53 protein-coding genes and 2 riboswitches (1 of these 55 running past the window's edge) are annotated in these 57,671 nt (G+C 59.7%); of the genes, 21 read left to right on the top strand and 32 right to left on the bottom strand.

Annotated features, from left to right (window positions below):
* Positions 1-179: 179 nt before the first annotated feature.
* On the top strand, positions 180-659 hold the full coding sequence (locus tag WA367_RS14010) for a hypothetical protein (RefSeq protein WP_336057651.1): 480 nt from the start codon (positions 180-182) through the stop codon (positions 657-659).
* A 51-nt stretch (positions 660-710) separates the two neighbouring features.
* Complete coding sequence (locus WA367_RS14015) at positions 711-1,487, top strand: AfsR/SARP family transcriptional regulator (RefSeq protein WP_336057397.1); 777 nt, start codon at positions 711-713, stop codon at positions 1,485-1,487.
* Here WA367_RS14015 and WA367_RS14020 read toward each other — a convergent pair.
* Positions 1,477-2,595, bottom strand: coding sequence for an endo-1,4-beta-xylanase (locus tag WA367_RS14020; protein WP_336057398.1), 1,119 nt, complete (start codon positions 2,593-2,595; stop codon positions 1,477-1,479). The genes WA367_RS14015 and WA367_RS14020 overlap by 11 nt on opposite strands.
* A gap of 184 nt (positions 2,596-2,779) precedes the next feature.
* On the opposite strand from WA367_RS14020, the gene WA367_RS14025 reads away from it, so the two are divergent.
* Genes WA367_RS14025 through WA367_RS14045 form a run of 5 tightly spaced genes read left to right on the top strand, consistent with a single transcriptional unit; the run spans position 2,780 to position 8,530 of the window.
* Entirely contained in the window at positions 2,780-3,361 is a 582-nt protein-coding gene (locus WA367_RS14025; RefSeq protein WP_336057399.1) for a carbohydrate-binding domain-containing protein, read from the top strand.
* 39 nt (positions 3,362-3,400) lie between these two features.
* On the top strand, positions 3,401-4,453 hold the full coding sequence (locus WA367_RS14030; protein ID WP_336057400.1) for a UDP-glucuronic acid decarboxylase family protein: 1,053 nt from the start codon (positions 3,401-3,403) through the stop codon (positions 4,451-4,453).
* Positions 4,454-4,471: 18 nt separating this feature from the next.
* Entirely contained in the window at positions 4,472-5,893 is a 1,422-nt protein-coding gene (locus WA367_RS14035; protein WP_336057401.1) for a UDP-glucose dehydrogenase family protein, read from the top strand.
* Positions 5,894-5,901: 8 nt separating this feature from the next.
* The gene (locus WA367_RS14040) at positions 5,902-7,401 is read left to right on the top strand and encodes a glycosyltransferase family 2 protein (protein WP_336057402.1); all 1,500 of its coding nucleotides are present in this window, start codon (positions 5,902-5,904) and stop codon (positions 7,399-7,401) included.
* Positions 7,394-8,530: an NAD-dependent epimerase/dehydratase family protein gene (locus WA367_RS14045; protein ID WP_336057404.1), complete on the top strand. Its 1,137-nt coding sequence runs from the start codon at positions 7,394-7,396 to the stop codon at positions 8,528-8,530. The genes WA367_RS14040 and WA367_RS14045 overlap by 8 nt, the downstream gene beginning before the upstream one ends.
* Before the next feature lie 2 nt (positions 8,531-8,532).
* Here WA367_RS14045 and WA367_RS14050 read toward each other — a convergent pair whose 3' ends face one another.
* Positions 8,533-9,645, bottom strand: a complete 1,113-nt coding sequence (locus WA367_RS14050; protein ID WP_336057405.1) for an endo-1,4-beta-xylanase — start codon at positions 9,643-9,645, stop codon at positions 8,533-8,535.
* 187 nt (positions 9,646-9,832) lie between these two features.
* Here WA367_RS14050 and WA367_RS14055 point away from each other — a divergent pair, with 187 nt between their 5' ends.
* From WA367_RS14055 to WA367_RS14080, 6 genes are read left to right on the top strand one after another with little or no spacing between them, the layout of a single operon-like run.
* Entirely contained in the window at positions 9,833-10,258 is a 426-nt protein-coding gene (locus WA367_RS14055; protein ID WP_336057406.1) for a TIGR01244 family sulfur transferase, read from the top strand.
* A gap of 25 nt (positions 10,259-10,283) precedes the next feature.
* Positions 10,284-11,165: an MBL fold metallo-hydrolase gene (locus WA367_RS14060; RefSeq protein ID WP_336057407.1), complete on the top strand. Its 882-nt coding sequence runs from the start codon at positions 10,284-10,286 to the stop codon at positions 11,163-11,165.
* A 5-nt stretch (positions 11,166-11,170) separates the two neighbouring features.
* Entirely contained in the window at positions 11,171-11,515 is a 345-nt protein-coding gene (locus WA367_RS14065; RefSeq protein WP_336057408.1) for an ArsR/SmtB family transcription factor, read from the top strand.
* Positions 11,508-11,936: a YeeE/YedE family protein gene (locus tag WA367_RS14070; RefSeq protein WP_336057409.1), complete on the top strand. Its 429-nt coding sequence runs from the start codon at positions 11,508-11,510 to the stop codon at positions 11,934-11,936. Before WA367_RS14065 ends, WA367_RS14070 begins: the two co-directional genes overlap by 8 nt.
* A gap of 5 nt (positions 11,937-11,941) precedes the next feature.
* A complete protein-coding gene (locus WA367_RS14075; RefSeq protein WP_336057410.1) occupies positions 11,942-12,373 on the top strand; it encodes a DUF6691 family protein in 432 nt (143 codons plus the stop codon).
* Between the two features lie 19 nt (positions 12,374-12,392).
* Positions 12,393-14,138, top strand: coding sequence for a SulP family inorganic anion transporter (locus WA367_RS14080; RefSeq protein ID WP_336057411.1), 1,746 nt, complete (start codon positions 12,393-12,395; stop codon positions 14,136-14,138).
* A 13-nt stretch (positions 14,139-14,151) separates the two neighbouring features.
* Here the strand turns inward: WA367_RS14080 and uxuA are convergent, their stop codons facing one another.
* The 6 genes from uxuA to WA367_RS14110 are packed head-to-tail and all read right to left on the bottom strand — an operon-like array spanning position 14,152 to position 22,527.
* On the bottom strand, positions 14,152-15,375 hold the full coding sequence (uxuA, locus tag WA367_RS14085; protein WP_336057412.1) for a mannonate dehydratase: 1,224 nt from the start codon (positions 15,373-15,375) through the stop codon (positions 14,152-14,154).
* 45 nt (positions 15,376-15,420) lie between these two features.
* Complete coding sequence (uxaC, locus tag WA367_RS14090; protein ID WP_336057413.1) at positions 15,421-16,821, bottom strand: glucuronate isomerase; 1,401 nt, start codon at positions 16,819-16,821, stop codon at positions 15,421-15,423.
* A gap of 6 nt (positions 16,822-16,827) precedes the next feature.
* A complete protein-coding gene (locus WA367_RS14095) occupies positions 16,828-18,288 on the bottom strand; it encodes a mannitol dehydrogenase family protein (protein ID WP_336057414.1) in 1,461 nt (486 codons plus the stop codon).
* A complete protein-coding gene (locus WA367_RS14100) occupies positions 18,288-20,666 on the bottom strand; it encodes a glycoside hydrolase family 31 protein (protein WP_336057415.1) in 2,379 nt (792 codons plus the stop codon). The genes WA367_RS14095 and WA367_RS14100 overlap by 1 nt, the downstream gene beginning before the upstream one ends.
* Positions 20,667-20,676: 10 nt before the next feature.
* Positions 20,677-21,981: a TRAP transporter large permease gene (locus tag WA367_RS14105; protein WP_336057416.1), complete on the bottom strand. Its 1,305-nt coding sequence runs from the start codon at positions 21,979-21,981 to the stop codon at positions 20,677-20,679.
* Positions 21,982-21,990: 9 nt separating this feature from the next.
* Complete coding sequence (locus WA367_RS14110) at positions 21,991-22,527, bottom strand: TRAP transporter small permease (RefSeq protein WP_336057417.1); 537 nt, start codon at positions 22,525-22,527, stop codon at positions 21,991-21,993.
* A gap of 213 nt (positions 22,528-22,740) precedes the next feature.
* Here WA367_RS14110 and WA367_RS14115 point away from each other — a divergent pair, with 213 nt between their 5' ends.
* Genes WA367_RS14115 through WA367_RS14125 form a run of 3 tightly spaced genes read left to right on the top strand, consistent with a single transcriptional unit; the run spans position 22,741 to position 26,303 of the window.
* Entirely contained in the window at positions 22,741-23,721 is a 981-nt protein-coding gene (locus tag WA367_RS14115) for a TRAP transporter substrate-binding protein (RefSeq protein ID WP_336057418.1), read from the top strand.
* A 32-nt stretch (positions 23,722-23,753) separates the two neighbouring features.
* Positions 23,754-25,559 (top strand): glycoside hydrolase family 2 protein, encoded by a 1,806-nt coding sequence (locus WA367_RS14120; RefSeq protein WP_336057419.1) that lies wholly within the window; start codon positions 23,754-23,756, stop codon positions 25,557-25,559.
* Between the two features lie 3 nt (positions 25,560-25,562).
* On the top strand, positions 25,563-26,303 hold the full coding sequence (locus tag WA367_RS14125) for an FCD domain-containing protein (RefSeq protein WP_336057420.1): 741 nt from the start codon (positions 25,563-25,565) through the stop codon (positions 26,301-26,303).
* A 14-nt stretch (positions 26,304-26,317) separates the two neighbouring features.
* Here the strand turns inward: WA367_RS14125 and WA367_RS14130 are convergent, their stop codons facing one another.
* The 9 genes from WA367_RS14130 to WA367_RS14170 all read right to left on the bottom strand — a co-directional run bounded on the left by WA367_RS14130 (position 26,318) and on the right by WA367_RS14170 (position 33,751).
* On the bottom strand, positions 26,318-27,247 hold the full coding sequence (locus tag WA367_RS14130) for a ribokinase (protein ID WP_336057421.1): 930 nt from the start codon (positions 27,245-27,247) through the stop codon (positions 26,318-26,320).
* A 2-nt stretch (positions 27,248-27,249) separates the two neighbouring features.
* Positions 27,250-27,699, bottom strand: coding sequence for a ribose 5-phosphate isomerase B (rpiB, locus tag WA367_RS14135; protein ID WP_336057422.1), 450 nt, complete (start codon positions 27,697-27,699; stop codon positions 27,250-27,252).
* 22 nt (positions 27,700-27,721) lie between these two features.
* On the bottom strand, positions 27,722-28,996 hold the full coding sequence (locus WA367_RS14140; RefSeq protein WP_336057423.1) for a TRAP transporter large permease: 1,275 nt from the start codon (positions 28,994-28,996) through the stop codon (positions 27,722-27,724).
* 8 nt (positions 28,997-29,004) lie between these two features.
* Complete coding sequence (locus tag WA367_RS14145; RefSeq protein WP_336057424.1) at positions 29,005-29,472, bottom strand: TRAP transporter small permease; 468 nt, start codon at positions 29,470-29,472, stop codon at positions 29,005-29,007.
* A gap of 55 nt (positions 29,473-29,527) precedes the next feature.
* Positions 29,528-30,520 carry a TRAP transporter substrate-binding protein gene (locus WA367_RS14150; RefSeq protein ID WP_336057425.1) on the bottom strand — a complete coding sequence of 331 codons (993 nt, stop codon included), beginning with the start codon at positions 30,518-30,520 and terminating at the stop codon, positions 29,528-29,530.
* Positions 30,521-30,544: 24 nt separating this feature from the next.
* Positions 30,545-31,291, bottom strand: a complete 747-nt coding sequence (locus WA367_RS14155; RefSeq protein ID WP_336057426.1) for a FadR/GntR family transcriptional regulator — start codon at positions 31,289-31,291, stop codon at positions 30,545-30,547.
* Between the two features lie 204 nt (positions 31,292-31,495).
* Positions 31,496-32,227 (bottom strand): amino acid ABC transporter ATP-binding protein, encoded by a 732-nt coding sequence (locus tag WA367_RS14160; protein WP_336057427.1) that lies wholly within the window; start codon positions 32,225-32,227, stop codon positions 31,496-31,498.
* On the bottom strand, positions 32,224-32,898 hold the full coding sequence (locus WA367_RS14165; protein ID WP_336057428.1) for an amino acid ABC transporter permease: 675 nt from the start codon (positions 32,896-32,898) through the stop codon (positions 32,224-32,226). Before WA367_RS14165 ends, WA367_RS14160 begins: the two co-directional genes overlap by 4 nt.
* Before the next feature lie 109 nt (positions 32,899-33,007).
* A complete protein-coding gene (locus WA367_RS14170) occupies positions 33,008-33,751 on the bottom strand; it encodes an amino acid ABC transporter substrate-binding protein (protein ID WP_336057429.1) in 744 nt (247 codons plus the stop codon).
* Between the two features lie 254 nt (positions 33,752-34,005).
* Between WA367_RS14170 and WA367_RS14175 the strand changes: the two genes are divergently transcribed.
* The 3 genes from WA367_RS14175 to WA367_RS14185 all read left to right on the top strand — a co-directional run bounded on the left by WA367_RS14175 (position 34,006) and on the right by WA367_RS14185 (position 36,199).
* A complete protein-coding gene (locus WA367_RS14175) occupies positions 34,006-34,347 on the top strand; it encodes a hypothetical protein (protein ID WP_336057430.1) in 342 nt (113 codons plus the stop codon).
* A 102-nt stretch (positions 34,348-34,449) separates the two neighbouring features.
* Entirely contained in the window at positions 34,450-34,686 is a 237-nt protein-coding gene (locus WA367_RS14180; protein ID WP_336057431.1) for a hypothetical protein, read from the top strand.
* Between the two features lie 106 nt (positions 34,687-34,792).
* A complete protein-coding gene (locus WA367_RS14185; RefSeq protein ID WP_336057432.1) occupies positions 34,793-36,199 on the top strand; it encodes an NAD-dependent succinate-semialdehyde dehydrogenase in 1,407 nt (468 codons plus the stop codon).
* A gap of 67 nt (positions 36,200-36,266) precedes the next feature.
* On the opposite strand, the gene WA367_RS14190 is transcribed toward WA367_RS14185, so the two are convergent.
* The 10 genes from WA367_RS14190 to WA367_RS14235 form a co-directional block, all read right to left on the bottom strand.
* Entirely contained in the window at positions 36,267-36,938 is a 672-nt protein-coding gene (locus tag WA367_RS14190; protein ID WP_336057433.1) for an SDR family oxidoreductase, read from the bottom strand.
* A 73-nt stretch (positions 36,939-37,011) separates the two neighbouring features.
* Positions 37,012-38,526 (bottom strand): tripartite tricarboxylate transporter permease, encoded by a 1,515-nt coding sequence (locus tag WA367_RS14195; protein WP_336057434.1) that lies wholly within the window; start codon positions 38,524-38,526, stop codon positions 37,012-37,014.
* Positions 38,523-38,990 carry a tripartite tricarboxylate transporter TctB family protein gene (locus WA367_RS14200; protein WP_336057435.1) on the bottom strand — a complete coding sequence of 156 codons (468 nt, stop codon included), beginning with the start codon at positions 38,988-38,990 and terminating at the stop codon, positions 38,523-38,525. The genes WA367_RS14195 and WA367_RS14200 overlap by 4 nt, the downstream gene beginning before the upstream one ends.
* A 68-nt stretch (positions 38,991-39,058) precedes the next feature.
* Positions 39,059-40,036, bottom strand: coding sequence for a Bug family tripartite tricarboxylate transporter substrate binding protein (locus WA367_RS14205; RefSeq protein ID WP_336057436.1), 978 nt, complete (start codon positions 40,034-40,036; stop codon positions 39,059-39,061).
* A gap of 116 nt (positions 40,037-40,152) precedes the next feature.
* Positions 40,153-41,073 (bottom strand): 5-dehydro-4-deoxyglucarate dehydratase, encoded by a 921-nt coding sequence (gene kdgD, locus WA367_RS14210; RefSeq protein WP_336057437.1) that lies wholly within the window; start codon positions 41,071-41,073, stop codon positions 40,153-40,155.
* Between the two features lie 45 nt (positions 41,074-41,118).
* Positions 41,119-41,874, bottom strand: a complete 756-nt coding sequence (locus WA367_RS14215) for a FadR/GntR family transcriptional regulator (protein WP_336057438.1) — start codon at positions 41,872-41,874, stop codon at positions 41,119-41,121.
* Positions 41,875-42,004: 130 nt separating this feature from the next.
* The gene (locus WA367_RS14220) at positions 42,005-42,322 is read right to left on the bottom strand and encodes an NIPSNAP family protein (RefSeq protein WP_336057439.1); all 318 of its coding nucleotides are present in this window, start codon (positions 42,320-42,322) and stop codon (positions 42,005-42,007) included.
* 88 nt (positions 42,323-42,410) lie between these two features.
* Entirely contained in the window at positions 42,411-46,205 is a 3,795-nt protein-coding gene (gene metH / locus WA367_RS14225) for a methionine synthase (RefSeq protein WP_336057440.1), read from the bottom strand.
* Positions 46,206-46,358: 153 nt separating this feature from the next.
* Complete coding sequence (locus WA367_RS14230; protein WP_336057441.1) at positions 46,359-47,090, bottom strand: Crp/Fnr family transcriptional regulator; 732 nt, start codon at positions 47,088-47,090, stop codon at positions 46,359-46,361.
* A gap of 175 nt (positions 47,091-47,265) precedes the next feature.
* Complete coding sequence (locus WA367_RS14235) at positions 47,266-47,652, bottom strand: DUF427 domain-containing protein (protein ID WP_336057442.1); 387 nt, start codon at positions 47,650-47,652, stop codon at positions 47,266-47,268.
* A gap of 140 nt (positions 47,653-47,792) precedes the next feature.
* On the opposite strand from WA367_RS14235, the gene WA367_RS14240 reads away from it, so the two are divergent.
* Complete coding sequence (locus tag WA367_RS14240) at positions 47,793-47,975, top strand: hypothetical protein (RefSeq protein ID WP_336057443.1); 183 nt, start codon at positions 47,793-47,795, stop codon at positions 47,973-47,975.
* A 33-nt stretch (positions 47,976-48,008) separates the two neighbouring features.
* Here WA367_RS14240 and metE read toward each other — a convergent pair whose 3' ends face one another.
* From metE to WA367_RS14255, 3 genes are all read right to left on the bottom strand, one after another.
* Positions 48,009-50,324 (bottom strand): 5-methyltetrahydropteroyltriglutamate--homocysteine S-methyltransferase, encoded by a 2,316-nt coding sequence (gene metE / locus WA367_RS14245; protein ID WP_336057444.1) that lies wholly within the window; start codon positions 50,322-50,324, stop codon positions 48,009-48,011.
* A gap of 99 nt (positions 50,325-50,423) precedes the next feature.
* A riboswitch (cobalamin riboswitch) is annotated at positions 50,424-50,633 on the bottom strand.
* A 69-nt stretch (positions 50,634-50,702) separates the two neighbouring features.
* Positions 50,703-51,812 (bottom strand): ribonucleotide-diphosphate reductase subunit beta, encoded by a 1,110-nt coding sequence (locus tag WA367_RS14250; protein ID WP_336057445.1) that lies wholly within the window; start codon positions 51,810-51,812, stop codon positions 50,703-50,705.
* 220 nt (positions 51,813-52,032) lie between these two features.
* Positions 52,033-54,903, bottom strand: coding sequence for a ribonucleoside-diphosphate reductase subunit alpha (locus WA367_RS14255; RefSeq protein WP_336057446.1), 2,871 nt, complete (start codon positions 54,901-54,903; stop codon positions 52,033-52,035).
* Between the two features lie 111 nt (positions 54,904-55,014).
* A riboswitch (cobalamin riboswitch) is annotated at positions 55,015-55,227 on the bottom strand.
* A 206-nt stretch (positions 55,228-55,433) separates the two neighbouring features.
* On the opposite strand from WA367_RS14255, the gene WA367_RS14260 reads away from it, so the two are divergent.
* Positions 55,434-56,717: an NAD(P)/FAD-dependent oxidoreductase gene (locus tag WA367_RS14260; protein ID WP_336057447.1), complete on the top strand. Its 1,284-nt coding sequence runs from the start codon at positions 55,434-55,436 to the stop codon at positions 56,715-56,717.
* On the opposite strand, the gene WA367_RS14265 is transcribed toward WA367_RS14260, so the two are convergent.
* Together WA367_RS14265 and WA367_RS14270 are read right to left on the bottom strand one after the other, a co-directional pair.
* Positions 56,714-57,607 (bottom strand): BadF/BadG/BcrA/BcrD ATPase family protein, encoded by an 894-nt coding sequence (locus tag WA367_RS14265; protein ID WP_336057448.1) that lies wholly within the window; start codon positions 57,605-57,607, stop codon positions 56,714-56,716. The two genes, WA367_RS14260 and WA367_RS14265, sit on opposite strands and share 4 nt — an antisense overlap.
* 54 nt (positions 57,608-57,661) lie before the next feature.
* On the bottom strand, positions 57,662-57,671 hold the final stretch of the coding sequence (locus WA367_RS14270) for a hypothetical protein (protein WP_336057449.1). 422 nt of this gene lie beyond the right edge of the window; the window shows 10 of its 432 coding nt (coding positions 423-432); its start codon lies beyond the right edge, outside the window; it ends in the stop codon at positions 57,662-57,664.

Genomic DNA, 57,671 nt, shown 5'->3' on the forward strand with positions numbered 1-57,671 from the left:
GCCGCTTAAGATGAAAACCCTGATGAGCCAGAGCCTCCACTAGATCAGGCCGCCGAACTGCTCAAAACCTCTGACGACGGACAGCACACAGGCAGCCGCCATGTTCCGCTATGACGCCCCCCGCCCACGGCACAATCTGAAAGCCGAGGACAGGGAGGACCGGTTTGCGCGGTGATGTCATGCGCAACGAGGAAATCTTACTGCTGATCGGCCGGCTAAACTATGTATGGACGAACACTGAGAGCCTGCTCATCTACATCCTGTCCCTCTTCATGGGAGGAAAGAAGGATGTCGCGGTCGTAACCTTCCTCACGCTCAACACATCCCGCGCACGCATGGACCTGGTGGAGCGTCTTCTGAAGCTCGACAGCACCCAAGCTGACACGCGCAAGATACTTGCCCCGCTGATGAACCGCATGAAGGCGGCAGCAAAAGTGAGGAACAAGTACAATCACTGCATATATTCCTTCGACGAGCATGGTGAGATCGAAGCAACGCAGCTTATGCGCATCGCAGATTTCAATGATACGCTGCGCTACGGGAAGATGGAGATGCTGGACGAGATGGAACTCCGGCGCATCGAGACGACCGTCAGGGAGGTGGTCGAGATCAACCGGGAGATCCTGAGCTTTCTCGAGGAGCGGAAGATTGCAATGTAATGACTTCCGGTGGACCGGTGGCCGATCAACCGGGAGGAGGAGGAGGGGCAGATGGAAAACGGAAGCGCGAACGCGCCACCAGGCCCATTGGTAACATTGAGCATGCTCGGCGTTTGCAGCCTGAGCAGCGAAAAGAAGGTCGTGGGCAATGTCCCTTCAAATTTCTACCGCATAGCATCCTATCTCCTGCTGGCCGGAGACACGCCGATAGCACCGCGCCAGCGCATCAGCGGCCTCTTGTGGCCCGAGGCACAGTCCGAGAGTGCAAACGCAAATCTGCGCCAGAGCCTTGTTCGTATCAGGCGGCTACAAGCCAATTGCGGGTTCAAGCTTGTCGAGATGAACTTCTCGCTGGTTTTTCTTGTCCCGGATCGGGTGGACTGGGATTTACGAAATTTTCTTGCAGCCTCTGACACATACGACGAGGCTTCGCTCGCAACGCTTTGCAGCACATATGGCGGGGACTTGCTTGCAGACATCAGCGCTTCCAGTGCGGAATTCGAGGACTGGATGCAGGAGCAACGCAGTCGGCTCCGCGGCCAACTTATGGCTCAGCTTGCCCGTGCCCTGGACGACAACAAAATCTCGACCGAGCTGCGCACGAACTGCGCTCGAAAGATGCTGACGGTCGATCCATGTAATGAGCGCGCCTTCCAGGTACTCATGGAAGAAGCAGCGGGAAACGGGGACCTTCTGCGCGTGCAACAACTCTACGAACGTTGCGAACGCCAGTTGCTGAACGAATTCGGCGTGCGAAGCTCAAGCGATACCCGCCAGCTCTACATGCGTCTGTCCCACGGAGGACAGCACTCCCCCCTCAGGTCGTAGACTGCTGCCCAAGAAAGGCAGCTTCAAGTGCCGAGCGCATCGGCTTGCGCCTCCACTTGTCGTCATAGGGCAGGCCCCGGTTGTCCCGCCGCCCACCATCCTTGTAGCGAAGCCAGGAATAGCGGTCGCTAAGCCCCCAGGTGGTCACCGACCCCACATTGGGAAACTGCAACACGATGTCCATATAGCGGCGGACCTCGTCTGCGACAGCCCGATCTCTCGCTTCAAGTGAGCCGCCGCTGTCCGCCTCTCTCACATCCAGCTCGGTTACGGAAATGCCCAGTTCCATATTCGTGATGTCGCGCAGCAATCCATAGATGCCTTCGCGATAAACTTTCCCCTTTCGCAGATCCAGATGCGCCTGAAGCCCTACCCCGTCAATTGGAACGCCGCGGCTTTTCAAACGCTCGAGAAGCCGCAGAAGGTTAAGGCGGCGCGCGCCCTCTTCAGCGGAAAAATATTCAAGACCATACTCGTTGAGATAAAGGCGCGCCTGCGGCGCTGCATCCCGCGCCGTCCAAAACGCCCAATCGATGTATTCCGGTCCGAACGCCTCCATGAACTGGTTGTGACGCAAGCCATCCGGTCGGTGCCCGATCTCTATTGCCTCGTTAACGACGTCCCATTCGTCAACGATATCGCCATAGCGCGGCATGACGGCGTTGAAATATGAGCGCACGACATCCCATTCGCGCGTGTTCTGCAACTGCTCACCCGCCCAGGTCGGCACGCCCTGGTGCCAGAGCAGTGTGTGCCCGCGCATACGCTTTCCGTGGGTGCGGGCAAAATTGGCAATCGCGTCTGCAGCCGTAAAATCCGTCGAATTTGCGCTGGGCGCCAACCGGTCCCACTTCAGCGACCATTCAGGTGTGATGGATGCGCATTGCGTCAGCGTCATCGCACGCGCCCGGGAACTGGCATTCAGCATCATTTCGCTGAAAGCAGAGCCGTACATCCGGTTGATGGAGCCCGCGGCAAGTTGGAGCGCGATACCTTCAGGCTCCTCGTCCTCGACCTGTTCCTCTTCACGGGCAGACCGCATGCAGGCGCTGAGTGCGGGCTGAAAAGTGGCAGCAGCAATACCCTGCAAGAAGCGGCGTCGTCTCACCGTTCCACCCCGTGATCCTGTTTTTTTGAAATGTTGATCAGGCGCAGGATAGATGCTGGACGTAAGCGTGCAAATACACCTGAAGAACTAGTTCCAGCTTAGCCCGGCCTAGCCTCAAATCCATACTTTCAACCTCCAAGCAACTGCCGAATACTTCACGTTCTTATTTAGTGAGGGTACGGTCATGAAGACGTTTCTCAGCATCGCGGCTACCGCCTGTTTCGCAGCAATACAGCTGTCCGGCGCTACCGCTGACTCGGCCGGCACCCGCGTCACCGTCCAGATCGCAGGCGAGGCGTTTGAAGGTCAGCCGGAATTTGAAATTCGCTTCGGAGATCAGCTGGTTGGAAGCGGCACGCTGACGAACGGCATCGACACCGTTTCCGAAGGCCGTCTCTTCTTCAGCCCGGATCCGGATGAATATCTCGAGACCTTCGAGTTCATGGTTCCCAACAGGGATTTCCAGCGCAACGCGCCCATCACCGTCCATCTGACGAATGATCGCTTCAAGGAGGAAGCCTGGGGCCGTGACCGCAACATCTTCATCCGTTCCATCACCGTGAACGGCGCGAAGGTCTTCTCACGCAATCTGCAACTGGAAGCGGACGCAAAACCGGTAAAGGTGGATTACCAGGCGGGCTTCCTTCCCGTCTACCGCCAGAACCAGCGCGCAGTTGCACAACCACCTGCGGGCGGTTGGCCATCCCCTGACGGCCGTACGAGCCGCCTCACTGTCCAACCTCATATCCCCGCAGCGGGAGGCTGAGCCCTCCCGTGATCTGGCAGCGTGCGATGGAGCCCGTCAATGCACATCCCCACCCCCACTCCTTCAAATGCTGCCAGATCACCTTTTCATAAAAGGTCGGTCTGCGTCACTGGCGGCGCAGGCTTCATCGGCTCGCATATGTGTCGCAGATTGCTGATTGAAGGCGCCCGTGTCACTTGCCTGGACAATCTGGATACAGGTAGACACGCGAATATCGGTAAACTGGAGGAGCTACCCGGCTTCACCTTTGTCCACCACGACATCAACGACGCGCTCCCCCCTGCACTTCCTGCTTTCGAATACATCTTCAATCTGGCTTGTCCTGCATCGCCGATTCACTATCAGCGAGACCCGGTCTACACCGCGCTAACCTGTTCGCGCGGGGTTTATAATCTTCTGGAGCGCGCCCACCGCGACGGCGCAACTATTCTCCACGCCTCGACGTCGGAAATCTATGGAGACCCGCAGGTCCATCCGCAGCCGGAAACCTATTGGGGGAACGTGAACACCTGCGGGCCACGCTCCTGTTACGATGAAGGCAAACGCTTTGCGGAGACATTGCTGCGTGACTACGGCGCCAGATATGGCGTGACGGTTCGGCTTGCGCGCATCTTCAACACCTATGGCCCCCACATGCAATTCGATGACGGCCGCGTCGTCTCGAATTTTGTCATCCAGGCGCTGAAGGGTGAGCCCCTCACCGTTTATGGCGATGGCAGTCAGACTCGCTCCTTCTGCTATGTCGATGATCTCGTCGAGGGCCTCTTGCGCCTGGCGGCAAGTCGCACTGCAGGCGCCAATCCGGTCAATCTGGGAAATCCGGAAGAATTCAAGGTGGCTGAACTGGCGCAACTCGTGCTCGCTGCCACGCAGTCGCACTCGAATATCGTCCATCAGCCCTTGCCGCAGGACGATCCCAAGCGCAGGCGCCCGGACATTTCGCGCGCAAAAGCCATCCTGGGCTGGGCGCCCACAACGCCCCTCACCGCTGGATTGCTGAAGACCATCGCTGAATTCCGCCAACGCCTGGAGATGCCAGCCCCGCGCAAGACGGCAATGCGCTCGGCAGCAGAACTGCAAGCCTTTCAATAAACAGGGGAACGCATTCTCATGAATATCGTGATCGTCGGATGTGGTTATGTCGGTCTTGTGAGTGGTGCCTGTCTGGCACGTCTTGGCCATCACGCCCTGTGCATCGATCTGGACCGGGATCGGATCGAGGCGCTGAAGAAGGGCCACTGCCCAATCTTCGAGCCAGGGCTGACAGAGCTGATACGGGAGGGCCTGCAGAACGGACATCTGGCGTTCGCGCATCAGATGCCAGCCCTCACCTCGGCGGTCGATCTCGTGCTCATTGCCGTCGGCACTCCACCTGCCGCCAATGGAGAGGATGCCGATCTTTCCGGCATTTTCGCCGTCGGACGGGAGATCGCGCAAAAGGCAGTCGGAAAGGTTCTGGTCGTGACGAAGTCGACTGTCCCGCCCGGCACTGGCGATGCGCTGGAAGACCTTATCCAACGCTTGCGGCCGGATCTTGCTGTCGCGGTCGCCTCCAACCCCGAATTTCTGCGCGAAGGCAGCGCCATCGATGACTTCCTGAAGCCCGACCGCATTGTCGTTGGTGCAAACGAACACTGCGCCAGCCTCGCACTGCGCCGACTGTATCACCCGCTGACCGAGCAGGGCTCGCCACTCGTGAACACGGCACGTACGGCTGCCGAAATCATCAAATATGCGGCCAATGCCTTCCTCGCCCTCAAGATCACCTTCATCAACGAGATAGCCGATCTGTGCGACGCCACGCAGGTAGATGTACGTGAAGTGGCGCAAGGCATCGGCCATGACCGCCGTATTGGACCGGATTTTCTGAGGCCTGGTCCCGGTTACGGTGGCTCCTGCTTCCCCAAGGACACGCGTGCACTGGCTTCAACCGCGCGTAAGTACGGTGTTGCGCTTTCACTTGTTGAAGAAGCGATAGCCAGCAACGAAAGACGAAAGAAGGCAATGGGCGCCAAGGTCGCCAGCGCACTGGGGGGCGATCTCCGGGGGAGGCACATCGCAGTGCTTGGCCTTTCCTTCAAACCCGACACCAGCGACACGCGGGATTCACCCGCCACGGCCCTTATCGCAAGCCTGCTGTCGCAGGGTGCCCTCATTTCAGCATGCGACCCCGAAGCACGACTGGAGGAGCCGGAACTTACCAGTGCGATAGAGCGGGAAAAGGATCCGTACCAGTGCGCCAAGAACGCTGACTGCGTGGTATTGGCGACCGAGTGGAAGTCTTTTCTGAAACTCGATTTCGCGCGACTGGCAGCAGCAATGCGCACACCGCTGATGGTGGATCTTCGTAACGCACTGGATCACGCGAAACTGGCGCGTTGCGGCTTCAGAACGGTGGGACTGGGGATACCGCCACACCGGCCGGTCACCCTGCGGGCGACAACCCTGCGTCGCCCCGTTGCGCAGGTCGCCTTCGCACCTGTCAGCGTCTTGAACGGCAGCAAGCGTCAGCAGCTTGCCCAACCGCAATAGGTGATGTCATGCCCGTCATCGACTTCACCCTACTTGGCCTGTTCATCTTTGCCCAAACGGCCTATTTCGCCACATTCCTGGTGGACGCCTACCATTTCTCACGGCCGGTGAATTGGGTCGACACGAGTCTTGAGGCGAAAAACGCCACCACCGAATTCCCCTACATCGTCTTGTTCTACCCGGTACTGCGCGAACTGGAAGAGACGATGCGCACGACCTTCCACTCGCTTTCCCTGCTTGATTACCCCCGTTCGCGCTTCAGGATCGTCGCGATCCCCAACCGGGACGACAAGGAGACCATCCAGGCCTTGCGCCGGCTTCAACGGGAATACCCCTTCGTGCAGGTAATGACGGTGCCCCCAACGACGCATCCATCGTGGAACTGCGTATGGAAGGCGTGGAACCAGAATCCGAAAGCCTATTGGTGGCACAAGGGAAAACGCGCAGGCAATCGAGCCCTGCCGCCCAAGAAGACGCGTCAGCTCATATACGCCTTCTACAACCTCCCCCAGGACATGGGCAGCGAGGAAGACTTCCTCGTCAACTATATCGATGCCGACAGCTGCCCGCCGCGCGATCACTTTCTGGCCGCCGCCATCGGGATCCGGGACTATGATGTTCTGCAGGCTCAGAATGTCGCCGGAAATCTGAACGAAAGCCTGTCGGCAAGCTGGCACGCCTTCGACCACATGACTTGGGACGGACTGAAATACCCGCACCTCTCCGCTGATGGAAAGCAGCCTTTTTGGGTCTTGGGCAAAGGTCTGTTCTTCCGCGCATCAGACCTCATTGCGCTTGGCGGCTTTCATCCCTGGCTGACCATCGAGGATCCCGAAGTCGGAATGCGTTTCTGGGTCAACGGCCGCAAGCTTGGGATCATCAACGGGTCGCTTATCGAGGAAGTGCCGAACAGCTTCGCGCGCGGCATCACCCAGCGCAAACGTTGGGTGGCAGGCTTCTTCCAGAGCCTGACGACCCCTCTGCGCGACATGGGCATGAAGCCGATCGACCGCTTCAAGGCATGGCTGAATTTCCTTCCCTGCCTCTCGCTGTGGCTCAACGCGGTGGGTCTGCCGATCGGCGCTTGGGCGTTGTGGCGGTGGTTGTCAGGCGATCCTGTCGTGCCCGAATTTCTGATGCCGCTGGTCGCGGTCAATCTTTCAGCGTTCATCATCTCGCTGACCGTCATCTATGTGCGCACATGGCATCGAACCGGGCTCGTCCTGAACAAGACGGGACCTCGCGTCTACTACATGCTGCGCATCAACCCCCTCTTCATTCTGGCATGGTGGGTGATCTGGCTCATCCCGCTCGCGATCGGCCTGCGAATGTATCTTCGCGACGAAGGCCTTGTGTGGGAGCGCACTGAGAAGACGGATTCCAACAGTCGCCTTGTCCGCGCAGCGCGCCATTGGGGCGGAGCCGGCAGGGCCGCCAGCACCGCGCTGGGCAAGCCTGCCACCTCCACATCCGCCGAAGCCCTCCAGAGGAGTTCTCTTAATGTCTAAGGGGCATGTGCTCGTGACAGGAGGTGCCGGTTTCATCGGCTCCCACCTTGTCGATCGGCTTCTTGAACGCGGCTTTCGCGTCACCGTGCTTGATTGCCTTCTGCCTCAAGTTCATGGCGACGCGGAACTGGATGCCGAAGGGTGGCCTATCTATCTGAACCCCAAGGCCAGGCGCATCAGGGGCAACGTGCTTGATGACGGGGTGTTCGAGGCAAGCCTCAAGGGCATAACCCATCTGGCGCATCTCGCGGCATCCGTCGGTGTGGGCCAGTCCATGACCAACATCGTGGACTACACCCGCAACAACACGCTGGCTGCCGCAAGCATTCTGGAAGTCCTGTCGCGCGGCCGCCACAAGATACGGCGCATCGCCGTGGCCTCGTCCATGTCCATCTATGGTGAAGGCGAATATGTGGACGATAAAGACAAGCGCGTCGCCGCGCCCATGCGCACGCGTTCCCAGTTGGAGGCACATCAGTGGGAACTTCACGCACAAGGCAAACCGCTCACGCCCGTGCCCACCGCAGAGGACAAGCCGCTCGCGCCCGGCTCCATCTATGCCATCAACAAACGCGATCATGAGGAAATGTTCCTCGCCGTGGGAGCTGCACTCGACATACCGGTGGTGGCCTTGAGGCTCTTCAACGCCTACGGCTCGCGACAGGCTCTTTCCAATCCCTATACCGGCGTTGCGGCCATATTCATTTCGAGGCTCCTCAACGATCAGCCTCCACTGGTCTTCGAAGATGGAGAACAAAGGCGCGATTTCGTTCATGTCCATGACGTGGCAGACGCTTTCGCAACGGTACTGGACACGGAAGACCCGCGCTCCGGCGCCTATAATGTCGGGAGCGGCAAGGCCGTCACGGTAAACGAGATCGCCCGTCTGCTCGCGCGGCTGCTGGGCAAGAACATCGCCCCCGAGATCCTTCAGCAATATCGGGTGGGCGATATCCGCCACTGCTTTGCCGACATTTCGCAGATCGAGCGCGATTTCGGCTTTGCACCGAAACGCGATTTCGAGACTGGCATGAGCGAATTGATCGAATGGGTGACGCAAGCGCGCAAACCCGTCGACCGGGCAGCAGAAAGTCTGGCCGAACTGCGAAAAAGCCGCCTTGTCGTGTGAACCTAGCTGAGGCTGCCGCCAAGGCTGCGTTCCAGCGCCTTGTACATCAGCTTCGGCTTCATGCTGACATCATAGGGCAAGCCCCTGTTGGGCGCGGGGTTGCCGTAGCGGCGGCGGTCAACACGATCACCACGCTCGACTTTCAGCCAAGAATGCTTGTCGGAGAGGCCCCAGGTCGTCACACCTTTCACCGCGCGCTGGTCCAGCGCGATGTCGAGATATCGCGCCACCTCATCGGCCACGCGCTGGTCCCGAATTGCCGCTGTCGCGCGATAGTCGCGCTCCTTCACATCAAGCTCGGTGATATAGATCTCGAGCCCCATGTCCGCGATCGCTTGCAGGAATGGCGCGATGGTCTGATGGCGAAGCGGGCCCTTGCCCAAATCAAGATGCGCCTGGATACCCACGCCATCGAGAGGCACACCCTTCGCCTTGAGCTTCTCGAGTAGCTTAAGAAACGCGCGGCGCCGATCCGCCTCGACGTAGTTGTCATACTCGAAGCTGTAGTCGTTCAGCATCAGCTTGGCTTCAGGTGCAAAATGGCGCGCGGTGTGCAGCGCCTGCTCGATATATCCGGAGCCGAAAATACGCTGAAACGTGTTGCGCCGGAGCCCGTTGGAGCCATTCTGCGTGTCAATCGGCTCATTGACCACATCCCAGACGGGGATGTCAGCGCGATATCGTTTGAGCAACCGCTCAAAGTGAGCCGCGATGAAGTCCCAGTCCTTCTCATGGTGAAGGTGATGAAGGGCCCAATCCGGCGTTCCTTGCTCCCAAATAAGCGTATGTCCGTAAATCATCTGGCCCTGACGCCGGGCATGCTTCACGAGCGCATCAACCGGCTGATACCAGACCTGCCCCTTTCGATATTCGATGGAGTTCCACTTCAGATGAATTTCCGGGGTGAGCATCCCGCACTGGCTGGCGATTGCGTCGGCAAGTCGTGGCTCCGCCGCAACCTGGTCCATACGAACCGCCGCCCCGAAAATGCGCCCGCTGCGTCGCGCGACCTCATTAAGCCCCGTCCCGGCATTCGCTGCATGGCCGAGATGAACAGGTAGGGTCGTAGCAAGGGCGGCTGTTGCCCCTGCAAGGAAGTCTCTTCGCGACAGCATGGCCTGCCCCCATTGATGGTCAGGCAGGGATTCTCCGCTTCAGAAGTTAACGAGTGTTTACCTTGGCTCCGGGTGCTCTTCCGGCCTTGGCTTCAAGGCTTTCGAGAGAGATGGAACAATAACACTTGCAAAAAGTTTATATCATTCATACGTAAGCAACGAATTACAGGAAAGGCTGAATAGAGCGATGAAACAGATAAGTGACCGCCTCTGGATTTCGCCCCAGATCGAGACCGGTGCCATTGCTGCCCTCAAGGAGAAGGGCTTTGCCGGGATCGTCAACAACAGACCCGATGGGGAAGAGCCTGGCCAGCCTGCTGCTGCAACCAACCGGCTCGAAGCCGAGGCCCATGGTCTCAACTATACCCATATTCCGATTGTTCCCGGCCAGATCAGCGAGGATCAGGTCCGCGACTTCCAGAAAGTCCTCAATGATAGCGACGGTCCGGTGATCGCCCACTGCAAGACCGGCACCCGTTCGGCCACGCTCTACGCCATTGGCGAGGTGATGGACGGGAGGATGTCGCACACCGAGGTTAAAGAGCTCGGCGAGCGGCTGGGTGTTGATCTGACCGGAGCAACCAAGTGGCTCCAAAGCCACGGCTATTCCTGAATTATCTAAGCATTGGAGAAGTGAAATGAGTGCGAAGCCGATCGTCAAAGCATTCTATGACGACCGTACCTCGTCGGTGCAGTATGTCGCTTCCGACCCCGAGACGAAGCGCTGCGCGATCATCGACCCTGTCCTCGATTTCGACGAGAAGTCGGGCGCAACGGCGACCCGTCACGCGGACAACATCCTCGCCTATATCGAGGAAGAAGGTCTCGAAGTGGAGTGGATCCTGGACACGCACCCCCACGCTGACCACTTTTCCTCGGCCCGCTATCTGAAGGAAAGGACGGGCGCGCCGACCGCCATCGGTGAGAAGGTCGTCGAGGTCCAGAAGCTCTGGAAGGGTATCTACAACTGGCCAGACTTCCCCGCCGACGGCTCCCAGTGGGACAAGCTGTTCGCGGAAGGTGAGACATTCAAGGTCGGCAATATAGAGGCCAAGGTTCTCTTCTCACCCGGCCACACGCTTGCCTCGATCACCTATGTGATTGGCGATGCAGCCTTCGTGCATGACACGCTCTTCATGCCCGATTCCGGAACGGCCCGCGCCGATTTTCCCGGCGGCAGCGCCTCCCGCCTTTGGGATTCGATCCAGGAGATCCTGTCCCTGCCCGACGAAACGCGCATTTTCACCGGCCACGACTATCAGCCCGGCGGCCGTGAGCCAAAGTGGGAATCCACGGTGGCCGAGCAGAAGCGTGAGAACAAGCATATGGCCAAATGCCAGACGCGCGAGGAATTCATCAAGGTGCGTGAGGAGCGCGATCAGACGCTGCCCATGCCCAAGCTGATCTTGCACGCGCTGCAGGTGAACATGAATGGCGGGCGCTTGCCCGAGCCCGAGGCCAACGGCAAGCGGTATCTGAAATTCCCCCTCGACGCGCTCGAGGGTGCTGCGTGGGATTGAACTGAATGACGCAGGATTTTTCGGCGGAAGTGACTGACATGCTCAAGAATGCGGAAGCTGCAGCAGGCTTCCTCAAGAGCTTCACCCATCCGTCGCGCCTCATGATCCTGTGCGCGCTCGTGGAGGGCGAAAGGTCGGTTCGCGATCTGGAAGACGCGCTCGGCCTTCGCCAGCCCGGGCTCTCGCAACAGATCGCATCCCTGCGGGAAGCCGGTTTCCTGGTCGGCCGCAAACAATCCAAGCACGTCTACTACCGTCTCGCAGATGGACGGGTGGCCGATTTCATTACCCAACTCCACAAGATGTTCTGTGAAACGCCACAACAGGCAGAAAGAGCAGAAAATGACTGAGTTCACCCCCTTGGCCTCCACGATTGGCGGCATGATGATCGGCCTGTCGGCCGTCCTCCTGATGTTGTGGGAAGGCCGCATAGCGGGCATCTCCGGCATCGCCTCCAGAATTTTGCCCCCTTATTCAGACGGCATGCCGACTTCGCGGCTGGGCTTCGTGATCGGACTGATCGCAGCTCCGCTGGCCTATATCCTGTTCTCCGGCAACACGGTTGAACAGACGGTGTCGTCCAGCCTGCCCCTCATGGTGACTGCAGGTCTCCTGGTGGGCTTCGGCTCTGTCTGGGGCAATGGTTGTACATCCGGACATGGCGTTTGCGGCCTGTCGCGCCTGTCCAAGCGCTCCTTTGTGGCAACCGTCATTTTCATGGCCGCTGCCATCGTCACCGTCTTCATCACTCGTCACATCATTGGAGCGTGAGCGTCATGTCATTTTTCATCAACCTTGCGCTGGGACTGCTCTTTGGTGTTGGCCTCGTTATTTCCGGGATGTCCAATCCTGCAAAGGTTCTGAACTTCCTCGACCTGTTCGGCACCTGGGATCCTTCCCTGGCCTTTGTCATGGGTGGCGCAGTGCTTGTCGCTTTCATAGGCTTCAAGGTGGTTCTCAAGCGGCCCGCGCCTATCGCGGCTGATCGTTTCCAGCTTCCGACCCGCAACGATATCGACAGCCCGCTTGTGATTGGCCCGGCGCTCTTCGGCATTGGTTGGGGTCTGGGCGGCTTCTGCCCCGGGCCCGCGCTGACTGCCCTGCCTCTTGCCGCCGCAGGCACCCTCGCATTCGTCCCGGCGATGTTCCTGGGCATGTGGGCTGCCCGCATGCTTGGTCAGGCTCGCACGGCGCGCAGCAGCACCTGAAGGTCCCTGGAGCCAGAAAATGCAGCGCCTTAGACAATATCTGCCGATCCTTGACTGGGCGCAGAGCTATGGTCGCGCCACGTTGACCAATGACATGGTCGCGGCAGTTATCGTTACAATCATGCTCATTCCGCAATCTCTTGCCTATGCAATGATTGCAGGTCTGCCGCCAGAGGTCGGTCTCTACGCCTCGATACTGCCGCTGGTCGCATATGCCATTTTCGGCACCAGCCGCACGCTGGCAGTCGGTCCAGTTGCCGTCGTGTCGCTCATGACGGCGACCGCGGTCGGCAACATTGCTGCAGAAGGCAGCGCCGATTATCTGGCAGCGGCCATGCTGCTTGCGTTTCTTTCGGGTGCGATGCTGCTGGCCATGGGTTTCATGCGCCTGGGCTTCATCGCGAATTTCCTGAGCCACCCCGTGATCTCAGGCTTTATCACGGCGTCAGGTTTGCTGATCGCCACAAGCCAACTGAAGCATGTCATCGGTGTGGAGGCCGACGGCCATACCTTGCCTGAAATCCTCTCGGGGATTGGTGAGAATCTGGGTGAAAGCAACATGCCAACGCTGATCATCGGCCTGGCTGTTATTGCCTTCCTCTACTTCGCCCGCCTGCGCCTGAAATCGCTGCTCCTGAACCTCGGCCTGGCGAGCCGTCCCGCAGACATCATCACGAAAGCGGGGCCGGTCCTGGCGATTGCTGCCACAATCCTTGCCACCGAAATCTTCAATCTGGGAGAAGCCGGGGTGAAGCTTGTCGGCGACATCCCTGCCGGACTTCCCGTCCCCGCCTTGCCGAGTCTCGACATCGATCTGGTCATGCAACTGGCCGGACCCGCCTTCCTCATCTCGATCATCGGCTTCGTCGAGTCGGTCTCCGTGGCGCAAACACTTGCATCACGCAGGCGCCAGCGGATTGATCCGGATCAGGAACTGATCGGCCTTGGCGCGTCGAACATAGCCTCCTCGCTGTCCTCGGGCTATCCGGTGACAGGTGGCTTCGCACGTTCTGTCGTCAATTTCGACGCTGGTGCCGAAACACCCGCAGCAGGTGCCTATACGGCGATCGGCATCGCGCTTGCGACCATGTTTCTGACCCCGCTGCTCGCCGGCCTCCCGCGGGCGACGCTGGCGGCAACAATCATCGTTGCGGTTCTTTCCCTGGTGGATCTTGGTGCGGTGATGCGCGTATGGCGCTACTCAAAGGCAGACTTCATAGCAATGGCTGCGACCATTCTCGGAACGCTCTTCCTTGGCGTAGAAATCGGCATCATGCTTGGCGTGGGCCTGTCGATCCTCCTACACCTCTACCGCACCTCGAAGCCGCATATGGCCGTGGTCGGTCAGGTGCCGGGCACCGAGCATTTCCGCAATGTGGAGCGTCATGATGTGCGCACCTTCCCGCACATCCTGTCACTGCGGGTGGATGAAAGCCTCTACTTCGCCAACAGCCGTTATCTTGAAGATCGCGTCGCAGCCCTCGTCGCCGAGAAGCCCGCGCTGAAGCATGTCATTCTTCAGTGCTCGGCGGTGAACGAGATCGATGCCTCTGCGCTCGAAAGCCTTGAGGAGATCAATCACAGGCTGTCGGATGCAGGCATCTGCCTGCATCTGTCGGAGGTAAAGGGTCCGGTAATGGACCGGCTGAAGCGCTCCAGCCTGCTTGAAGACCTGACCGGCGAAGTATTCCTCAGCCAGCATGAGGCCGAGCATCGGCTGGCCGACCGCCTGCCATCCATGGAGCCGGTCGCCGCCGGGAAATGATAATCGCGGGGGATCAGCCCCCGCGGCTCAACCCGAACGCCGGATGCTCCAAGGCGGTGATAATGCCGCGCAGTTCGGCGAGCCCTTTCAGCCGACCGATCGCAGGATAACCCGGCTGCGCACGGCGCTTCAGGTCGTCCAGAATGTCCTGGCCATGATCCGGCCGGAAGGGAATGGAGGCATCCTTGCGCCCCGCCTTGCGACGGCGGGCTTCCTCTTCCAGAACGGCGGCGATCAGGTTCACCATGTCGGTGCCGCCGCCAAGATGCTCGGCCTCGTGGAAGGACCCGACGACCTCGTCGCTTTCCCGCTGCACATTGCGCAGATGCAGGAAGTGTACCCGATCACCCAGACGGCGCATCATGCCCGGCAGGTCATTGTCCGGGCGCGCTCCGAGCGAGCCGGAGCATAGCGTGATGCCATTGGCAGGAATGTCCACCGCATCCATGATCGCCTTGTAATCGGCCTCGGTCGACATGATGCGCGGCAATCCCAGAAGCGAAAACGGCGGATCATCGGGATGGCAGCAAAGCCGCAGGCCCAGTTCCTCTGCAAGAGGCGCGACCTCTTCAAGAAAGGCGATGAAGTTGGCGCGCAGCTGCTCAGGCGGAATGCGGCCATATTCGGCCAGATGCGCCCTGAGATCATCAAGAGTCAGGCTCTCGGTCGAGCCCGGCAGACCAAAGGCGACATTGCGCGTCAGCTCCTGCTTGCGCGCGTCACTCATCTCCGCAAAACGCTTGTCCGCCTCTTCGCAGATCGTGTCCGAGAAATCCTCCGCCGCACCGTCGCGCTGCAAAATGTGAATGTCGAAAGCGGCAAAATCCACCGCATCGAAACGCATGCAGGTGCCGCCATGCGCCACGCGGTAGGCAAGGTCGGTGCGCGTCCAGTCGAGGATCGGCATGAAATTGTAGCAGATGATCTCGATACCGGCATCGGCAAGGTGGCGCATGCTCACCTTGTAGTTCTCGATATGCTGGCGCCACTCGCCCTTTTGCTTCTTGATCGCCTCGGAAACGGGCAGGCTTTCCACCACGTCCCAGGTCAGGCCGGATGGGGAGCCATCGCCGCGTGTGGCGATCTCCCGCTGACGCCTCGCAATCTCTTCGGGCGTCCAGACCTCGCCGGTCGGCACATGATGGAGTGCCGAGACAACACCTTCGACGCCCGCCTGCAGCATATCGTCGATCGAGACCAGATCATTCGGTCCGAACCACCGCCACGTCTGTCGCATATAATCCTCGCAACTTCCGCTCCTCGTGGAGCACGCAATCAGAAACTAGAGAAACCACCGCTTCGCATTGCGGTAGCAAATGTCCTCGATCAGCCCGCCAGCGAGATCGTAGTCAGGTGGCATCGCACCCTCTTCCATCCAGCCGCCCACCATGCGGCAGACGAGCCGCCGGTAATATTCGTGGCGCGGGAAGGAGAGGAATGAGCGGCTGTCGGTCAGCATGCCGACGAAACGCGAAAGCAATCCCATCTGCGCCAGCTGCGTCAGCTGATGCTCCATGCCATCAAGCTGATCGTTGAACCACCATGCAGCACCCGCCTGCACCTTGCCGGGCACCGATCCGTCCTGGAAATTGCCGGCCGTAGCGGCAAGCATCGCGTTCTTTGTCGGGTCGAGGCAGTAGAGGATGGTACGCGGCAGTTCGTCGGTGCGATCCAGCCGGTCGAGCAGCGCATTAAGTGCTCCGGCAATGGCCAGATCATTCATGCTGTCGCCGCCGGTATCCGGCCCAAGCGCATCGAAGAGACGCGTGCGCGTGTTGCGCAACGGGCCGATGTGAAGCTGCATGACAAGGTCACGCGAAGCATAGGCGCGGCCAAGCTCCACAAGCATCGCATTCTGGAAATCCGCAATCTCGTCTTCCTCAAGCGCACTGCCGCCAAGACGCTTCTTGAGGATCGCATCGAGGCGCGATGCGGTTGTTTCCTTGCCTGCGCGCAGGATGTCCAACCCGTGGTCGCTTGCCCGGCAGCCGAGCTCGACGAAGCGGTCGAGACGCTTCACCAACGCGTCCACCAGATCCTCGAAACCGTTGATGCTCACACCGCTGACCGAGGAAAGCTTCTCAAGATAGGCAGCGAAACCATCGGCCTCGATCTTGATGGCCTTGTCGGGCCGGAAGCTGGGCACCACCTTGAAGGACAGATCCGCATCAAGCATCGCCTCATGATGTTCGAGCGTGTCTGTTGGATCGTCCGTGGTCCCGACCAGCTCGACATTCATCCGATCAAGCAGACCGCGCGCGGAAAATTCGGGGCGACCAAGCTGTGCGTTGGCAGCATCCCAGCACTTCTCTGCCGTTTCGGGCGAGAACACCGTGCCTTCCAGGCCGAAATAGCGCCACAGCTCCAGATGCGACCAGTGAAACATCGGGTTGCCAACACATTGCGGCATGGTCTGCGCGAAGGCATCGAATTTCTGACGCCAGCTTGCCTCACCGGTGATCCGGTCCTCGCTGAAGCCCGCCCAGCGCATCAGCCGCCACTTGTAGTGGTCATGTCCAAGCCAGAGTTCGCCGATATTATCCCATTTACGGTCTTCGGCAATCTCCTGCGGTGGCAGATGGTTGTGATAATCCACGATTGGCAGATCAGCCGCATACTCGTGATAGAGCTTCTGGGCTGCATCGCTGTTCAGAAGAAAATCCGGTCCGAGAAACGGCTGCATCAGCGCTTACCCCTCTTCCGTATCGTATTTTGCGCAAGCCTGAGCAATCGCTTCTCGAACGCCCTGCCCGGTGATGGCGCGATAGCTCTCATTGATGCCGACGATGAACGCCTCGTTGCCGACAAGCGCCGGCGGGAAGATCGCGTCCAGTTTCAGGAGCGCTTCGACAAGATCGTCGCCTTCATTGCATGAGGCGATTTCCGCCAGGCGCTCGGCCAACGGGTCCGAAAGCTTCAGCGCTTCACCCTTCTCGCTCTTGCCCCCGAGATAGGCCATCCATCCGGCGACACCCAGTGCCGAGAGAGCCCATGGCTCTCCTCGTTCCAGATGGTTCGCAATCGGCGCAAGCAGGCGCTGCGGCAGTTTTTGGCTGCCATCTGTCGCGATCTGTTGCGTGCGGTGTCCAAGACGCGAATTGGAAAAACGCGCAATCAGCGCATTCGCATAGGCGTCGAGATCGACATCACCCGGCACCGAAAGCGTCGGCGCTTGTTCCTGCATCATCAGGGTACGGGCAGCCTTGCGGAACACCGCGTCACCCATGCAGTCCGAGATGGTCTCGTGACCGGCAAGCGCTCCCAGATAGGCCAGGAAGGAATGGCTGCCATTGAGCATGCGCAGCTTCATTTCCTCGTAAGGGCGCACATCGTCGACAAGCATGGCACCGGCGGCAGCAAAGTCCGGTCGCTCGCCAGCGAAATTGTCCTCGATCACCCATTGGCGGAACGGTTCGCAGACAATGCCGATCGTGGCACTGCTGCCGGAAGCCTCGGCGATCAGCTCCTTGCCCGCTTCATCGAGGGCTGGAACGATGCGGTCCACCATGGTCGAGGGGAAGGCGACATTCTCGCCGATCCAGTCTGCCAAAGCACTGTTGAGATGGCTGGCATAATCCATCACGGCATCGCGCAGTGCCGTTCCATTCTCCGGCAGATTGTCGCAAGCCATGAGCGTGATACCGCCCGCACCCGCCTCGCGGCGGCGGCGCAGGCCTTCGACAAGCACGCCAATGGCCGAACGCGGCGTCTGAGCATTTTTCAGATCGGCGCTGATTGCAGGAGCCTCTGCATCCAGCTTTCCATTACGCAGGCAATAGCCCTTTTCCGTGATGGTCAGCGTGACGAGACAAAGATCCTTCGAAGCGATCAGATCCGGCAGCGCGTCCACACCGTCACGGCCGGGATTGATGGTGCCAACCACACAACCGATGCGGCGGGCGCGAATTTCGTCGTCATCGGCCTCAACCACGAGATATTGATGGTCTTGCGCATCAAGAGCCGACAATTCGTCAGCACCCGAATTCAACCGCGCAACCACAGCACCGAAGTCACCGCCGCTCTTGTCCAGCGCATCATCGAGATATCGGAGCGTATGCGCGCGGGAGAAGGCACCGAAGCCGATATGCAGCACGCGCGGCTTCAGGTTTGAACGGTCATGAGACCAGCTTTCCTGGATGATGTTTGTCATCAAACTCTCCCCACTGTCTCGCCCGAGCGAACGCTCTGGCCATTGACCTTCAGCGGGCGTTCTTCACCTTCCGGAAGCACGAAAGTGACTTCGGAGTAGTTCGGGGTGAAGCTTCCCTTTGCCGACCAGTCGAGGTTTATTTCCTCCGTCCCCGATGCAAGGCGATAGATGCTCAGGCGGAAGTCGTTCTTCGGCGCATCAATGCTGATGCCGTCATCCTCATATTCCACGCTGGTCGCCTCGCCTGATCCCTTGTGCGGGAAGATGGCAAGCATGCGCGCGGTGTCATGAGCGACATCGGCGCGATCGACGGGATCACCAAGCGGAATGACGCTGCCCGCGCGCACGAAAAGCGGCATGGTTTCAAGCGTCACCGGCACCGCGATTTCCTGCCCACCCTCGTAATACTCGCCGGTCCAGAAATTCCACCAGCCACTGCCATTGTCCGGCAACCAGACTTGGCGTTCCTTCGCGCCCGGTTCCACCACGCTTGCCACCAGAAGATCGCGGCCCAGCATGAAATCGGCCGTCTCCTCGAAGCAGCGAGCATCATGTTCGTGGTCGAGGAAAGTCGGGCGAATGATCGGCTCGCGCTCCGAAACCGCCTGATGCAGCAGTGTGTAGAGATAGGGTAGCAGCCGGTAGCGGAAGCGGATCGCATCGCGGATGAGCGGCGTGACTTCCGGGAACATCCATGGCTCGTTGACCGTGCGGTCGTCATTCCAGGAGTGGATCGTGAAGCGCGGATGGAAGATGCCGTTCTGCACCCAGCGCACGAACAATTCCTGATCGGGCCGCGGACCCGCAAAGCCCCCCACATCGTGGCCGATATTGTAATAGCCGACCAGGCTCATGGAGAGCCCCATCGGGATATTGTAGCGCAGCGCCTTCCAGGACGTGTAGTTGTCGCCAGACCAGGTTTGCGCATAGCGCTGCAGCCCCGGCGCGCCTGCGCGACAGATGAGATAGGGCCGCTCGGTCGGCTTGTGCTCGATCTGCGCCTCGAAGGAGGCGCGCGTCATGAGAACGGAGAAGAGCGGACGGATCAGGCCGATCTCGATCGGCTTGCCGAAGCCGTGGCACAGGGCGCCATCGTCCCAGACTTCATATTCGTTGTTGTCGTTCCAGGTGCACTCGATGCCCAGATCAAGCAGCTTGGAAGTGACATTCTCCTTCCACCAATCGACCGTAGCCGGATTGGTGAAGTCGAGATGCGAACCTTCATCATCCCAGAAGATGGAACGCTCCGGCGCGTCCTTTTCACTGTCCTTGATGAACAGCCCCTTTTCCGCCACCTCGTCATAGAGCGGGTGATCCTGCAGCAGGCAGGGCTTGATGTTTGCAGCCAGATGCATCGTGGCGTCACGGAAATGCTTCGACAGCCCCTTGGGGTCGGGAACGCGATCCGTGTTCCAGTTGAACACATAGCGCTTGTCGCCAATGGCCGTGTAGCCGGATGACATCTGGAAACTGTCGCAAGGGATCTGGTGCTCCGCACACAGATCGACAAAGCCTTCCAGCTGCTCCTGCGCGTTTTCCGCATCCGTGTAGAGCATGGTGGAGCCGGAATAGCCCAGCGTCCAGCGCGGCGGGAAGATCGTGCCGCCGGTCAACCAGTTCTGCAGCTTGACCAGCTCCAGAATCGTCGGCGCCCAGCTGAAATAGAAATCGAGATCACCGTCGCTTGCGCGGTAGGAGCGAAAACGGCCGTGATAGTTGTCATACTCGTTGCCGATATCGAACCAGCTTCCCGCCAGATTGTCATAGAACAACCCATAGGAGCCGGCATCCGGCGTGCGCGTGATGGTGAAGGGCAGAACCTTGTAGAGCGGATCGGTGCCTGAGGCGTCATAGCCCATCGCGTCGAGATTGCGCATCTCGAAGCGGCGCTCGTTGCGCTTCAGATCACCCGCCTTTTCACCCAGTCCATAGACAAGGTCCTCGGCGCGGTAGTTGAGGAAATGCGCATTCCTGTTGTCACGGACGCCGGCCATATAGGCGCTGGTCCTCCGGTCGGACGCGATTGCCTTCCAGCCGCCATTGCCGTCGCTCGCCTCCCATTCGAGAGCCAGCGGATTGCGGATGGTCAAACGCAGGCTTTGGGTCGAGATGACAAGCTGCCCCTCGCCTTCCTCCAGCGTGAGTGCCGGGCAGGAAAAGCCTGACAGATCATCGCGCTTGCGCCCTTCCCAAGGCACGTCACCATCCGGTGCGATGCTCCAGGTGCGGTCGAGCCGCCATGCACCCTTGCGCTTGAGCGAGACCTTGAACAGCGCTTCTTCCAGCACGTTCACCACGAAATGGTGCCGCTCGTCGACCAGCAGCGTCACGCCGGTTTTGCTCCGCTCGAGGAGCGACCAGTTCTTCAGTGTTTTCATGTCATGCGGCTCAATAGTTCAGGAGCAGACGCGGCAGCCACAGGCTGAGCGCCGGGATATAGGTGACGGCCAGAAGCAGCGCGAAGAGCACGCCGTAGAACGGCAGCAGTGGCTTCAGGACGGAGGCGATCGATGTCTTGCCAACCGAACAGCCGACAAAGAGCGCCGAGCCGACCGGCGGGGTGCAGATGCCGATGCACAGATTGAACGTCATCATCACGCCGAAATGCACCGGATCCATGCCCAGATCCTTCACCACCGGCAGGAAGATCGGCGTGAAGATCAGGAGCGCGGGCGTCATATCCATGAAGGTGCCGATGACCAGCAGTGCCAGATTGATGATGAGCAGGATGACGATCGGGTTCTCCGACAGCGCCAGCAGCGCATCCGAGATCATGTAAGGAATGTCTGCGAAGGCCATGGCCTTGGACATTGCAATCGAAGCGCCGATCATCAGAAGCACGATGGAGGTGGTGATCGCGGCTTCAAGAAGCACCGACGGCAGGTCGCGGATCGAGATTTCGCGATACCAGACCAGCGCCAGGAAAAGCGTGTAGACAACGGCAATCGCCGAAGCTTCCGTGGCGGTGAAGATGCCCGCGATGATGCCGCCCATCACGATCACGATGAGCCCCAGCGGCGGCAATGCCCGCAAACCGGTCTCCACGATCTCGCGCCAGCTGGAACGTTCGGCGACAGGATAACCGCGCCGCTTGGCGATGATGCCGGCTACCAGCATGAGCGACAGGCCCATCAGAATGCCTGGCACATAACCGGCAACGAAAAGGGCTGCGATGGAGGTGCCGCCGGTGATCAGCGAGTAAACGATGAAGGTCGCACTCGGCGGGATCAGCAGTCCGGTCGGGCATGACGCGATGTTGACGGCAGCGGAGAAGGAACGGTCATAGCCTTCCTTTTCCTGAAGCGGGGCCATGACACCGCCAACGGCTGCCGCCGAGGCGACGGCAGAGCCGGAGATCGAGCCGAACATCATGTTTGCAAGCACGTTGCAATGCGCCAGCGCGCCCGGGAGTCGCCCACCCAGGACTTTCGCGAAATCGATGAGCCGCATTGCGATGCCGCCGCGGTTCATGATGTGACCAGCCAGAATAAAGAAGGGTATGGCCAGAAGCGTGAAGCTGTCGAGACCTGACGCGATCTGCTGCGCGACGATGAAGACGGACTGGTCGAACGTCATGAAGGTCGTGAAGGTGACGACCGAGGCCAGACCGATCGAGAAAGCGATCGGCACGCCCAGAACCATGAAGAATGCGAAGGAGCCGAACAGAACCAGCGCGTTGATATAGTCTTCCACTTGACCCTCCTAGTCGCCCATTGCGGGCGCCACGTCGCGGCCCGAAAGAATGTCGCGCACCGAAAGCGCGCAGTAGAACAGCATCACGAGCCCGGCGAAGGGGATGGCGCCGTAGACATAGCCCATCTGGATGCGCAGGACCGGCGAAAGCTGACCCGTCTGGAGAACACCGAGCAGTAGCTTGCCGCCGCCATAAACCATCACCAGCCCCGCAAAGGCGGCCACCATGCCCACGATCACAAGGCGGAGATTTCGTTCAGCTGTTCCTTCAAGGCTGAGCGGCAGCAGATCGATGGCCAGATGGCGCTTCAGGCCCAAGGTGTAGGCTGCACCGATCAGCGCCAACCACATGAAGAGGAAGCGCGCCAGCTCGTCGGTCAAAGTGCTTGGCGTGCCGAATACGTAGCGGCTGACCACCTGCCAGACCACGCAAACGACGAGAATGGCGAAGATGACACTGATGATGACACGCAGCACCGCATCAACGGCGCGCTGAACGGGCCCCGGCCCGGACGCAAAGTCCGGCCTTGCAACGGTTTTCGGCATGGAAGTCCTCCCCAACACCTTTTGCGCCCAGAACGGCGCGATCTGGGCCAAGGAATCCACGTTTGAGGAAATAGGTCAACCAATTTTCAATTGTCCATTGACTTTTGGTCGCCCAATTTGGAAAGTTCTCGACCAAGGGAGGAATATTGGCAGGCCGCATGCCCGCCAACCATCTCCCTTACGTGTTTTTCGTTCAACCGGGAGGTACCCCTTATGAAGAAGATGACCGCAATCGGCGCCCTTGCAGGTGCAGTCGCCATGCTGATGGCCGGCACGGCCTATGCGAAGACACTGAAGCTCAACCACAACAACCCAGAAGATCATCCTGTCCACAAGAGCATGGAGTTCATGGGTGAGCGCGTTGAAGAGCTGACCAATGGCGAGATCAAGATCCGCGTCTACGCAAATGCGCAGCTGGGCACCCAGCGCGAGTCGATGGAGCTCGTGCAGAACGGCCAGCTCGACATGGCTCGCTCCAATGCCAGCGAACTTGAAGCATTCGAGGAATCCTACAGCGCGCTGAACCTGCCTTACATCTTCAAGGGCGAAGAGCATCTCTTCGATGTTCTGCTTGGTGAGATCGGCGATGAGATCCTCATGGCCTCCAAGGACAAGGGCTTCATCGGCCTCACCTACTACACCGAAGGTGCCCGCTCCTTCTATGCCAACAAGCCGATCAAGACGCCGGCCGACCTCAATGGCATGAAGATCCGCGTCCAGCCGAGCCCGTCCGCCATCCGCATGGTTGAACTTCTTGGCGGCAACCCGACCCCGATCAGCTGGGGCGAGCTCTACTCCGCTCTGCAGCAGGGTGTTGTAGACGGCGCTGAAAACAACCCGACGGCTCTGACCACCGCACGTCACGGCGAAGTCGCAAAGCACTTCTCGGTGGACGAACACACCATGATCCCGTCCGTGGTTGTCATCTCCACCAAGGTCTGGGACGAGCTGACGGAAGAGCAGCAGAAGGCTCTGAAGCAGGCTGCAACCGAGTCTGCGGAACGTCACCGTGTTGAGTGGAACAAGGCCAGCGATGCAGCCATCGAGCAGGCCAAGGCCGAGCTGAACGTGGAAATCCACGAAGTCGACAAGGCCGCCTTCGCGGAAGCCGTTGCTCCGATGCACGAAGAGACCGCTGCAAAGTCCGAAAAGCTCGCCGACCTGATCAAGCGCATCAAGGCTGCAGGCGAATAAGCCTCTACTGAAAAGACGACGGAGAAACTGACGTGCTCGAGCGCTCGCATCTTGCTGAAAACGCACTGACTGCACTGCATGACGAGGACTATGACGTCCCCTTCAACACGCAGTCCCTGAACCACACCACCATGATCTTCACCGGTGGCAGGCAGGCGCGATCGCTCAACGGGCAGTACAATTTCTGCGTCGATCTCCTCGACACGGGCCTGCGGCAGAAGTGGTTTTCCATGCTGCCGCAGCCCCAGGAGGAAAAAACGGAACCGTGGGACTATGACCCTTACGAGGGTGAGACGGTGCCCGTCCCCTCCAATTGGGCAATGCTGAAGGAGAAATGGTATTTCTTCGAAGGTTCTGCCTGGTACACCCGCTCCCTCGACATGGAAAAGCTGGACACCGAGCGCCGCTACTTCCTGCGCGTGGGCGCGGCACAATATGACTGCAAGATCTTCCTGAACGGCGAGTTCCTGGGCAACCACTATGGCGGCTCCACGCCCTTCTTCCTCGAACTCACCGAACATCTGAAGGCGGGCCGCAACTGGCTTATGTTCTGCGTGAACAACACCCGCACGCTCGACCGCGTGCCCATGCGCAACACCGACTGGTTCAACTATGGCGGCATCTATCGCGAGGTTGAGCTTTACGAGACGCCAAAGACCGTCATCCGCGATCTCTTCATCCGCCTGGCCGGTGATGAGGGCTATGACCGCATCGCGGTATCAGGCGAGGTTGATGGCGCTGCAGACAATGCGCGCCTCACCATCCCCGATCTTGGCATCGACCAGAAAATTCCGGTCGAAAACGGCAAATTCAGCGCGGTGATCGAGGCAAGCCCGGGTCTCTGGTCCCCCGCCTCTCCACGCCTCTACGACGTGAAGCTTGAAGCAGGCGGCGACACCGTGACCGACCGCGTAGGCTTCCGCCGTATCGAGCGCCGAGGCACCGAGATCCTGCTCAATGGCAAGCCGACCTTCCTGCGCGGCATTTCCGTCCACGAGGACGATCTTGAAAACGGCAAGGTCACCAGCGAGGAAGACCTGCGCCGCCGCTTCGAAGACGCACGCGAACTTGGCTGCAACTATCTGCGCCTTGCCCACTACCCCCACCACGAGCGCGCAGCACAGCTTGCCGATGAGCTTGGCTTCATGCTGTGGGAAGAAATCCCGGTCTACTGGGCCATCGACTTCGAAAACGAAGCGACCTTCCGCGACGCGCAGAACCAGTTGCTCGAACTCATCAAGCGCGACCGCAATCGCGCCAGCGTCATCATCTGGTCTGTCGGCAATGAAAACCCGGACACCGATGCGCGACTTTCCTTCATGCGCCGCCTTGCGGAAACAGCCAAGGAAGCCGATCCGACCCGCCTGACCTCGGCTGCCTGCCTCATCAACCACGCCAAGCGCAAGATCGAGGACCGGCTTGCGGACCACATCGATGTGATCGGCATCAACGAATATTATGGCTGGTATGACGAGAACATCGAAGACCTGGAAGAGATCGGCCGCAATTCGGCACCCGACCGCCCGGTGGTGATTTCCGAAACCGGTGCGGATGGCGCCATCGGCGAAGGCGCGCCGGAGAGAGGCTTCTTCAGCGAAAGCTACATGGCCGATGTCTATCGCGAACAGATCGCGATGCTGCGCCGCCTTCCCTATGTGAAAGGCATATCGCCGTGGATATTGTACGACTTCCGCATTGAACGCCGGCAAAACATCTATCAGGCTGGCTTCAACCGGAAAGGCCTGATCCATGCCAACAAGAAGACGCGCAAGGAGGCCTTTTCCATACTGGCGTCCTGGTATCACGAACTGGCTGCCGGGGAACGCGAGGGGGACTGACACATGGCTGGGACGGCCAAGCGACGCTATCAGGATGTGGCCGAGGCGCTGAAGCAGGATATCGCTGCGCGCGGCTGCAAGGTCGGCGACCGTCTGCGCACCGAGCGCCAGATTTCGGAAGATATGGGCGTCAGCCGCTCCATCGTTCGCGAAGCCGTCATCATGCTGGAGATCGAAGGGCTGGTGGAGGTCCGCAAGGGCTCCGGCATCTATCTTGCGCGACTGCCAAACACCCGCCCCGGCGAAACCACCGTTGATTTCGGTCCCTTCGAGCTCCTCCAGGCGCGCCAGCTTCTGGAAAGCAATATCGCGGCACTTGCGGCGGTCACCGTCACCAAGTCCGACATCATGCAGATGCGCGAAGCGCTCGCCATGGAAAAGGCAGCGATTGAAGCGGGCAATGACGACTATTCCGGCGACGAGCTATTCCACCGTCTCATTGCCGAGGCCACGCAGAACGCGGTGCTCGTGGATATGGTCGAGGAGCTTTGGCACAAGCGCGCGCAAAGCCGCATGTGGGCAAGCCTGCACAACCGCATTTTCGACAGGACCTATCGGTCGAACTGGCTGTCGGACCACCAGGCCATTCTCAACGCCTTGCAGATGAAGGACGCCCCGGCCGCACGCCAGGCCATGTGGCAACATCTGGAAAATGTGCGCCTGACACTGATGACACTATCGGATGTCGATGACCCGGACTTCGACGGCTATCTCTTCTCGTCGGAAGCAATCGCGCCTGCCTGACTGCAGCGTGGGGATCATCCCGCCGCTGCAAGCACCTGTTCCTGCGTCGGCATCGCCGTCTGCGCACCGTAACCCTCGCAAGCCAGGGAGGCTGCAGTCACGGCAAGGCGAAGCGCCTCTTCCGGTGATTTACCCATGGTGAGAAAGGCCGCGAAGGCACCTACGAGCGTGTCGCCGGCGCCGGTCGTATCGACGACATTGGTTTTCGGTGCTCCAACGCTGTGGGATGCCCCCTCCCCGGCTCGCACCAGCATGGCGCCCTTGCCACCGAGTGTTGCGATCACGTCAACGCTTGCAGCCGCGGCAATGGCCTCGGCCAGCCCCTCGACCGGCGCGCCTGCCTTGCCACAGCCAAGCAGTCCCGCCACCGTTTCGGCCTCAAGCTCATTGACCACCAGATAGCGGGTCCCGTCGAGCAGCCCGCGCATCTCCTCTGCCGATACGGCAACGGTCGCAGGTGCGAAGTTCAGTATCACCGGCACATTGGCAGCCTTGGCGGCCGCAACGCACTCCAGATTGCGCTTTACCGGCACTTCCATCTGCATGACAACCAGGCTGGCGTCACCGATACTGGCACTCTCAAGAGCCGCATTCGCACCGCTTGCTACGGTGATGGCGTTCTCGCCGGCTTCATCCACATTGATGAAGGCGCAGCCGGTGGGCTCGCTGGACGTCACGACAGAGGTGACATCTATGCCTTCATTGGCCAGATTGTCCCGCGCAGCCCCGCCCAGCGCATCATCGCCAACAGCCCCCGACATGCGAACGCGACCGCTTTGTCCGAGTGCACGCGCAGCAGCAACGGCCTGGTTCGCACCCTTGCCGCCAAAGCTCTGCTCATAACGCGGAGATAGCACCGTCTCCCCCGGCTTCGGAATGCTGCCGACCCGACAGACCAGATCCACATTGATCGAACCGAAGACGAGGATTTCGGGCTGGCTCATGGCTATTGGCGTTCCCTGTCCATCTCATGAAGCTTCTCCACCCGGCGGCGAAACTCTTCGCTCGTGGAGAACTCTGCTTCGAGGTACGCCTTGATGAGATCGCTGGCAAGCCAGGGCCCCACGATCTGAGCGCCGATGCACATGATGTTCACGTCGTCATGTTCCACCGACTGATGGGCCGAATGCACATCATGGCAGACCGCCGCACGAATGCCCTTCACCTTGTTGGCCGCGATGGATGCACCGACACCCGTGCCACAAACCATCACGCCGCGCTCCGCCTTGCCATTCTGGATCGCGCCGGTAACGAGCTTTGCGATGTCGGGGAAATCGACAGGCTCGGCGTCATGGGAGCCCACATCGAGCACTTCGTGGCCAAGCGCCTTGATGGTTTCGATGACATGCGCCTTCAGCGGAAAGCCAGCGTGGTCGGAGCCGATAACGATTTTCATGGAATTATCCTTCGATGAATGACTAGCGCAGGAAACCGGGCAGCCAGAGAACAAGATCAGGAGTGAATGTGATGATGCCGAGGGTGATGATGAGCGGCACATAGAAAGGCGCGAGCGCCTTCAGGAGCTGCCGCAGCGATATCTGTGCGATCTCCGAAACCAGGAAGAGCGAAAGGCCCATGGGTGGTGTCAGAAGACCCACCATCAGATTGAAGATGGCGACAATGCCCAGATGCACGGGGTCAACGCCGGCCAGAACCATCGGCGGTGCGATAACCGGCACCACAAGCAAGGTGGCGGTTGTCGAATCCAGGAACATGCCCGCCACGAAGAAGATCAGATTGGCGATCAGAAGCAGCACGATCGGGTTCGTGGATAGTGTCAGGATCATCTTCGCGAAATCCTGAGGAACCTGCTCCACGGCCAGTATCCAACCGAACAATGCGGCCGCCGCAACGATGATCAGGATTGCGCTGGTGCTCTTCAGCGTCGCCAGCATCGAGTCGCGCAAATGCGCCCAGGTGAGCTCCCTGTAGACGAGCGAACTGATGAGAATGACATAGAATGCGGTGACTGCCGCAGCTTCCGTAGGCGTGAAGAGCCCCAGCATCATGCCGGCGATCATCAGCACGGGAGCCAGAAGCGCGGGCAAGGCCGGCACCAGCGCGCTCCAGACTTCACGCACGGTTGGCCAACGCGGCGCACGCGGCATCTTGTGGCGTAGCGACAGGACCGCTGCTGTGACCATGAGCAGCGCGACACAGATCAGTGCCGGTACAATGCCTGCAACAAGCAGCTGCACTATGGAAACGCTGGTCACCGACCCGTACACGATCAGCGGAATGCTCGGCGGGAAAATTGGCCCGACAACGGCTGAGGCAGCCGTCACAGCAGCGGAAAACGGTGCTTCGAACCCACGCTTGCGCATGGCCTCGATCTCGATCTTTCCAAGACCGCCCACATCGGCAAGTGCTGCACCCGACATGCCCGAAAAGATGAGCGAGGAGAAGATATTCACCTGCGCCAACCCGCCGGGAGCACGCCCGACCAGTGTATCGGCAAAGCGGAAAATGCGGTCCGTTACTCCGGCCAGGTTCATGAGATTGCCGACAAAGATGAAGATCGGCACCGCCACCAGCGGGAAACTGTCAAGCGCATAGGTCACGCGCTGGGCCAGCAGACCGAGGGGAAAGCCCTCGATCAGGACATAGCCGATTGCCGGCAACAGGATGGCATAAACCACCGGCACCCCTGCGATGAACAGGAGGAGAAACGTTATGATGAGTAGAATGCCCATTGGGAAACCTAGAGGCTGACGCTCGTGCTCTTCTGCGGCGGTTTGCGCAAATGGACGAGATGAATGATGGCGGCGAAGAAGAAGCCAAAGAACGTGGCGCCAAGGAACAGCCAGAACGGTATCTTCAAGGTCGGCGTCGCGTTGTTCAGATTGTCACCAATGGTCGCGAAAACCGCGTAGGCGATCAGTCCCGAAACAGCCACCGCTGCGAGCGAAGTGAAGAGGTTGAGAAACCGGCGAAAGGGAGCAGGAAGTGCGTTGCGTATATCGCCCATCACGATGTTCTCACCCGACGCCACCACCAGCGGATAGCTGACGAACACGACGCAGATCAGGAGAAATCGGGTAAGCTCCTCGGCTCCAATGATCGGAGCGTTGAACAGGTCCCTGAGAAGCACCTGAGCGAATGGCACAAGCACCAGCGCACCGAGCAGAAGCAGGCAGACTGTTTCCACCAACCGTCTAGCGATCTTCATTGAATTGCTCCGTATGCCGAAGGCAGGCCGCGCACGGCCTGCCTCATGGCCAGATTTACTTCACTTCGGCGATCTGCTCGATATACGGCGCGAAGTTGGGGAAGTCGGCGCGGATCTGTTCCAGAACCGGCTTGCGGAACGCTTCAAGGTCAAGACCTTCAGCTTCCGTGATCACGGTCATGCCCACACCCTTGAGTTCGGCAACCAGCTCCTCTTCCGAAGCGGTCGCCCACTCCAGCGAAGCCTGCGCCTTTTCCTCAAGCACCTTGGTGATGGCAGCACGGTTTTCCTCGCTCAGACCCTGCCAGGCCTTTTCGTTGACGAAGACCGCCAGGACCGAGTGCATGTGGCCGGTCAGCGCAACATGGGACTGCACTTCGTAGAGTTTGTTGGCGGAAATCATGGTCAGCGGGTTCTCCTGACCAACGACAAGACCCGTCATGAGGGCAGTGGGAAGCTCGGAGACCTCCACCGGCGTCGGCGTGGCACCAAAACCCTTGACCATCGACACCCACAGATCGAGCGGAACGGCACGGAATGGCTTGTTCTCCAGATCGGCGGGGCTCTTCACCTCGAAATTTGACGAGATGTGACGCGCGCCGCGATAGATGCGCCCGATGATGCGAACTCCGCCCTCGGAAATCAGCTTCTCGTTGATTTCCTGAAGTGCCGGCGAGTTGTTGGGATCGGTCGCCGCAAGCGCCTGCGCGGCATCGCGGTAGATGAAGGGTGCGTTGAAAACGGCCACATCCGGCACGATGCGAGCCAGCGAAGCGAAATCGTGGTGTCCCATGGAGATGGAGCCCATGCGAACGCCATCAACCATTTCGGCCACGCCGCCAAGCTGGCTGGCAGGGAAAACCTTGACCGTTACCTCGCCGTTGGTTTCCGTGGCGATTGCATCTGCTGCCTCGGACGCATAGCGCGTCTGGATGTCGCCTTCGGCACCCACATGTGCATATCGAAGCTCTTCAGCTGCTGCAGCACCCGACATCAGGGCAACAGCAACCGCCATGGACGCGGCGCGTCCAGCCAGTGATTTGAACATGATACTTCCTCCCGTTGATACTAACTAACGATCAAGGCCGCCCTTCGAATAGGCAGCGATGATGCTCTTGCGACGAAGCTCGTCGCCTATCGCAAAGTGCTCGCGCAGCCGCTGATCGGCCGCGTCACCGTCCCCCTCGACGATGGAGAGAAAGACCTTGCGGTGCGATTCCACGAGGTCGTTGACGATTTCGGGTGCGGTATAGGTGGTGCGCCGGCGCTCCACATGACTGCGCTTCAATAGCTCTGAGATTGCCCTGTAGAGAGTGATAAGCGCCTGACTGTGGCTTGCCCGCACGATGGAGTCATGGAAGCGGAAGTCAGCTTCACCGCCCTTCTCGGGATCGCCCAGCGTCTTGACCAGCGCCGTCAGGCACCCGCCGATCCGGTCCAGATCCGCTTCCGTGGCTCTTTCGCAGGCAAGCCTGATGGCCTGGCACTCGATGGCCATGCGCGCCTGCATGATGTCTTCGGATACATTCTGCTCCTGGGCGAGCGAGAAGGTGAAGAAGTCACTGAGAACCGACACATCCGCCTTGCCCACATAAGCCCCGCTGCCGTGACGGATATCGACGAGTCCGAGCATGGCGAGCGAGCGCATGGCCTCCCGCAAGAGAGGACGCCCCACATTCAGCTGCTGAGCCAACTCACGCTCGGCCGGCAACCGATCACCTGAAGCCAGTTCGCCGGAGAGGATCTTCTCACGGAAATAGGCCATCACACGGTCAGCACCGCTTCTGCCTTCGCTTTCGCCGGTATGGGTCTCGGCCATTTCGGTCTCCACTGGTATTACCTATTTAGAACCACATGAGATTATTTGAGTCAACGGTTAGCCTAATATCTCTAGACCCGTAGAGTCTTCGAGCGATTGAGCGCTCTAATCAATCGAAATATTCAAAAAAGTGGTATGACCAATAAAAAAAGCCGCAGCAATTTTCTGCCGCGGCTCGACCGATTTCGGTAACGTGTGTTGTAGCTACAAGACCTTGCGCAAAAAGGCTCGCGTGCGCGGGTCCTTGGGATCGGTGAAGATCTGCTCGGGCGGCCCCTGCTCCACAAATTTGCCGCCGTCCATGAAGATCACGCGATCGGCGATATCGCGGGCGAACTGCATTTCGTGGGTGACCACCAGCATGGTCTGGCGCTCGTCCGCCACCTTCTTCAAAAGCTGCAGCACTTCGTCGATCCATTCGGGATCAAGCGCCGAAGTCGGTTCATCGATCAGCATAAGGGGCGCCTGGGAAGCCATGGCGCGACCGATTCCGACACGCTGCTGCTGCCCGCCCGACAGAGCCGAAGGATAACTCCCTTCCTTTTCTGCAAGCCCGATCGTGCCAAGGATCTCGCGGGCTCTGGCGAACGCCTTCTCCCTGTCCCAGCCGCGCACCGTGGTGAGACCTTCGGCGATATTCTCGATGGCCGTCTTGTTGGCAAAAAGCGCATAGTTCTGAAAGACGAAGGAGGTCTGACGGCGCAGCGCAAGCTGCTGCTTCCTGGAAGCATTGCCAGCATCCACCTCGACATCGCCTATGCGGATGACACCCTCGTCAGGCTTTTCCAGAAAATTGAGCGTGCGAAGCAACGTCGACTTGCCCGTACCTGAAGGCCCGATGATGACAACACGCTCCCCCTCTCGCACCTCAAGGTCGAGATTATCGAGCACCGTATTGGTGCCGAAACGCTTGGTCAGTCCCTTGATGCGGATCATCGTGCATGCGCCTTTCCAAGCCGCGTTTCGAGACGACGCTGGAAGAGCGTCAGCGTCTCGACAATCGCCCAATAGATGAGAGCCACGATGATGAAGGCCTCGAAATAGAGGAAGCTGCCGGCAGCCTCCTTCTGCGTCGCGCCCATCAACTCCGTCACGCCCAGCGTGAAGGCAAGCGAGGTGCCCTTGATCATGTCGATGAAGTAATTGACCAGCGTCGGTGCGGCCACGCGGGCAGCCTGCGGCAGGATGATGCGACGCATCATCTGCGTCGTGGTCATGCCCACCGACATGGACGCTTCCCATTGCGAGCGGTCCACGCCCAGAATGGCTGCGCGAATGCTTTCGGCCATATAGGCGGCGAAATGCAGCGTCAGCCCCATGATTGCGGCCGTCACGCCGTTGATGGCGGTCAGGAAGGCCAGCACCTGTGGCAGTCCATAATAGAACAGGAAAAGTTGCACCAGGAGCGGCGTGCCGCGAAAGAAGCTGATGAAAAAGCGGGTGAATCCGTCGAGCACCGGCACATTGACCACGCGCACCACTGCCATGAGCGAGGCCAGCACAAGCGCCATCACCATGCTGACGGCAGCCATGCCGAGTGTCAGCGGCACATAGCTGAGCAGGATCGGCACGAGACCGAACATGTAGTCGAAATCAAGAGCTCTCATCGCTTCCGCCTTCCGGCTGCCGGTGCATCAGACCATATTCATGGCTTCTGCACACATAGGGCGGCTGCAGGTCCTGTCCCGCAGCCGCCCGATGTTCAAGGCATACGCCTTACTTGGTGATATCGGTTCCGAACCACTTCTGGGAGATCTCGGCCAGCTTGCCGTTCTCCTTCAGCGTTGCGATCGCCGCGTCGAAACGATCGCGAAGCGCGCGACCCTCCTCGTCATCTCGGAAAGGAAGCGCATTGCGGATCTCGGAGAAGCGCTCACCGGCCAGAGCCAGCGGCAGGGGTGATTCCTTGATCGTCTGCGCAGCACTCACGCGGTCCATGACGAAGGCATCGACACGACCAAGGGCGGTTTCCTGCGCCAGATTGCTTTCATAGGTCTTGATGTCGATCTCGTCGGCATAGGGCAGCTCACGCAGAAGCTGCTCGAAATTGGAGCCGAGATTGACGGCAACCGTGCGACCCTTCAGGTCTTCCGGCCCGGTGATCTCGCTTTCGTTCCCCTTCTTCACGACAACCTGTGCGCCGTCGATCACGTAAGGCTGCGTGAAGGCGAACTTTGCCTGACGCTCCTCGGTGATGGTGATCTGGTTTGCGATCGTGTCGATGCGTCCGGCTTCAAGCGCACCCACGAGACCCGAGAAGCTCATGGTCTCGAACTTGATTTCATCGCCGGTTTCTTCAGCCAATGCATTGATGAAATCGACCTCGAAGCCCTGCAGCTTGTCCTGTTTGACGAAGGTGAAGGGGAAATAGCCACCGGACATGCCGACCGTTACAGTATCGGCCAGAGCGGAAGTGGCGGATGCAGCCGCAAGTGCCGCAGCGAGAATGAACTTGCGCATGAGAGGAACTCCTTGGAGCGCGGAAAATCTGGAGGCCGGAAAATAGGTATGGCGCAATAAAATTCCAGCGGCCCGAAGGATGGAGACGCAAGAAAGCAAAAGCGAATTACTCCGGCCTGAAAGCGTAGGAATTCTTCGCGCGAGGCCCGTCCGAGCGAGCAACTTTATTTCGCAAAAAATCGCTCCTCCTGCTGCTGGTGCAACTGTTTGCGACCCATTATAGTGGCGACAGCCACTCCGTTTTGGACCCGATCTTGAAACTGCGCCCGCTCTTCATGCTTTTCAGCCTCCTGCTCGCCGTCAGCTTCGGCCTGCAGAGCCTTCCAGCTGGAGATTGGCCGACCACGGGCGCACCGCTTCTGCAGGAAGCCGAGCATCAGTCGCCGGCGCTTGGCGAGAAAGGTCCGACGGTGGTGAAAACCGCCGCGCGTGCGAAGTCCCCGACACCGCCTGATCCAGAAGCGATCACTTCTTTCGCAGCTCTCGTCTGGAAGAGTTCCGTCCTTCCCGAACCAGATGCGGACGGGCTCGCCTCCCCCTCGCCGGCACGCAGCCATACACGCCCCGCGCCCCGCGCTCCCCCATTTGTAGTCTGACCTGGGCCGACCGCCCGTTTCTCGACGATCACACTGCAAATTCGCGTCCTTCAATGACGGTTTGGAACTGTCTTGCGAAGACGCATAAATGGGAGCGTTCAAATGAAACGCGTCATTACCTTCTCCAGCATCGCTGGAGCCATTGCCGTCGCACTTTTCGTGTCGGTGGAATTGATAGCCGCTGCCGGAGCAGCCTTGTGGTCAATTGCCGGCCTGATGCATCTCAGCCAGCAGGCGGCAATCATACTGGCTGCCCTCTTGGGCGTGCCAACGTTATGGGCCGTCACCAAGATCTGTCAGCTTTCCTGGGCCGCGGAGACCGATCCGGAAAACAATTGATCAGTCCGCTCACATTCGCTTGAGCATGAGACAAAGGGGGAAAGTCGGCGGAACGGCTTTCCCCCTCTTCCGTTGGGCAAACGACAGCAATGATGGAGACCAATCGATGCCAGAGGCCGCACGCGATACCGCTGACACTCGCCACCTGACCACGCGCAATCCGGCAACGGGGGAAAAGCTGAAGGACTATGCGCTGATGAGCGATCACGAGGTGGAGGACCTGATCCAAGCCACCCACAACGCGTTCGAAAACTGGCGACGCACGAGCTTTGAGGAACGTGGCGAACATCTGCGCCGCTTCGCCGAAGTACTCCGTGAGGAGAAGGAGGAGATGGCCCGTCTCATGAGCACCGAGATGGGCAAGCTGTTCTCCGCTTCCAAAGGCGAAATCGAAGCCTGCGCGGAAATCACCGAATACACGATCGAAGAGATGAACACCTATCTGCAGGACGAGGAACGCCCGCTGCAGTCAGGCGGCAAGGGGATCGTCACCTACAGCCCCATCGGTGTCATCTATGGCATCCAGCCGTGGAACTTCCCGCTCTACCAGGTCGTGCGCTATGCCATCGCGAATATCGCGGCTGGCAACACGGTGCTGCTGAAACATGCAGCCGACGTGACCGGCTCGGCACTGAAGATCGAGGCGATGATGAAGAGGGCCGGCTTTCCGGACAATGTCTTCACCGTCCTCGTCATCGACCATGACCAGTCCGACACCGTGATCGAAAACCGCCTCGTGCGGGGCGTGACATTGACCGGCAGCCCGCGTGCAGGCGCCCATGTCGGCGCGAAAGCTGCCAAAGCATTGAAGAAGTCCGTTCTCGAGCTTGGATCCAACGACGCCTATATCGTGCTGGAGGATGCCGACCTCGAGAAAGCCGTGAAGCATTGCGTGGCGGGACGCATCTACAACAATGGGGAGACCTGCGTAGCTGCCAAGCGCTTCATCGTCGTCGATTCGGTCTATGAGAAATTCCGCGACGCCTATGTGGAGCAGATGAAGGCGGTGAAGCTAGGCGACCCCTTTGACGCAGACACCCAGCTCGGGCCGATGGTTCGCGAAAATCTGCGCGCCGACCTCCACGATCAGGTCGTGCAGTCGCTGAAGCATGGGACAAAGCTTCTATGCGGCGGCGAGATCCCAGAAGGCCCCGGCTTCTTCTACCCGGCTACAGTCCTTGAGGACGTGAAACCCGGCCAGCCGGCCTATGACGAGGAGCTTTTCGGACCCGTCGCCTCCCTCATTCGGGTGAAGGATGAGGCAGAAGCCATCAGGACCGCCAATGACAGCGTCTATGGTCTCGGCGGCGGCATCTTCACCAGTGATGTGGAGCGCGCGAAGCGCATTGCCCGCGACGAGTTCGATACGGGCATGGTCTTCATCAACGGCTTCGACCTCGCCCAACCCAACATGCCATTCGGCGGCGTGAAGGATTCCGGCTATGGCCGCGAACATGGCGGCTTCGGCATCCGCGAATTCGTGAATGTGAAGGCGATCAACATCGTCGGTTGATCATCGAAGAACAGCCGCAAAAAGCCCGGCAAGAGCGCCGGGCTTTCTCTCGTACTGTTGTGCACAGCTAGTGCGTGGGCATCAGGAATATCTCGTTGATCGTGGCGCGCTCTGGCTGCTCGAGTGCATAGACAACCGCCTTGGCAACATCTTCAGCCTGCAGCTTGTCAGGCTTGCCTTCGCTGAAAAAGGCCGTGTCCACCATGCCAGGCGCGATAACAGTGCAGCGCCCGCCCCATTCCCGCATTTCCTCGGCCATGTTGCCCGCATAGCCATGCACGAACCATTTGGTTGCGCCATAGATCGAGCCCTTGATGTGGCGGCGACCAGCAGCCGAGCCCGTCAGCACCAGATGCCCCTTGGTCTTCTTCAGATGCGGCAGCGCCACGCGTGCGGTGTAGAGCAAACCCATGATGTTGACGTCGATCATGCTGCGCCACTCTTCAGGATCACCCGCTTCGGTGCCCGGCTTGTCGAGGCCTTTCCCCGCATTGGCGAAAGCGGCATCAAGACCGCCAAAGTGATCCACGAGCCTGGCCACTGCATCTTCCTGCGCAGAAAGATCGGTTGCATCACCCGGCAGCGCCAGCGCCTTGTCGCCAAGTTCGTCAACCAGCTTGTTCAATTTGTCCTTGCTGCGGGCCATCAGGCCGACATTCCAGCCCGCCTCAGCGGCATGTCGCGCGGTCGCTTCGCCGATACCGGAAGAGGCGCCGGTGATGAAAAGGGTTTTCGTCATGAAATCACTCCTGATGGCTATTAGGTTTGAAGCCTAAAGCTAGGTGGGGCGTAGATCACGACAAGGGCGCGGCTCAGGCGGGGATCGGCTCCTTCGGTTTGCGTACGGCCATGAAGTAGAAGAACAGGCCGGTGAGCACGAGGAAGAACAGACTGTCAGGGCTCGTCAGGAACACCAACGGATTGCCGTCGCTGAGCGACAGCGAGCGCCTGAGATATTGCTCAAGGTCCGGCCCCAGGATGAAGCCCAGCAGCAGGGAGACCGTTGGATAATTTTGCTTGCGCAGGAAGAAGGCAAGAATGCCGAACACAAGTGCCAGCCCCATCTGGAAGACCGAAAAAGTCGCCACATAGCTGCCCACCAGCGCCACAACCGCAATACAGGCATAAAGCAGCCCGCGCGGTATGGACACGATGCGCACGAACCACGGCCCGAAGATGAAGAGCGTCAGCGGAATGAGGATCAGCGCACTTACGAAAAGCGAGGCGAACATGGGCGCAATCAGGTCCGTCTGGCTTTCGAGAAGCCGCGGGCCCGGCTGCAAGCCGTTGATCACGAGCACGCCGAGCACGATCGCGGTAGTCGGATCGCCGGGAATGCCGAACATCAGCATCGGCACGAATGCGCCGCCGCACATGGAATTGTTGGCCGATTCCGCTGCGGCAATACCCTCGCGGCTGCCATTGCCATATTGCTCAGGCTTGCGGGAGCGCCGCTTGGCATCCGCATAGGAAACGAAAGCTGCCATCGAGCCGCCGACTCCGGGCAGGATGCCGATGCCATAGCCCATGACCGAGCTTTTCAGATAAGTGAAGAGCCCGATCTCGCGGATCTCGCTCCATGCGGGCAGGAAGTCGCGGCGGCGGATTTTGGCAGCAGCCTCGTTCACCTGCAGCTTCAGGGAAGCGGAATGCGCCTGTGCCTGATAGAGCACTTCGGAAATCGCGAAGGTGCCGATGATGATGGGCATCATGTCGATGCCTTCCACCAGCACTTCCGTGCCGAAATTGAAGCGCGGGATCGGCTGCATGACATCGATGCCAATGGTCGCGATCATCACGCCCAGCATTGTGGCAACAACGCCCTTGGCGATCTCGCCACGCTGAACGATGATGATGACGACGAGCGCAAAGAGCACCAGCGCGAACTTGCCGGGCGTCTGGATGAGTAGCGACAGCTTGGCTGCCAAAGGCATCAGCCCCATGAGCAGTAGCGCACCGACACAGCCGCCTATCATGGAGCCAAGTGCGGCATGGCCGAGAGCATTGGCGCCCTGCCCCTTCTTCATCAAGGCATAGCCCTCGATCGCCGTCATCATGGAGGACGGTGCGCCGGGAATGTTGATGGTGGTTGCCGTTATGCTGCCGGCATACATGCCCGACATGAAGATGGAGGCGCACATGACGAGCGCCGGCACCACATCCATGCTGTAGGTGATCGGCAGTAGAAGCGCGATGGCAAGTACCGAGGTCAAGCCAGGCACGGCACCGAAAAACGTGCCGATGATGAAGCCCAGTACCATGAAACCGAGCGCTTCCGGCTGCGCCAGTGCACCGAAACCCTGCAGCACTTCGAAGAAAAAGCTCATAGCGGCAACCCTGGGAACACCGGCAGCCTGATGCCGAAGACGAAGGCGAACAGGCCGTAGAAGACAGCCGTGACGGCAAGCGCGTCAATGACGCGCCGCACCGGACGACCGGCCTGATAGGAAAAGAGTATGAAAAGCGCGAAGACGAAGAGGAAGGTGGACAGGCTGTAGCCCAGCCATTTGAAAACCCCAATATAGGCCGCCGTGGCAACGACGATGGCTGCAGGCTGGATCAGGCTCCCGCTTTCGCCACCGGTGCGCTGACGGCGTTCCTTCCAGATGATGGTGAACAAGGCGCCATACATGAGAGCAGCAGCAAGAAGCGGCAGGAAGCGCGGTCCTACGAGACCCTCGCTGAATTGCGGGCGGATCTGGAACGCGGCTGCGACATAGACAGTGGTGAGTATCAGGAGGGAGATTGGCACCCCCAGCCTGCCTGCCACACTTGATTGACTCTCCGCCATCACCGCGTCCTCCCGCTGAATGGAATCCGGGCGCCGTTGGCCAAGCCAGCGGCGCCCATAATGCAGTTCTATTTCGAGATGATGCCCTGTTCCACCAGCGCATCCATCTGTTCAAACAGCTTGGCACTAGTCTCATCGGCCCAGCCGGTAACTTCGCTCGTGCCGAGCCAGTTCGGCGTCACGCCTACATTGGCGACCCATTCCTGGAATTCGTCGCTTTCCAGAGCCTGCTTGTAGGCGGCTTCAAGCTTGGAAATGGCCTCGTCCGGCGTATCTGCAGGTGCAGCAAAGACGATGAAGCTGCCCATGCGAAGATCGAGACCGGCATCTTTCGCCGTCTGCACGTCCGAAAAGGTCGGGTTGGGCGTGTCGGAGAACTCGACCAGACCGCGCACGTCGCCATTCTCGATCAGCGAAGCGAAGTCACCGAGGCTTGTGGCAACGACATCCACCTCATCGGAGAGGATGGCTTCCTTTTGCGGAGCAGCACCACCCGGATAGGCGATGATCTTGAACTCGGTGCCGGTTTCTTCCTGCAGCTGCAGGACAGCCAGATGCAGACGCGAACCGATATTCTGGATGCCGATCTTGATCTCGCCCGGCTTTTCCTTGGCGGCCGCAACAAGCTCGTCAATCGACTGGTACGGCGTGTCTGACGCGACGATGATCGCATCCGGCTCGCTGGTTACGCGGCCGATCAGCTTCAGCTTGTCCATCTTGTAGGTCGGAAGTAGACCCTGCCACGGCACGGTGACGACGCTGTCATAGGTCAGCGCGCCGATCGTGTAACCGTCAGGCCGCGCCTTCATCACCTGCGAAACGCCCGTGGCGCTGATTCCGCCTTCTATATTCTCCACATACATGGAGGCGCCGATATTCTTCTCGGCAATGGTGGTCAGCTTGCGAACGATGCCATCCGTGCCGCCACCTGCACCCCAGGGTACGACCACGCGAATATCCTTCTCCGGATAGTCGGCCATGGCCGGTGCCGAGATTAGTGCTGCAACGGCCACCGTGGCGAGCAGTTTGAAATTTCTGGCAATCATGTCTCTCTCCCAATTGTCGCGCATTCATTGCGGCCTGTTGCGGCCAGCTTTTGCGGCAGAAGCCGCCTCCTCCCGCCAGCCTGCGCCATGACCGGCAAATTCGTATCGTCCTGTCCTCAGGCTGCCTTTCGGCCGTGCTGCATCTTCTCGATCAGACCCTGAAGCACATCACGTTCTTCTGTGGTGAGATCGGTCAGCGGCGCGCGCACCGAACCCGGCTTGAAACCGGCAAATTCGACACCGGCCTTGATGGCTGAAACCGCATAGCCCGGCTGGCGATCACGCAGCCGCGCAAAGGGGAAGAAGAAGTCTTCCAGAATGCGCTGGACCGTCGCCTTGTCGCCCGCCTGAAGCGCGGCGTAGAACTCAAGCGCCGTTTCGGGAATGAAGTTGAAAACCGCTGATGAATAGGTGGTCACCCCAGCGCCGTAATAGGGTTCGGCAAAGAGCTCATGTGTGGGCATGCCGCCGACATAGCAAAGCCTGTCGCCAAGGCGTGCCGTGATCTCCCGCACGAGATCGATGCGGCCCGTGCCATCCTTGAAGCCGATCAGGTTCGGACAGGTTTCGGCCAGCCGCTCCAGCGTCTCAGCCGAGACAACCGAGTTGTCGCGGTTGTAGACGATGACACCAAGACCGGTAGCATCGCACACCGCCTTGATGTGCTGATACAGCCCCTCTTGCGGCGCGTGGATCAGATAATGTGGAAGCAGCAACAGCCCGTCAGCACCCGCCTTTTCAGCACCGCGTGCAATCTCTTTGGCCGTCTCAGTGCCATATCCGCAGCCCGAAATGATCGGCATGTCGCTTGCCGCGGATTTTGCAGCGCGCACGGTCTCCACCACCTCGCTCGGGGTCAGGGAGAAGAACTCACCCGTGCCACCCGCGGCGAACAACGCGGCCGCATCAAACCCGCACAACCAGTCGATATGCTTCGTGTAGCTGTCGAGATTGAGCCCGTTGTCGGAATCGAAATGCGTGACCGGAAACGAGAGTAGTCCGCTGGAGATGCGTGTCTTGATTTCTTCAGGTGTCATCAATGCTGCCCCTTTGATTGAGCAAAGTCATATGATGACTTGACGCTATTGGTCAATAGACGTCGTATTATTTTCCGTAGCCGAACGTCCAAGCACCCGATAACGCTTCAGGGAACCACCCAGATGGGTACGCATGGCCTCACGCGCGCGCTGCGGATCGCGCGCATAAATTGCCTCTGCAACAGCCAGATGCTCCTGATGAAGCTGCGCATCGCGGTTTTCCCGTAGCGCCTGGATCGTCTTCTCATCCGCCAGCTTGCTGCGCGGAATGGTGCGTTTTCCCAAATGCGACAGGAAGGCTTCAAATCGGGAATTGTTGGTCGCGCGAGCTACAGCCATGTGAAATTCGAAATCTGCCTGCGCGGTAGATTTGCCGTCCTGCATCATCCGCTCAAATTGACCGAGTTGCGCCTCAATCTCGGCCTCCTGCGCCGGAGAACAGCGCTCTGCGGCCAGGCCGGCAGCCTCGATTTCAACCGAGGCACGCAGTTCAAGCTCTTCGATTATATCGGAAATCCGCCGATGCACCTCGTCGAAGAGATGCAGACCACCTGATGGCGCAGGCGGCTCCATAACGAAGACTCCGGACCCGTGACGCGATTCGACCAGTCCATCTGCCCGAAGCGCGGCGATGGCCTCGCGCACGACCGTTCGGCTAACGCCAAAACGCTCGATCAGGGCAGGTTCGGTGGGAAGCTTCGCCCCCACCGGAAAGACGCCTTGTGCGATGTCACCTCGCAATGTGTCAGCAACTTTTGCCGACAGACTGATCTTTGCTTTCGCCCCAGGCTCAATGGCCATCGAATGCACCTTGCCTCTCTGATCCGTACCTTCCGCCGATACCGGCGGTAATTGCCGCCCATATTGGAGCTACAGGATAACGGATACAATAGATGCGACGGCTATCACAAAGAAATATGATGACTTTGTGCTAACTTCCGAAAAAGGCGGTCGGCTTCAGAAGCTTGTTCGTCTGGGCGACGAGATAGCCGGCCTCGGCGGAAAGCTTCAGATAGTTCTGCCATGCAGGATCGGCCTGCATCGCCGCGCGCTTCGTTTCACGGTCAGCAGCACTTTCGTAAATCCAGACATGGACATAGGAGTTCACGTCACCGGTCTCGGTCGCAGCGTAAAGAAGCGGCTCACCCAGATGCTTGCGCTGCACAGGCCAGCCATGCTGCTCATAAAGCGCCAGATGTTTCTTGATCGTGCCCGGACGGCAAACATAAGTGCGGTGATCGTAGAGCATGACTTTCCCCCTCGTTTTCGCGCATGAAAAAGGCGCGGGGCTCGACTGGATGCGAGACCCGCGCCTTACAAGCCTGGCTCAATAGCCGCTATTCGGCAGCTGCTGCAAGCTTGCCCGGTATGTAATTGAGGATCGGCGCCAGCCAGCGCTCGACCTCCTCAAGCGGCATGTTCTTGCGTCGCGCATAGTCTTCCACCTGATCGCGCTCGACCTTGGCGACACCGAAATAGTAGCTTTCCGGATGGCCGATATAGAGGCCGGAGACAGAAGAGCCGGGCCACATGGCATAGCTTTCCGTCAGCTTCACGCCTGCCTGGTTTTCCGCATCGAGCAGACGGAAAAGCGTTTCCTTTTCAGTATGATCAGGCTGCGCCGGATAGCCGGGCGCGGGACGGATGCCAGCATATTTCTCCGCGATCAGGTCGTCATTGGAGAGTGCCTCATCGCTTGCATAGCCCCAGAATTCGCGTCGCACCTTCTCATGCATGCGCTCGGCAAACGCCTCGGCAAAACGATCCGCCAGCGCCTTCACGAGAATGGAATTGTAGTCATCATTCGCGCGTTCGAAACGCTCCGCGATGGCCACCTCCTCGATACCGGCAGTCACAACGAAACCGCCGACATAATCCTCGCACCCGCTCTCCTGCGGGGCCACGAAGTCCGACATGGCAAGGTTCGGCCTTCCGTCGCGGCGGCTAAGCTGCTGGCGAAGCGTGTAGAAGGTCGCAAGTTCCTCGGCACGGCTGTCATCGGTGAAGAGGCGAATATCGTCGCCAACCGCATTGGCTGGCCAGAACCCGATCACCGCACGCGGCCGGAACCACATTTCCTCGATGATCTGCTTGAGCATGGCTTGCGCATCGGCGAAGAGCTGACGTGCGGCCTCGCCCTGCTTCTCGTCTTCCAGTATCTTCGGATAACGTCCCTTCATCTCCCAGGTCTGGAAGAAAGGTGTCCAGTCGATATAGCGGGCGAGTTCCTCAAGGTCCCAGTCCTCGAAGGTTTTTGTGCCGATGAAGCTCGGGCGCTTGGGCTGATAGGCCGACCAATCAAGCTTCAGTGCATTTTCGCGCGCTTTTGCGAGCGGCAGACGCTGCTTGTCGGCCTCGGAGCGATAATGCGCGTCCGCGACCTTGGCATATTCCGCCCGGATCTTCTCGATATAGCCTTCGCGAATATCGTCCGAGAGCAGGTTGGAAACCACACCGACAGCACGGCTGGCGTCATTCACATGCACCACCTGCCCGCGCTCATATTGCGGGTGGATCTTCACCGCCGTGTGCACACGGCTGGTGGTCGCACCACCGATCAGAAGCGGAATGTCGAAGCCCTGACGCTCCATCTCTGCGGCTACATGGACCATCTCGTCGAGTGAAGGCGTGATGAGACCCGACAGGCCAATGACATCGACCTTCTCGTCCTTTGCCGTCTGCAGGATCTTCTCCGCGGGCACCATGACGCCGAGATCGATGATCTCGTAATTGTTACAGGCCAGCACGACGCCAACAATATTCTTGCCGATGTCATGAACATCGCCCTTCACCGTCGCCATCAGCACCTTGCCGGCCGCCTCACGCTCACCGCCGCCATTGGCGAGCTTTTCCTCCTCCATGTAAGGCAGAAGGATCGCGACCGCCTGCTTCATCACGCGGGCGGATTTCACCACCTGCGGCAGGAACATCTTGCCCGCGCCGAACAGATCACCAACCACATTCATGCCCGCCATGAGCGGACCTTCGATGACGTGCAGTGGACGCTCGGCCTGGAGGCGTGCTTCTTCCGTATCCTCGTCGATATATTCGGTGATGCCGTTCACCAGCGCATGTTCAAGGCGCTTTTCGACCGGCCATTCGCGCCAGGTAAGGTCCTTCTCGCGCCCTTTGGACCCACCTGAACCGCGATAGCGTTCGGCAATCTCCAGCATGCGCTCGGTCGCAGTGCCGCCATCCTTGGGCTGGCGATTGAGAACGACATCCTCGCAAGCCTCGCGAAGCTCCGGATCGATCTGGTCATAGACCGCAAGCTGTCCGGCATTGACGATGCCCATATCCATGCCCGCCTTGATGGCATGGTAGAGGAATACAGCATGCATCGCCTCGCGCACGGGCTCGTTGCCGCGGAAGGAGAAGGAAAGGTTCGACACACCGCCCGACACATGCACATGCGGCAGCGTCTCGGTGATCTCGCGGGTCGCCTCGATAAAGTCGACGCCGTAATTGTCGTGCTCCTCGATACCCGTTGCCACGGCGAAGATGTTAGGGTCGAAAATGATGTCTTCTGGCAAAAGCCCGGCTTTTTCGGTGAGTATCTTGTAGGCCCGGGTACAGATCTCGACCTTGCGCGCCTTTGTGTCGGCCTGCCCTTCCTCGTCGAAGGCCATGACGACAACGGCAGCGCCATAGGCACGGCAAAGCCGCGCATGCTCCAGAAACTGCTCTTCGCCTTCCTTGAGCGAGATCGAATTGACGATCGCCTTGCCCTGAATGCACTTCAGGCCTGCTTCGATCACCTCCCATTTGGAGGAGTCCACCATGATCGGCACGCGGGCAATATCCGGCTCGGCGGCGATGAGGTTGAGGAATTCCACCATCGCCTTCTTCGAGTCGATGAGGCCCTCATCCATGTTGATGTCGATGATCTGCGCCCCGTTCTCCACCTGACTCAGCGCAACTTCGAGCGCGGTCGCATAGTCGGCATTGGTGATGAGCTTGCGGAATTTGGCCGAGCCCGTGACATTCGTCCGCTCGCCCACATTCACAAACGGGATGTCGTCGGTAAGCGTGAATGGCTCTAGACCTGAAAGGCGCAATTGCGGCTTCTTCTTCGGCACCTGGCGCGGCTTCTTATCCGCAACGGCCTGTGCAATCGCGCGGATATGCTCCGGCGTTGAGCCACAGCAGCCGCCCACCACATTGACCAGTCCTTCATCGGCAAAGCCCGCTACCTGCGCGGCCATGAATTCCGGGCTCTCGTCATATTCGCCAAAGGCGTTGGGCAGACCCGCATTCGGATAGGCGCAGGTGAAGGTGTCGGCCGCGCCTGAAAGCTCTGCCATGTGCGGACGCATCGCTTCAGCACCCAGCGCACAGTTCAAGCCCACGGTGAAGGGCTTCGCGTGACGGATCGAGTGCCAGAACGCCGTTGGCGTCTGGCCGGAAAGCATGCGGCCGGAAAGATCGGTGATGGTGCCGGAAATCATGATCGGCAGACGCACGCCCTTCTCTGCAAAGATTTCCTCGCAGGCGAAGATGGCAGCCTTCGCATTCAGCGTGTCGAAGATCGTCTCGATCAGGATGATGTCGGAGCCACCGTCGATCAGGCCGCGCAACTGCTCACCATAGGCAATGCGAAGCTCGTCAAAGGTGACGGCGCGAAAGCCAGGATTGTTGACGTCAGGCGAAATGGATGCCGTGCGGTTAGTCGGCCCCAGCGCACCGGCAACAAAGCGCCGCCTGCCATCCTTCTGTTCCGCCCGACGGGCTGCACGCTTGGCAAGCCGCGCGCCATCGCGGTTCAGGTCGTAGACAACCTCTTCCATGCCGTAATCGGCCTGGGCGATGGAGGTGGAGGAGAAGGTGTTCGTCTCCAGAATATCCGCGCCGGCAATTGCATAGTCGTAGTGGATATCCTCGATCGCCTTGGGCTGCGTGAGGATTAGAATGTCGTTATTGCCCTTCTGGTGGCACTCGCAGCCCATGAAGCGTTCGCCGCGGAACTGCTCTTCATCCAGCTTGAGGCTCTGAATCTGCGTCCCCATCGCGCCATCCATAACGAGGATGCGCTCGCGGGCAGCTTCTTCCAACGCGGCGAACACATCCGATCCGTCGGATTTCGCGGCAACAGGGCCGAAGAGTTCATCAAGGGCGGACGGATTCTCAGACACGGAACTTCCTCTCGTCGATTTCGCCGAGCCATCACATAAAGATATCTTTATGTCAACATGCGGTCATGCGAGACATGCCATCGCGTGCGGCATCTGGCCCTGCTCATCCAATATAGGCGAGGAAGCAGGCAACAGACAGGCAAGTGCCGGAAATCAGCGCGGCTCCTGCCACAGATTGAGATAGCGCGGGTCGAACTCGCACATCTCGGCCAGACGGTCGAAGTCGACAATCCGCACGCGCCGGTCGCGCCATTCGACAAAGCCGGTCGAGCGTAGATTGGCGAGCGTCTTGTTCACATACACGGTGGACATGCCCAACATGTCGGAGATCATGGCTTGAGTAGGCGGAAAATCGAAACTGTCGCCCTCGATCACGCCGACCGCGCGCAGTCGCGTATAGAGCTCGCACAGGAGATGCCCCATCTGCTGCTCCGCGCTCATCCGCCCAAGCGATACGATCCAGGCCCGCTGGATGGCGGCATCGACCAGCGTCGTATGCCACAGCAGGCGCGTGAGATGCGGATGCGTCTCGGTGAGACGCCGCAAATTGATATGCGGCACAAAGGCTGCGCGGCAGGGTCCGACCGCAATCACCGCATGGTCCATGACTTTCAGCAACATGCTGTGCAGGTCAACAAAGTCACCGGGAATATGGACGGCTGATATCTGGCGCTTGCCATTGGCCAGATACTGAGCACGTGCGGCGAAACCCTCCACGATCAGGCAGGCTTCCTCGGGTCGCGAATCCTCGGCAACAAGTTCCTCGCCGGAAGCAAAGCTGCGCATGCGGGCGGGCAAGGCGATGATGGCCTGCCGCTCTTCATCGCTCATGTGGTCATGCCGCTCCAGCATATTGATCAGAAAGGATCGCTCATCCTTGTTCACCGTGCCCACCCCACCCGCTATCGTTTTTTCTGCTTCATGCGCAGGATCGTCAGCCTAGTTGTGGCGATCTGCTTTGTCCAAGAAGCACTTACAGTGGGGCATGCGCAAATGGAAAGCCGTCAAGCTTGCGCTCGACGGCCTGAACAACAAATTTTGGCACTCAACTCCCGTGCAGTCATTCCGTATCCGGAACGTGGCGCGGACTGTCGATGGGCGCGGCCTCGATATCCACCTTGTCAGGATCAAAGGCCCCATAGCCCGCTATCTGCCGTACATCCTCATGTGGCGTTTCATAAGCCCACATCACGTCATCAGCAGCCTCGCCCACCGCCTCTACACTCCAATAGGAAGCATCGCCCTTGAAGGGGCAGGTCGTGGTGGTCGCGCTCTTGCGGAAGAAGTCGAAATAGATGTGATCGAACGGCACGTAGAAGACAGGCTTGTGACCTTCCTCCTCAAGCACCAATGCCTTCTCGGTCGAAGCCACGACGGCGTCGGAGAAGAAAACATTGACCGTGCCGTCATAAGGGCGAATGGAAATGCGGTCTGATGTAGCGCTCATCGTCATACCTCGCTTTAGCTTGCCAGAGGAACGGCACCCACGCGCATTAGGTTCCGGAGGGAACCACCCGACAACCGCCCGCATTGTTCCCGCATGCACGGCGGCGCCAAAGCCGTCCTAATCCCTGACAGGAGCAAGGCGTGATACATTCAAGCAATTTCCTGTGGCTTCTGACAGTCGCAGGCGGTCCGATCATTCTGGGTATTGCGGTGATCTACGCCGTGATCCGTCGCCGTCGGTTGAAAGCCAGCGAAAAGCTGCGTCAGCACGAGGGAACGGAGCGGCTCTATCAGGACGACCCGACCATGCCACCCCGGCATTGATGAGCGGATGCTCAATCGCACCCGCCCTTGATGTTACGCCGACAAGCGCAGCTTCCTTGCGGCCGCTACCATATTGGCAAGTGCGGGCCGCACTTCCTCCCATGCCCGCGTTTTCAAACCACAATCCGGATTGACCCAGATCTGCCAGGGTTTGAGGTTGCTCTTGGCCTTGTGCAGAAGTTCGGACATTTCCTCAGCCGATGGTACGCGGGGGGAGTGAATATCGAAGACGCCCGGACCGATACCCTTCCCATAGGCATGGCCGGAAAAGGCTTCCAAAAGCTCCATGCGTGAGCGGGAGGTCTCGATCGAGATCACGTCGGCGTCCAGCGCTTCGATGGCCTCGATGATATCGTTGAACTCCGCATAGCACATATGGGTGTGGATCTGCGTCTCAGGTGCCACACCGCTGGCCGCAAGACGGAAACACTCTACCGCCCAGTCCAGATAGTGCTGCCATTCTCCCCGCTTCAAGGGCAGCCCCTCGCGCAGCGCAGGCTCATCGACCTGAATGACGCTGATGCCGGCGGCTTCCAGGTCCTGCACCTCGTCACGCAGCGCCAGCGCGATTTGTCGGCAGGTCGTCTCCCGTGGCACGTCATCGCGCGGGAACGACCATTGCAGCATGGTCACCGGCCCCGTCAGCATGCCCTTCACCGGCTTGTCCGTCAGCGATTGTGCGAATTTCGCCCCGTCGACGGTCATGGGTTCCGGCCGCGAGACGTCGCCGAAGATCACCGGCGGGCGCACATAACGCGAACCATAGCTCTGCACCCATCCATGCCGGGTGAAGGCATAACCCGAAAGCTGCTCACCAAAATACTGGACCATGTCATTGCGCTCGAATTCGCCGTGCACGAGCACATCCAGCCCCACCTCTTCCTGCCAGCGAATGGCCGCTTCCGTTTCTCGACGCAGATAATGAACATAGTCTGCAGTACCAAGCTCACCGCGCCGGTGCGCCGCCCGCGCTTTCCTCACCTCAGCCGTCTGCGGGAAGGAGCCGATCGTGGTTGTAGGAAACGAAGGCAGGCCAAGCGCCGCGTTCTGCAATTTTCGACGCGTCTCGAAATCGAGGCTGCGCCTGGCCATTCCCGCCGTGACTTGCGCAAGACGAGCCGCAACGGCCTGACTGTGCACTTTCGCCGATCTGCGTCGCGCCTCAAGCGCGCGGGTGGCCGCCTCAATTCGCTCGCCAACACGTCCCGCCTCGCCGGAAAGCGCCGCTTTCAGCACGCCAAGCTCCTCGATCTTCTGTAGAGCGAAAGCCAGCCAGGTCTTCAAATTCGCATCAAGCTCGGTCTCAAGCTCCAGATCAATCGGCACATGAAGAAGCGAGCAGGAAGGTGCGATCTGCACAGCCCCCTCACGCTCTTTCACAACCGGTTCCAGCCGCTCGATGAGGCGCACAAGATCCGCCCGCCACACATTGCGCCCGTCAATGACACCCAAAGACAGCACTTTCTCCGGGTGAACCGCATCCAGAACTGCCTCAAGCTGATCGGGAGCACGCACCAGATCAACATGGACGCCATCGACGGGGAGCGTGGAAACGACTGCGAGATTTTCTGCCAGCCCGCCGAAATAAGAGGCAAGCATGATCTTCGGCGCATGTTTGGTGGCAAGCGCACCGAACCCAAACGCATAGGCCTCGCGCTCATGCTCCTGAAGATCGAGCACAAGGCATGGCTCGTCGATCTGCACCCATTCGGCTCCCGCTTCCCGCAAACGCGCCAGAAGCTCGGTATAGACCGGCAACAATCGCGGCAGCAGGTCTAGCGGGTCACTTCCATCAACGCTTTTGCTGAGTTTCAGAAATGACACGGGTCCAAGCAGTACGGGCCGCGTCTGGATGCCCAACGCCCGGGCTTCCAGATATTCTTCAACCGGCTTGTCGCCGGCCAGAGCAAACCCTTGTCCGGCGTGTAGTTCCGGCACCATGTAATGGTAATTCGTGTCGAACCACTTGGTCATCTCAAGCGCTGCAACGCCGCCATCGTGAGAATGCCCGCAGGCGTGGCGCTCAGCACCTGTACTGCCGCGCGCCATGGCGAAATAGGTCGCCAGTGCACCGCCCGCTTTAACCTGCTCGAAGCGCTCAGGCACCGCGCCCACGGTCACCGCCATGTCCAGCACATGGTCATAGAGCGAAAAATCATTGGACGGGATGACATCCACCCCTAGTCTCTGCAGGCGCCTCCAGTTTTCTGCGCGCAATTCTGCCGCCCTTGCGAGAAGTTCGGCCTCGGTCAGCTTCCCCGACCAGAAGCCCTCCAAGGCGAATTTCAGTTCTCGCCTGGCGCCTATGCGCGGCAAGCCCAGTGCTGCAATCTTGATATTTCCAGACATTTCAAACCCCGGTCTGTCGGGACGGGGTTGTGACGGAAAGGCAAAAGCGCACGGCAACGGATGGCCGCAGCGCAAACCCTCACCGGGACACCCCGCCCGTGGTTGTGATGCGCCGTGGCAGGTCTCCTGGCTTGCGGGTCATCGCCCCTGCCCGCCTTCCCGCGCTATCGCGCAGTGGCATGATGGACAGGCGCTCTCCGCCTACAGTTGCGGGGGCAGCCGCGGAATTGCCGTCACCGGCGCACCGCATTCCCTCTTGGCCGAAACATGGACCATCCATGCCTCGGAACCACGACAGGCGCAGCTTCGCCCGAAGCCGCGCCTGTGTCAATGTGTATATAAAGAAATGTTTATATCTTTAAGTGATCGACCGAAGCCTCAATCCCAGCTCAGTGCACCACCATTTTGGTATTCGATCACGCGGGTCTCGAAGAAGTTCTTCTCCTTCTTCAGATCCATCGCCTCCGACATCCACGGGAACGGATTTTCGCTGGCCTCGAAAACCGCCTCAAGCCCCAGCTGTGCGCAGCGGCGATTGGCGATGAAGTGCATATATTGCTCGCAAAGCTCGGCATTGAGACCAAGGAAGCCGCGCGGCATCGTATCGCGCCCGTATGCCGCTTCCAGCTCCGCCGCCTCGCGGATCATGCTGCGCACTTCGTTCTTGAAAGCATCGGTCCACAGATGTGGGTTCTCGTGCTTGATCTGGTTGATGACGTCGATACCGAAATTCAGGTGGATGCTCTCGTCGCGCAGGATGTACTGATACTGCTCGGCAATCCCCACCATCTTGTTGCGCCGCCCGAGAGAGAGGATCTGCGCGAAGCCGGTATAGAACCACATGCCCTCGAAGATCACATAGAAGGCGACCAGATCGCGCAGGAAAGCCTGATCGGCTTCCGGCGTACCGGTCTGGAAATCCGGATCGTCCAGATGCTTGGTATATTCCAGCGCCCATGCCGCCTTGTCGGTGATTGAGGGCACTTCGCGATACATGTTGAAAAGCTCGCCCTCATCCAGGCCCAGGCTTTCCACGATATACTGGAAGGTGTGCGTGTGGACGGCTTCCTCAAAAGCCTGACGCAGCAGATACTGCCGGCATTCCGGATTGGTCAGGTGCCGGTAGATGGCGAGCACGATATTGTTGGCCACCAGCGACTCCGAGGCCGCGAAGAAGCCCAGATTGCGCTTGAGCATGCGCCGCTCGTCCTCGGTCAGCCCATCGCGTGACTTCCAAAGTGCAATATCGGCCTGCATCGACACTTCGGTCGGCATCCAGTGATTGTTGCAGCCGGAGAGATATTTCTCCCACGCCCATTTGTATTTCAGCGGCAGGAGTTGGTTCACATCCGCCCGCGCATTGATCATGCGCTTGTCATCAACAGAAACGCGTGCGCCACCACGTTCGATCGCGCCAAGGCCGGTGGCATCGGCCTCGGTGGTTTGAGGGGATGGGGATGCGGGCGTTTCTTCGTTCCAGTTCAGCATTTGGGTTCTCCGGGGAAGTTTCAGGTGTTCATGAGCCAGAGCACTGCACGCCCCCCTCTGGCCTGCCGGCCATCTCCCCCACGGGTGGGGAGATCACGCGCGGCAAAGTAGGTGCAAGTTAGATCAAGCGGGGCGGTCCTGCAGGCCGATCTCCCCCCTTGTGGGGGAGATGCCCGGCAGGGCAGAGGGGGGTGCGAAAGCCGCACCGCCCGACAATGCCTCACTGACAAGCCTCACACTCAGGATCATCAATCGCACAAGCCTTAGGCGCAGAGGCATAGACCGTCGGCTCCACCGACACGGCATTCAGCTTCCCGTCCGTACCTTTGAGCGTCGACTTCTCCACGGAAGTCGCGGCACTGGCACGCAGATAGTAGGTAGTCTTCAAGCCCTTGCGCCATGCCAGCCGGTAAAGCGCATCGAGTTTCTTGCCGGACGGATTGGCGAGGTAGAGATTGAGCGACTGTGCCTGATCGAGCCACTTCTGACGGCGTGATGCGGCTTCGATCAGCCAGCTTGCGTCCATCTCGAAGGCTGTTGCGTAAAGCGCCTTCAGATCATCAGGAATACGGTCGATCTGGCCAACGGAACCGTCATAATATTTCAGGTCGGACACCATCACCTCGTCCCACAGCCCGCGCGCCTTCAGGTCACGCACGAGTGCTGCATTCACGACAGTGAAGTCGCCCGACATGTTCGATTTGACGAAGAGGTTCTGATAGGCGGGCTCGATCGACTGGCTGACGCCGCAAATATTGGAAATCGTCGCTGTCGGAGCGATGGCCATGCAGTTGGAATTGCGCATGCCCGCCTTCTTCACCCGCTTGCGCAGGCTGTCCCAATCGAGCGTTGCCGTCTCGTCCATCTCGTTGAAGCCACGGGCATGGCTGACGCGATTGATGCTGTCGATGGGCAGCACACCCTTCGACCAGAGCGAGCCCTTGAAGCTGGCATAGGCGCCGCGCTCTTCAGCAAGATCGGTTGAAGCCGAGATCGCATGATAGGAGATCGCTTCCATGGAGCGGTCGGCAAATTCCACTGCCTCATCGGATGAATAGGCAATGCGCAGCTTCTGCAAGGCATCCTGAAAGCCCATAAGGCCAAGACCGACCGGACGGTGACGCAGATTGGAGGCCCGCGCTTCGGGGATCGTGTAGAAATTGATGTCGACCACATTGTCGAGCATCCGCATCGCCGTCTTCACGGTGCGTTCCAGCTTGTCGAAGTCGAGACCCTTCTCGCTCACATGGGCAGCAAGATTGACCGAGCCCAGATTGCAGACCGCCACTTCATCCCTGGATGTGTTCAGCGTGATTTCCGTGCACAGATTTGACGAGTGAACCACGCCGACATGGCCCTGCGGCGAGCGCAGATTGCATGGGTCCTTGAACGTGATCCACGGATGGCCTGTCTCGAAGAGCATGGTCAGCATCCGCCGCCACAGATCGATCGCGCGCAGCGTCTTGTAGACGCGCAGTTCCCCGCGCTTCGCTTTCTCCTCGTAAGCCGCATAGGCCTTGGCGAAATCCACGCCGTAGAGGTCGTGCAGGTCGGGCGTCTCATCGGGCGAGAACAAAGTCCATTCGCCATCGGCCTCCACCCGCTCCATGAACAGGTCCGGCACCCAGTTGGCCGTGTTCATGTCATGGGTGCGCCGCCGGTCGTCGCCAGTGTTCTTGCGCAGATCCAGAAATTCCTCGATGTCGATATGCCAGGTTTCCAGATAGGCGCAGACCGCGCCCTTGCGCTTGCCCCCCTGATTGACGGCAATGGCCGTGTCATTGGCGACCTTCAGAAAGGGCACCACGCCCTGGCTCTGACCATTTGTGCCCTTGATATGGGCACCAAGCCCGCGCACCGGCGTCCAGTCATTGCCAAGCCCGCCGGAATATTTCGCCAGAAGCGCATTGTCCTTCACCGCCTTGAAGATGCCGTCGAGATCATCGGCAACCGTCGTCAGGAAGCAGGAGGAAAGCTGCGGACGGCGCGTGCCGGAATTGAAGAGCGTCGGCGTCGAGCACATGAAGTCGAAGGACGAGATCAGATTGTAGAACTCGATCGCCCGCGCCTCGCGATCGATCTCGCGAATGGCCAGCCCCATCGCGACACGCATGAAGAAAGCCTGCGGCAGCTCATAGCGCGCGCCGTCCTTGTGCAGGAAATAACGATCATAGAGCGTCTGCAGCCCCAGATATTGGAATTGCAGGTCACGCTCCGGCTTGATTGCCCCAGCGATGCGATCCAGATCGAAGCGTGCAAGCTCCGGGTCCAGCATCTCCGCTTCGATGCCTGCTTCGATGAAGCCCTTGAAATAGGCGGGATAGCGCTCGGCCATTTCGGCCTGCGTCGCCTCGGCGGGGCGCTTTTCGATGAAACTCAGCACTTCGCGGCGCAGCTTGTCGAGAAGCAGGCGCGCGGAGACCTGCGAATAGTTCGGCTCCTGTTCGACGAGAGTGCGTGCGGCAAGAATGGGTGCCAATGCCAGCTCGTCCTGGCGGATGCCGTCATAAAGATTGCGCCGCGTCTCCTTCAGGATCGTCTCCGCCGAAACATCCGCAAGTCCCGCGCAGGCCTCCTCGATGACAACGGCCAGTCGCTTTTCATCAAGCGGCACCTTGCTCCCGTCGGGCAGCGTCATGGTGAGGCCCGCCGGTGCGCCAGCTTCGACTGTCACGGCTTCTTCCGCCTGCCGCTCGCGTGAACGCTCCTCGCGGTAAAGCACATAAGCGCGCGCCACCTTGTGGTGCTCGCTGCGCATCAGTGCCAGTTCGACCTGATCCTGGATTTCCTCGATATGGAAGAGACGCCCCGTTTCGCCGCGCCGTGTGAGAGAGCCGACGACCTGCTCGGTCAATTCCTCCACCACGTCATGCACGCGACGCGATCCGGCAGCCGTGGAGCCTTCCACCGCAAGAAAGGCCTTGGTCAGCGCAACCGTGATCTTGGAAGGGTCGAATGGCGTGACACCGCCATTGCGGCGAATGACGCGGAATCCCGGCTCGGTCCGAGCCGCTTCCTGCTCGAACTTGAACTCCGGCTCGTGGTGAACGCCATTTTGTGGCGAGGTCTGGGTGGCGGCAGCACTGGGCATTTCGGTTCATTTCCCCCGTGAGAGCGAAGACGGGGAAAAGAAGCATGCCGAACTGCACACGCGCACTGGCGCAGCAGCTCAAGCGCACCTCCGGGACACCCCGCCCGTGGACGTTTCATCTTCATCACGGCAGGTTTCCTGGCTCGCAGCTCAAACGCTCCTGCCTGTCTTCCCGGCGAATTTCGCCAGTGACGTGATCGGCACGAACTCGCTGCTTACAGTTGCGGGGGCAGCGCCGGACTTGCGAAGCATCGCGCACCGGCTTCCCTCTTAGCCCACAAGCCGCATCTGCGACTCGAAGGCACCGTGATGACTATATCTAGTATAGCCCGCGCATGTCCTGTCAACGGATAGTTGACGTTATCCCTGCTACGCACAGGCAGGCTCGATTTGTGAGCACTGGGCGCTTGACTGCGGGTCCGTTGCGCCATCGCCTTCTGGCTCCATCCAAGAAGCCCTTGCGGCACAATCCGCCCGCTTGACGGCACGCAACAAATACGGCTCTCCTCGAGGCAATATCCGGAGCTTTCATGACCCGTTTCGCACCCGCCGACAGTCTCTGGGCAGCAACCGCACCGCAGCCGCCCAAAACCCTACCCCTGGAAGCATCCGCAAAGGCGGATGTCGCCATAATCGGCGCCGGATTCACCGGGCTTTCGGCAGCACTTCATCTGGCGCAGAAGGGCGTCTCGGTTATCGTGCTTGAGGCGATGGAGATCGGTCACGGCGGCTCGGGTCGCAACAAGGGACTGGTCAATGCCGGCATGTGGGTCCTACCGGACGACCTCCCCGCAACGCTCGGCGCCCCGCATGGCGAACGTCTCTTGAACCTGCTCGGCGATGCACCTTCGCTTGTCTATGAACTGGTTGCCCGACATCACATGCAATGCGAAGCCATACGCAATGGCACGCTCCACCTTGCTGCTGATAAAAGCGGTTTGGAGCAATTGCGCATTCGCGCAGCCCAATGGCAGAGCCGACAAGCTCCGGTGGAGCTACTGGGTGCCGGCGAAACCGCACGTCTTACCGGCACCAACGCCTATGCAGGTGCTCTACTGGACCGTCGCGCAGGCACCATTCAACCCCTTGCCTATGCCCGCGAACTGGCGCGCGCTGCAATCGAGGCTGGCGCAACAGTCCACACCCTAACACCTGCGCTTGAAGTCAGGCGCAAAGGCACGGATTGGTGCGTGAAGACACCTGCAGGCGATGTCACCGCGCATAAGATCATCGCTGCAACAAATGCCTATACCACCAATCTATGGCCCGAGTTGCGCGCCGAGCTTGTCTTCCTGCCCTATTTCAACTTCGCCACCGAGCCCCTGCCCGCTTCACTTGGCAACACGATCCTGCCCGAAGGACACGGCGCATGGGATACGAAAAAGGTGCTCACCTCCTTCCGTAAGGACCAAACCGGCCGCTTCATCTTCGGCAGCGTGGGAATGCTGGAGGGCATGGATGCGCGCGTGCACGCGCTATGGGCACGACGCCGGATGGAGAAGCTGTTTCCGCAACTGAAGGGCATTGGCTTTCAGAAAAGCTGGTACGGCATGATTGGCATGACTGACGACCACCTGCCGCGTTTCCACCAGCTCGACGAGAACATTTTCGGCTTTTCCGGCTATAATGGCCGCGGCATCGCTCCCGGCACGGTCTTCGGCCGTGTACTTGCCGATTTCGCGACAGATCGCATTTCTGCAGCCGAGCTTCCCCTGCCCGTCACGGAGCCACGGCCTCAGAAATTGCGTAACATTCAGGAAGCAGGCATCCGCCACGGCGCAAGCGCCCTGCATCTGATGCGCAGTTTCATCTAGGCCGCGCCGAAGCGCTCCAGCGCGATGGAGAGCGCTCCATCCAGCGAATTGCCGCTGGGCGCTGCCAGCATCGCCTTTACCTCGTCGGGTAGATAAGGCGCATACTGCTCGCCAAGCCCGCCAATGAGACAGATGCGGGTTGCACCATCAGGCATCAGCTTCTTCAGCGATGCCGTCACGAAGCGAACGCCGCCACGCACAAGATCAAGCGCTATGGCATCATCCTGCGCGGCATGCTCGAACACCTGTGGCGCAAAACCTGCAAAGGCCTGCGGTCCTGCCGAAGTGGCAAACTGCACGATCTCCTCAGGCGCATTGCCAAAGCGGGCGAGTATGGCCTCACTCAAGGGCGATGCGTCCAGCAAACCATCGTGAGCCAGAAGCACACGCTCCAGAAGTCGCCGTCCAAGCCATGCACCACTCGCCTGATCGCCAAGCACGAAACCCCAGCCGCCCATGAGACGCGCCGCGCCGCCATGCACCGCGCCGAAGACAGAGCCGGTGCCGAGTATGGCCGCAGCACCATCCTCGCCGCCCAAACCGCCGCGAATGGCTGTCTCTGCATCCCACAGGACCAGACTGTTTCTGAACGGCAGCCTTTTGGGCAGGCGCATGGCCGCATCACCGACATTGGCTCCGGCAAGCCCGAGCACCGCGTCGGCCTGCCGAAGAGCATCAGCAGGAATGCCACCGGCAACGCAGGCTGCATTCACCGTTTCGGAGATGTTGGTAAGGGCAGCGTCAAATCCGCTGAACACATTCGCAGGCCCGCCCTTGGCCGTGGAAAGGACACGGCCCGAACGTTCGGCAATCGCCACCCGGCAGCCCGTACCGCCCCCGTCGACGGCGATCACGAGCGCGCCGCCTGCTATGGTATCTTCTGCATTCATGCCGCGCTCATGCCCTACCGCGCGCCGCTTGTCCAATAATCTGCATGCAGACAATCAGGCTGCG

Source organism: Nitratireductor sp. CH_MIT9313-5, assembly GCF_037029545.1.
GTDB lineage: Bacteria > Pseudomonadota > Alphaproteobacteria > Rhizobiales > Rhizobiaceae > Chelativorans.

Excerpts from the sequence above, each read along its gene's own strand:
- WA367_RS14010 (WP_336057651.1), top strand. The coding sequence starts at position 180 with ATGCGCAACGAGGAAATCTTACTGCTGATCGGCCGGCTAAACTATGTA.
- WA367_RS14015 (WP_336057397.1), top strand. The coding sequence starts at position 711 with ATGGAAAACGGAAGCGCGAACGCGCCACCAGGCCCATTGGTAACATTG.
- WA367_RS14025 (WP_336057399.1), top strand. The coding sequence starts at position 2,780 with ATGAAGACGTTTCTCAGCATCGCGGCTACCGCCTGTTTCGCAGCAATA.
- WA367_RS14030 (WP_336057400.1), top strand. The coding sequence starts at position 3,401 with ATGCACATCCCCACCCCCACTCCTTCAAATGCTGCCAGATCACCTTTT.
- WA367_RS14035 (WP_336057401.1), top strand. The coding sequence starts at position 4,472 with ATGAATATCGTGATCGTCGGATGTGGTTATGTCGGTCTTGTGAGTGGT.
- WA367_RS14040 (WP_336057402.1), top strand. The coding sequence starts at position 5,902 with ATGCCCGTCATCGACTTCACCCTACTTGGCCTGTTCATCTTTGCCCAA.
- WA367_RS14045 (WP_336057404.1), top strand. The coding sequence starts at position 7,394 with ATGTCTAAGGGGCATGTGCTCGTGACAGGAGGTGCCGGTTTCATCGGC.
- WA367_RS14050 (WP_336057405.1), bottom strand. The coding sequence starts at position 9,645 with ATGCTGTCGCGAAGAGACTTCCTTGCAGGGGCAACAGCCGCCCTTGCT.
- WA367_RS14055 (WP_336057406.1), top strand. The coding sequence starts at position 9,833 with ATGAAACAGATAAGTGACCGCCTCTGGATTTCGCCCCAGATCGAGACC.
- WA367_RS14060 (WP_336057407.1), top strand. The coding sequence starts at position 10,284 with ATGAGTGCGAAGCCGATCGTCAAAGCATTCTATGACGACCGTACCTCG.
- WA367_RS14065 (WP_336057408.1), top strand. The coding sequence starts at position 11,171 with ATGACGCAGGATTTTTCGGCGGAAGTGACTGACATGCTCAAGAATGCG.
- WA367_RS14070 (WP_336057409.1), top strand. The coding sequence starts at position 11,508 with ATGACTGAGTTCACCCCCTTGGCCTCCACGATTGGCGGCATGATGATC.
- WA367_RS14075 (WP_336057410.1), top strand. The coding sequence starts at position 11,942 with ATGTCATTTTTCATCAACCTTGCGCTGGGACTGCTCTTTGGTGTTGGC.
- WA367_RS14080 (WP_336057411.1), top strand. The coding sequence starts at position 12,393 with ATGCAGCGCCTTAGACAATATCTGCCGATCCTTGACTGGGCGCAGAGC.
- uxuA (WP_336057412.1), bottom strand. The coding sequence starts at position 15,375 with ATGCGACAGACGTGGCGGTGGTTCGGACCGAATGATCTGGTCTCGATC.
- uxaC (WP_336057413.1), bottom strand. The coding sequence starts at position 16,821 with ATGCAGCCGTTTCTCGGACCGGATTTTCTTCTGAACAGCGATGCAGCC.
- WA367_RS14095 (WP_336057414.1), bottom strand. The coding sequence starts at position 18,288 with ATGACAAACATCATCCAGGAAAGCTGGTCTCATGACCGTTCAAACCTG.
- WA367_RS14100 (WP_336057415.1), bottom strand. The coding sequence starts at position 20,666 with ATGAAAACACTGAAGAACTGGTCGCTCCTCGAGCGGAGCAAAACCGGC.
- WA367_RS14110 (WP_336057417.1), bottom strand. The coding sequence starts at position 22,527 with ATGCCGAAAACCGTTGCAAGGCCGGACTTTGCGTCCGGGCCGGGGCCC.
- WA367_RS14115 (WP_336057418.1), top strand. The coding sequence starts at position 22,741 with ATGAAGAAGATGACCGCAATCGGCGCCCTTGCAGGTGCAGTCGCCATG.
- WA367_RS14125 (WP_336057420.1), top strand. The coding sequence starts at position 25,563 with ATGGCTGGGACGGCCAAGCGACGCTATCAGGATGTGGCCGAGGCGCTG.
- WA367_RS14130 (WP_336057421.1), bottom strand. The coding sequence starts at position 27,247 with ATGAGCCAGCCCGAAATCCTCGTCTTCGGTTCGATCAATGTGGATCTG.
- rpiB (WP_336057422.1), bottom strand. The coding sequence starts at position 27,699 with ATGAAAATCGTTATCGGCTCCGACCACGCTGGCTTTCCGCTGAAGGCG.
- WA367_RS14140 (WP_336057423.1), bottom strand. The coding sequence starts at position 28,996 with ATGGGCATTCTACTCATCATAACGTTTCTCCTCCTGTTCATCGCAGGG.
- WA367_RS14145 (WP_336057424.1), bottom strand. The coding sequence starts at position 29,472 with ATGAAGATCGCTAGACGGTTGGTGGAAACAGTCTGCCTGCTTCTGCTC.
- WA367_RS14150 (WP_336057425.1), bottom strand. The coding sequence starts at position 30,520 with ATGTTCAAATCACTGGCTGGACGCGCCGCGTCCATGGCGGTTGCTGTT.
- WA367_RS14155 (WP_336057426.1), bottom strand. The coding sequence starts at position 31,291 with ATGGCCGAGACCCATACCGGCGAAAGCGAAGGCAGAAGCGGTGCTGAC.
- WA367_RS14160 (WP_336057427.1), bottom strand. The coding sequence starts at position 32,227 with ATGATCCGCATCAAGGGACTGACCAAGCGTTTCGGCACCAATACGGTG.
- WA367_RS14165 (WP_336057428.1), bottom strand. The coding sequence starts at position 32,898 with ATGAGAGCTCTTGATTTCGACTACATGTTCGGTCTCGTGCCGATCCTG.
- WA367_RS14170 (WP_336057429.1), bottom strand. The coding sequence starts at position 33,751 with ATGCGCAAGTTCATTCTCGCTGCGGCACTTGCGGCTGCATCCGCCACT.
- WA367_RS14180 (WP_336057431.1), top strand. The coding sequence starts at position 34,450 with ATGAAACGCGTCATTACCTTCTCCAGCATCGCTGGAGCCATTGCCGTC.
- WA367_RS14185 (WP_336057432.1), top strand. The coding sequence starts at position 34,793 with ATGCCAGAGGCCGCACGCGATACCGCTGACACTCGCCACCTGACCACG.
- WA367_RS14190 (WP_336057433.1), bottom strand. The coding sequence starts at position 36,938 with ATGACGAAAACCCTTTTCATCACCGGCGCCTCTTCCGGTATCGGCGAA.
- WA367_RS14195 (WP_336057434.1), bottom strand. The coding sequence starts at position 38,526 with ATGAGCTTTTTCTTCGAAGTGCTGCAGGGTTTCGGTGCACTGGCGCAG.
- WA367_RS14200 (WP_336057435.1), bottom strand. The coding sequence starts at position 38,990 with ATGGCGGAGAGTCAATCAAGTGTGGCAGGCAGGCTGGGGGTGCCAATC.
- WA367_RS14205 (WP_336057436.1), bottom strand. The coding sequence starts at position 40,036 with ATGATTGCCAGAAATTTCAAACTGCTCGCCACGGTGGCCGTTGCAGCA.
- kdgD (WP_336057437.1), bottom strand. The coding sequence starts at position 41,073 with ATGACACCTGAAGAAATCAAGACACGCATCTCCAGCGGACTACTCTCG.
- WA367_RS14215 (WP_336057438.1), bottom strand. The coding sequence starts at position 41,874 with ATGGCCATTGAGCCTGGGGCGAAAGCAAAGATCAGTCTGTCGGCAAAA.
- WA367_RS14220 (WP_336057439.1), bottom strand. The coding sequence starts at position 42,322 with ATGCTCTACGATCACCGCACTTATGTTTGCCGTCCGGGCACGATCAAG.
- WA367_RS14235 (WP_336057442.1), bottom strand. The coding sequence starts at position 47,652 with ATGAGCGCTACATCAGACCGCATTTCCATTCGCCCTTATGACGGCACG.
- metE (WP_336057444.1), bottom strand. The coding sequence starts at position 50,324 with ATGTCTGGAAATATCAAGATTGCAGCACTGGGCTTGCCGCGCATAGGC.
- WA367_RS14250 (WP_336057445.1), bottom strand. The coding sequence starts at position 51,812 with ATGCTGAACTGGAACGAAGAAACGCCCGCATCCCCATCCCCTCAAACC.
- WA367_RS14255 (WP_336057446.1), bottom strand. The coding sequence starts at position 54,903 with ATGCCCAGTGCTGCCGCCACCCAGACCTCGCCACAAAATGGCGTTCAC.
- WA367_RS14260 (WP_336057447.1), top strand. The coding sequence starts at position 55,434 with ATGACCCGTTTCGCACCCGCCGACAGTCTCTGGGCAGCAACCGCACCG.
- WA367_RS14265 (WP_336057448.1), bottom strand. The coding sequence starts at position 57,607 with ATGAATGCAGAAGATACCATAGCAGGCGGCGCGCTCGTGATCGCCGTC.